Origin of the sequence: Nostoc flagelliforme FACHB-838 (assembly GCF_014698065.1) — a bacterium.
In the GTDB taxonomy this organism is placed as follows: Bacteria; Cyanobacteriota; Cyanobacteriia; order Cyanobacteriales; family Nostocaceae; genus Nostoc; species Nostoc flagelliforme_B.
On sequence record NZ_JACJSI010000058.1, the window covers coordinates 1 to 43562 of the forward strand.

34 protein-coding genes and 1 pseudogene are annotated in these 43562 nt (G+C 42.5%); 14 read left to right on the forward strand and 21 right to left on the reverse strand.

The annotated features are described in order from the left end of the window. Both H6G97_RS23420 and ilvN read right to left on the reverse strand, forming a co-directional pair. A partial coding sequence (locus H6G97_RS23420) for an IS630 transposase-related protein (protein WP_190938912.1) occupies positions 1-162 on the reverse strand: 162 nt, incomplete at its 3' end. Positions 163-373: 211 nt separating this feature from the next. Continuing rightward, positions 374-892: an acetolactate synthase small subunit gene (gene ilvN, locus H6G97_RS23425; protein ID WP_190943036.1), complete on the reverse strand. Its 519-nt coding sequence runs from the start codon at positions 890-892 to the stop codon at positions 374-376. 279 nt (positions 893-1171) lie between these two features. Between ilvN and H6G97_RS23430 the strand changes: the two genes are divergently transcribed. Beyond that, complete coding sequence (locus H6G97_RS23430) at positions 1172-1537, forward strand: BON domain-containing protein (protein WP_190943037.1); 366 nt, start codon at positions 1172-1174, stop codon at positions 1535-1537. 74 nt (positions 1538-1611) lie between these two features. Here the strand turns inward: H6G97_RS23430 and H6G97_RS23435 are convergent, their stop codons facing one another. Together H6G97_RS23435 and bioU are read right to left on the reverse strand one after the other, a co-directional pair. After that, positions 1612-2526, reverse strand: a complete 915-nt coding sequence (locus tag H6G97_RS23435) for an alpha/beta fold hydrolase (RefSeq protein ID WP_190943038.1) — start codon at positions 2524-2526, stop codon at positions 1612-1614. A gap of 84 nt (positions 2527-2610) precedes the next feature. Beyond that, positions 2611-3633, reverse strand: a complete 1023-nt coding sequence (gene bioU, locus H6G97_RS23440) for a (S)-8-amino-7-oxononanoate synthase BioU (RefSeq protein WP_190943039.1) — start codon at positions 3631-3633, stop codon at positions 2611-2613. Positions 3634-3952: 319 nt separating this feature from the next. Here bioU and H6G97_RS23445 point away from each other — a divergent pair, with 319 nt between their 5' ends. The 9 genes from H6G97_RS23445 (at position 3953) to bioF (ending at position 18022) form a co-directional block, all read left to right on the forward strand. Beyond that, positions 3953-4432 (forward strand): hypothetical protein, encoded by a 480-nt coding sequence (locus H6G97_RS23445; protein WP_190943040.1) that lies wholly within the window; start codon positions 3953-3955, stop codon positions 4430-4432. Positions 4433-4478: 46 nt separating this feature from the next. Next, entirely contained in the window at positions 4479-5084 is a 606-nt protein-coding gene (locus H6G97_RS23450) for a Uma2 family endonuclease (RefSeq protein ID WP_190943041.1), read from the forward strand. Between the two features lie 502 nt (positions 5085-5586). Further along, positions 5587-7533, forward strand: a complete 1947-nt coding sequence (locus H6G97_RS23455) for an APC family permease (RefSeq protein ID WP_190943042.1) — start codon at positions 5587-5589, stop codon at positions 7531-7533. Between the two features lie 43 nt (positions 7534-7576). Next, complete coding sequence (locus H6G97_RS23460; protein ID WP_190943043.1) at positions 7577-9874, forward strand: ATP-binding protein; 2298 nt, start codon at positions 7577-7579, stop codon at positions 9872-9874. Next, positions 9871-10344, forward strand: a complete 474-nt coding sequence (locus tag H6G97_RS23465; RefSeq protein WP_190943044.1) for a response regulator — start codon at positions 9871-9873, stop codon at positions 10342-10344. Before H6G97_RS23460 ends, H6G97_RS23465 begins: the two co-directional genes overlap by 4 nt. Positions 10345-10624: 280 nt before the next feature. Then, positions 10625-14764, forward strand: a complete 4140-nt coding sequence (locus tag H6G97_RS23470) for a PAS domain-containing protein (RefSeq protein WP_190943045.1) — start codon at positions 10625-10627, stop codon at positions 14762-14764. 613 nt (positions 14765-15377) lie between these two features. Then, complete coding sequence (locus H6G97_RS23475; RefSeq protein WP_190943046.1) at positions 15378-16136, forward strand: sucrose-phosphate phosphatase; 759 nt, start codon at positions 15378-15380, stop codon at positions 16134-16136. Further along, the gene (gene ruvA / locus H6G97_RS23480) at positions 16136-16768 is read left to right on the forward strand and encodes a Holliday junction branch migration protein RuvA (RefSeq protein ID WP_190943047.1); all 633 of its coding nucleotides are present in this window, start codon (positions 16136-16138) and stop codon (positions 16766-16768) included. The genes H6G97_RS23475 and ruvA overlap by 1 nt, the downstream gene beginning before the upstream one ends. 87 nt (positions 16769-16855) lie before the next feature. Further along, positions 16856-18022, forward strand: a complete 1167-nt coding sequence (gene bioF, locus H6G97_RS23485) for an 8-amino-7-oxononanoate synthase (protein WP_190943048.1) — start codon at positions 16856-16858, stop codon at positions 18020-18022. A gap of 770 nt (positions 18023-18792) precedes the next feature. On the opposite strand, the gene tnpB is transcribed toward bioF, so the two are convergent. Together tnpB and tnpA are read right to left on the reverse strand one after the other, a co-directional pair. Continuing rightward, entirely contained in the window at positions 18793-20010 is a 1218-nt protein-coding gene (tnpB, locus tag H6G97_RS23490) for an IS200/IS605 family element RNA-guided endonuclease TnpB (protein ID WP_190943049.1), read from the reverse strand. Beyond that, positions 19994-20398, reverse strand: coding sequence for an IS200/IS605 family transposase (tnpA, locus tag H6G97_RS23495; protein WP_190943050.1), 405 nt, complete (start codon positions 20396-20398; stop codon positions 19994-19996). Before tnpA ends, tnpB begins: the two co-directional genes overlap by 17 nt. Positions 20399-21248: 850 nt before the next feature. Here tnpA and H6G97_RS23500 point away from each other — a divergent pair. Next, a complete protein-coding gene (locus H6G97_RS23500) occupies positions 21249-25514 on the forward strand; it encodes a PAS domain S-box protein (RefSeq protein ID WP_190943051.1) in 4266 nt (1421 codons plus the stop codon). Here H6G97_RS23500 and H6G97_RS23505 read toward each other — a convergent pair. From H6G97_RS23505 to H6G97_RS23515, 3 genes are all read right to left on the reverse strand, one after another. After that, entirely contained in the window at positions 25500-26090 is a 591-nt protein-coding gene (locus H6G97_RS23505) for a GNAT family N-acetyltransferase (protein ID WP_190943052.1), read from the reverse strand. The genes H6G97_RS23500 and H6G97_RS23505 overlap by 15 nt on opposite strands. Positions 26091-26233: 143 nt before the next feature. Further along, a complete protein-coding gene (locus tag H6G97_RS23510; protein ID WP_190943053.1) occupies positions 26234-26479 on the reverse strand; it encodes a ChaB family protein in 246 nt (81 codons plus the stop codon). 115 nt (positions 26480-26594) lie between these two features. Beyond that, positions 26595-26909, reverse strand: a complete 315-nt coding sequence (locus tag H6G97_RS23515) for a DUF1345 domain-containing protein (protein WP_338421833.1) — start codon at positions 26907-26909, stop codon at positions 26595-26597. Positions 26910-26927: 18 nt separating this feature from the next. Here H6G97_RS23515 and H6G97_RS23520 point away from each other — a divergent pair, with 18 nt between their 5' ends. Then, positions 26928-27947, forward strand: a complete 1020-nt coding sequence (locus H6G97_RS23520; RefSeq protein ID WP_190943054.1) for an isopenicillin N synthase family dioxygenase — start codon at positions 26928-26930, stop codon at positions 27945-27947. Between the two features lie 181 nt (positions 27948-28128). Here H6G97_RS23520 and H6G97_RS23525 read toward each other — a convergent pair whose 3' ends face one another. Further along, a complete protein-coding gene (locus tag H6G97_RS23525; RefSeq protein ID WP_190943055.1) occupies positions 28129-28518 on the reverse strand; it encodes a DUF1499 domain-containing protein in 390 nt (129 codons plus the stop codon). A 164-nt stretch (positions 28519-28682) separates the two neighbouring features. Between H6G97_RS23525 and H6G97_RS23530 the strand changes: the two genes are divergently transcribed. Continuing rightward, positions 28683-29831: an alanine--glyoxylate aminotransferase family protein gene (locus H6G97_RS23530; protein WP_190943056.1), complete on the forward strand. Its 1149-nt coding sequence runs from the start codon at positions 28683-28685 to the stop codon at positions 29829-29831. Positions 29832-30570: 739 nt separating this feature from the next. On the opposite strand, the gene H6G97_RS23535 is transcribed toward H6G97_RS23530, so the two are convergent. Together H6G97_RS23535 and H6G97_RS23540 are read right to left on the reverse strand one after the other, a co-directional pair. Then, entirely contained in the window at positions 30571-31731 is a 1161-nt protein-coding gene (locus H6G97_RS23535) for a DNA cytosine methyltransferase (protein WP_190943057.1), read from the reverse strand. 340 nt (positions 31732-32071) lie between these two features. Further along, the gene (locus H6G97_RS23540) at positions 32072-33652 is read right to left on the reverse strand and encodes a B12-binding domain-containing radical SAM protein (RefSeq protein WP_190943058.1); all 1581 of its coding nucleotides are present in this window, start codon (positions 33650-33652) and stop codon (positions 32072-32074) included. Between the two features lie 769 nt (positions 33653-34421). Between H6G97_RS23540 and H6G97_RS23545 the strand changes: the two genes are divergently transcribed. Continuing rightward, positions 34422-35279 (forward strand): oxidoreductase, encoded by an 858-nt coding sequence (locus tag H6G97_RS23545; protein ID WP_190943059.1) that lies wholly within the window; start codon positions 34422-34424, stop codon positions 35277-35279. On the opposite strand, the gene H6G97_RS23550 is transcribed toward H6G97_RS23545, so the two are convergent. The 9 genes and pseudogenes from H6G97_RS23550 to H6G97_RS23590 form a co-directional block, all read right to left on the reverse strand. Continuing rightward, on the reverse strand, positions 35260-36372 hold the full coding sequence (locus H6G97_RS23550; RefSeq protein ID WP_190943060.1) for an ABC transporter ATP-binding protein: 1113 nt from the start codon (positions 36370-36372) through the stop codon (positions 35260-35262). The two genes, H6G97_RS23545 and H6G97_RS23550, sit on opposite strands and share 20 nt — an antisense overlap. Before the next feature lie 8 nt (positions 36373-36380). Beyond that, entirely contained in the window at positions 36381-37265 is an 885-nt protein-coding gene (locus H6G97_RS23555; RefSeq protein ID WP_190943061.1) for a carbohydrate ABC transporter permease, read from the reverse strand. Positions 37266-37268: 3 nt separating this feature from the next. Beyond that, positions 37269-38180: a carbohydrate ABC transporter permease gene (locus tag H6G97_RS23560; RefSeq protein WP_190943062.1), complete on the reverse strand. Its 912-nt coding sequence runs from the start codon at positions 38178-38180 to the stop codon at positions 37269-37271. A gap of 38 nt (positions 38181-38218) precedes the next feature. Beyond that, the gene (locus H6G97_RS23565; RefSeq protein ID WP_199349580.1) at positions 38219-38506 is read right to left on the reverse strand and encodes a hypothetical protein; all 288 of its coding nucleotides are present in this window, start codon (positions 38504-38506) and stop codon (positions 38219-38221) included. Positions 38507-38523: 17 nt separating this feature from the next. After that, the gene (locus H6G97_RS23570; protein WP_190943063.1) at positions 38524-39846 is read right to left on the reverse strand and encodes an ABC transporter substrate-binding protein; all 1323 of its coding nucleotides are present in this window, start codon (positions 39844-39846) and stop codon (positions 38524-38526) included. A 547-nt stretch (positions 39847-40393) separates the two neighbouring features. Beyond that, the gene (locus H6G97_RS23575; RefSeq protein WP_338421834.1) at positions 40394-40561 is read right to left on the reverse strand and encodes a PsaJ protein; all 168 of its coding nucleotides are present in this window, start codon (positions 40559-40561) and stop codon (positions 40394-40396) included. 521 nt (positions 40562-41082) lie between these two features. Next, on the reverse strand, positions 41083-41808 hold the full coding sequence (locus H6G97_RS23580) for an SGNH/GDSL hydrolase family protein (protein WP_190943065.1): 726 nt from the start codon (positions 41806-41808) through the stop codon (positions 41083-41085). Positions 41809-41990: 182 nt separating this feature from the next. Continuing rightward, complete coding sequence (locus H6G97_RS23585; protein WP_190943066.1) at positions 41991-42962, reverse strand: general stress protein; 972 nt, start codon at positions 42960-42962, stop codon at positions 41991-41993. 511 nt (positions 42963-43473) lie between these two features. Next, positions 43474-43562, reverse strand: a pseudogene (locus H6G97_RS23590) (IS5/IS1182 family transposase); the annotation flags it as partial.

The window sequence follows — 43562 nt, forward strand, 5'->3', positions numbered from 1 at the left end:
TAATGCTTGATAATCTCCAGTGCTGGCTTTTCGTTGCAGCCATAGGTTGATTGTGTTTCGACTGATTTGAAAAACTTGCGCTGCTTCCGTTTTGTTCATCCCGTCTAACTCTATTGCCTGAATTACCTTCTGGCGTAAGTCGTAACTGTAAGGTTTTGGCATGAGCTTTCCTTGAGCTGAACGCTTCATCTGTATCTAGTTTTACTTTACTCACTAATTATACTGTTTGTCCTAACCGCCTTGGCGCTTGCTATAACTGAAAGTCCCTAATTCCTAAGCAGAAGTCATAGTAACAATTGCCACTATGATTTCTGCTGAGTTTGATTTATGTGCTTGCGGTTGAGTATTTCTGAGTCTTGATTTAAATTCCCAACTAAACCTTTGCTTCCAAAGATTTGAGTAACTCGGTATTCACCCCCGACTCACGAGTTAGGGATACTTTGCCAGTGCGGGCGATTTCTTTCAAACCAAATTTTTGCAACACCTGGACGATCGCTACCATTTTACCTGGATCTCCCACAACTTCTAAGGTGAGAGAATCTTCCGCCACGTCCACGACTCGCGCCCGGAAAATTTGAGATAGTTCGATCACTTCTGAGCGATTGCTAGTACTAGCATTCACCTTCAAAAGCATCAATTCCCTCTCTACGCAAGGAGTTTCGGTAATGTCTTGTACTTTAAGTACATTGACTAACTTATACAGTTGCTTGGTAAGTTGCTCGATGACGCGATCGTCACCAGGGACAACCATCGTAATTCGAGAGACTCCTCCTTGTTCAGCAGGGCCAACAGCAAGGCTTTCGATATTAAAGCCACGACGCGCAAATAAACCAGAAATGCGGGAAAGAACACCCGCCTCATCTTCTACAAGAACTGAAAGGGTATGTTTCATCTTCGCCAACAGAGGCTAGAGCAGGAATTGAGTAACGCAGACACTAGCTAAGGGCTACGCTAAATGTACTACCGCACTAAAAAAGTCAGTGCGACCTTTTATTGTAAACTTAAGAGCTGCACTCTTTGTATTATTTAAAAAGAATTTGGGCAAAAATCATACTGCAAGCAGGAATTTCATTGATTTCATTGAATGGATATCTTTTTGTTGGCAGATGCGGCATTTTTGTAAAGCTTTTATACTCAAATTTAATAAGCCTCTAATAGGAGAAAAAGTTATATGGGTTGGTTAAAAAGACTATTTGGAATGGAAAAACCTGAAAATGCAGAAGTAAATCCGACTGCACAGGCTGTACAACAAGCTCCTAGTGCTAATGTCGCTACTGCTACGCAATCAATACCCCCAGAACGTCTGGGATTAAGCGGAGAATACGACCAAAGTGGTTTAGCCAAGCGGGTAGCGTTGGCATTTGATCAAGATCCCCAACTTGATGATGTTAATACCCTTTGGGTGGCTCAAACAGGTAGCACTGTGGTATTGAAAGGTAAAGTTCCCAGTCAAGAAATTCTCAATAAGATGATTTCTGTGGCGCGTTCAGTGAATGGTACTACAGATGTTGACACTAACCAAGCGACGATTGGCTAAGTGCTGCTGGCGTGATCGCTCCTATTGCATAATATTTAGGGAACAACCAATGCTTGGCGATGCCTGCGGCGGGCTTAACCTACGCCAAGGCATCTCTCAATCCAATCTAAAATCGCTTGGTTGACTTGTTCTGGACATTCATCATGGGGACAATGCCCTACATCCTCCAGATTCAGTACTTCTAATTTCTGATTGTACTGGGCAAATTGACTAGCCAGAGCTGGCGGAACAAATCGGTCTTTTTGTCCCCAAATTAAAAGCATGGGAATTGTTAAGGTTGGTAATACTGTCTTGACACTGGGACTAAAATTAATTCCGATCGCAGCTTTGAACAAAGCACTAAACGCCCTCGCCGAACCCCGGTCTTGGGGAGGCCCTGCTAAAATTTCGATGAGTTCATCGGTAATCGCCTCTGGGTTAGCGTAGGCGAGACTAGCCCAGCGACGCAGCACCCCAGGACGGCGCACGAAGTTAAACACAGGTTTAAGTATCAACGGCGAAGCAACAACATTTTTAATTGCTGTGACCATTGGTCGTAGCACAGCAGGAATTGCTTCTTGTTCTAATGACGGGTCGGGTAAACTCATCATCACCATACCCCGCACCATATCGGGGTGGGTAGCAGCGGCGGCCATAGAAATTAGTGAACCGTTGGAATTGCCTATTAATATTGCTGGTTGACGGATAAATGTTTTCCAGAAATCGTAAACCTGCTCAACCCAGAGTTCAATGCTGTAATTAGCTGCGGCTTTTTCAGAAGCGCCAAAACCCAGCATATCTATGGCGTAAACTGTGTGATGCTCACCCAACACCTCTAAATTGTGTCGCCAATGACCAATGGAAGCGCCAAAGCCATGTAACAGAATTAGGGGTGTTGTCTTGTGGTCATTTTGGCTAGGGCGAATGTAAGTGTAACGGGTTTGCCAGCCGCGCCAAATCCAATCCCTTTGATTACCAACCCGTTCCTGCCAGTGTACCGTAGTGGCCACACTTACCTCCGATTCATCAGTGTTGAAATCCTATTATAAGAATTGGGGATTGGGTATTCCCAGTCCCCAGTCCTTATGTCTTATTTACCTAACAAATTGAGGCATAATTTCGGCGGCGGTGAATATTCCATAGATGCCGCGTTGGTGCAGTTGTCTACCAGCTTTGAGATAACCAAAGGCAGGCCCGCAGACATTGGCTGCCATGCTGGTTTCATCTCCCAGGGTAAAGGTATGGGTAGAAATCTTGCCTTCAAAGGTACGTCCTGTTACCTTAACATTGGTGCTAAGAGGCTTTTTGGGATTGCGGGTATCGACTACACCACCAACTGTAACGCGATCGCGCCCCACTATCCCTGCTACTTCTAACATCACATCATCTGCGTGTTCCATATTTTTTAAGGTAAGCACGCCATTAGTTTTATCTAGCAGTGCTTCTACTTCCGCGTCAGTCATCGCCCTAGCAGTTTCCACTGTGTAACCAGGCATGTGGCCGATGTCTTCCCGAACGGTGGCGCGGTAAGCTTCCCAGTTAGCAATTCCTACCCCAAAGGTAATTTCAACTTGATGAATTTCGGCGTAGCTTTGGGCGGCCAAAGCTGCGGCGGCTGTTAACAGTCCAGGCGTAGCACCACATCCTGTCATGTAGGTAATCCCGGCTGCTTGCAGTTCCTCTTTCATTGCCAGGAGTTGTTCTACAGCAGTAGTGCGTTTAATCGCATCTACTAATACCCCACGCCAACCAGATTTGATAAACTGCTTGGCAACAGTGGGAATAAAGTCATTTGGTAAGTTAGGTAAAGCTAAAAAATATCCATCTACAGGTTGAGCTATTTCGATTAAATCCTGAATACTTTGATTTGTTAATGTCCCAACTGGCTCTAAATAACCCACCGAACCTTGAGACTGATATGTTGCAATGGATGCTTGAGTATTTAAGCCGTCAGCAGCATAAGCGTAGCCTTTTTGATCTGCGGCTGCGACCAAAATCATTTCTTGTTTGCCAGCAACTACCTTAGCGGCTGCTTGTCCGAGTCCGCCAAAACCCAGTACTCCCACGCGTATAGCTGGCGAAATATTTAGAGAATTTTTGATTTGTTCAGAATTCATAGTCAATTCGTTAATTTGAATCAAAAGCCTTGAGTATTCCGCATCTCAGCTTCCAGCTTGTAACTGGTGGCTGATGGCTGATAGCTCAAAGCTATAGAGATTAATTATGATTCATTATCCTCGATTCTTTGGCTTGATATTGCAGATATTTATCTCTATGAACTGGCAACCCAGAAGATGGCTTAAGCATACTGGCTAAACTTGATGCTCTGACAGAATAGAGTTTGTAGCGCGATGATGCAAGCACTCACCAGAAGCGATCGCTTAAAGTAGTGCAGAAGTTGTTGGTATTCTGAGCATTATGAAGCGCATTCGCACTATGGTTAATATTATTACAATCACTTCATTATCTGCTTTTGTCTTTGCAAGCACCACTAGTTTATTGCTAGTGCAGACAGTCACAGCTAAACCAGTACAGACAAAAAAGCAAGTCAATCAACCAATACCATTTAACTCAAGATTACGAACATACCCTGCAAATAATAGCCTACCAGCAAGCCGCTTGATTACGATTGAACGTGTTATCAAAAAGTCTAGTAAGATGCGAATAACAGAAGCAAAGCTGACAACATACGAGGAATTTGCCGCCAAAACAGGAGAGTACAAATCATCGATTTCTAACAATCGAATGGTGTGGATAGTGACTGGTTTTGTCCAAGGTGAGTTGAGAATGGCTAAAGGTAGAAGTGTCTGTACTGATAACGCTAAACTTGTGGAATTAACGGATGCTGAAACTGGCGATTCTTTTGGTAGAAGTATTTACTGTCCTCCAAATAACCAAATAAATTTTATGCAGTAAAGTTGACTTAGAATCAAAATAACTTGTCTTCAGGAGATTGACTTTCATGACATATATCTCCCCAAAAGCTCTCACATTTGAAGATTTTCTCTCCCAATATCAAGACAATCCCCGCTATGAACTGGCAGACGGAGAACTTCTTGACATGGAACCTACTGGCCCTCACGAAACGGTGAGTGGCAAACTTGCAACCCAGATTGGCATCTACCTTGTTGCAGAACAACTCCCCTGGTTTATTCCTCGCACTTGTTTAATTTATCCCTTTGCAGATACAGCTACAACTCGTCGCCCTGATGTTATAGTTCTCGATGAAACCGTTCTCGATCGTGAACCCCTTTGGGAGCGAGAACCCGTAATTACTCTTGGACGCTCAATTAAATTGGTGGTGGAAGTCGTTAGTACCAATTGGGAAACCGACTATGCAAGGAAAGTTGAGGAATATGCGCTTTTAGGCATCCCTGAATATTGGATTGTAGATTATCGGGGATTGGGCGGTGTAGCATTTATTGGTAAACCTAAACAACCTACATTAACTATTTGTCAATTAGTTGAAGACATTTATATTCAACAACAATACCGACTAAATCAAGCAATTAATTCGCCGCTTTTACCTGGGTTACAACTTCGCTTAGATGATATTCTCCCTCGTTAAATGTAGGTGCAGAAGAAAAGCCTTATTGAACAGCCCATCGTAGCGATCGCCTGCTTTAAACCTATCACCAGAAATATGTAGATGGTTTTTCGCCTTGTTGCTCCCCATCGCCTACTTTACAACAGCAGTTTTCATGTAATTCACTAGGCAATTTCCGCGACACTCGGTCGCGCAGCGTGCTGTAGGCAAGACTCGCTAACGCTACGCTATCGGCACAATGTTTTTATATTAATAGTCTGTCCCATTAATTTTGAGGGATAAGAGAACGAACCGCAAAGGGCGCAAAGGACGCAAAGTATAAGAAGGAAAGAAGAGAAGTTGAAATTTGATTCACCTATCAGAACTAATGGGACAGACCACTAGGAGCAGCTACTATATATTTTGCAAATCGGACATGATACTTAACATACAATATATAGTGCTATGTCTTTTTAGTTCAAAATTTTAATAAACTACGAAGACTTAAAAAATCACAAAGCCGATTGCAACACAACCGTATTTGATGGCTAAATCAATTGTTTCAACAAAACGGCTCGGCGGCCAGTTAATCAACTGGTTGCTTGAAGAAGACCCACGAGAGAAAGAAGGGCCTTACCGCAAGGAAGAACCACATCGCCAACATTCTTGGTGGCAGGTGATGTGCTTGACTGGTGTAGATTATTTCTCCACCCTTGGCTATCAACCTGGGATTGCAGCACTGGCTGCGGGCGCTCTTTCTCCGATAGCTACCCTGATTCTGGTTTTGCTGACGCTCTTTGGAGCATTGCCAATCTATCGGCGCATTGCTGCCGAAAGCCCTCATGGTGAAGGGTCGATCGCAATGTTAGAGCGCTTGCTCCCTTGGTGGCAAGGCAAATTACTTGTGCTGTGCTTACTCGGCTTTGTGGCAACTGACTTTATTATTACTATTACCTTGTCGGCTGCTGATGCCACAGCCCATATCATTGAGAATCCGCTAACACCAATTTGGCTGCACAATCAAACGATCGCAATCACCCTAATATTAGTTGCATTACTTGGCGGAGTTTTCTTGAGAGGTTTCCGAGAAGCAATTGGTATTGCAGTAGTTTTGGTGGGAGCTTATTTACTGTTAAACTTTATTGTCGTTGGCGTTGGTGCGTATCACATTTTAACTCACCCACAAGCGATCGCTAACTGGCAGACTGCACTTTTTGCCCGCAATTCTAATCCTTTAATCCTCATCGGCATATCTCTTTTCATATTCCCCAAGCTAGCGCTGGGATTGTCTGGTTTTGAGACTGGTGTTACCGTTATGCCTCTAGTGAAAGGTAGCGATAACAACACTTCCCATTATCCCAAGGGACGGATTCGGAATACACGCAAGCTGCTGACCACTGCTGCTCTGATTATGAGCCTCTTTTTGCTTACCACCAGCTTTATAACCACTCTACTGATTCCAACCGCAGAATTTGCATCTGGGGGCAAAGCTAACGGACGGGCCCTTGCTTACCTGGCACATCTGCATTTGGGTGATGGCTTTGGCACAATTTACGATTTAAGTACTATTTCTATTTTGTGGTTTGCAGGCGCATCGGCAATGGCAGGGTTGCTTAATATTGTACCTCGCTACCTACCACGCTATGGCATGGCACCCAATTGGGCACGAGCAACACGTCCTTTAGTGTTGGTCTACACAGCGATCGCTTTTGTTGTGACAATTATTTTTAGAGCAAATGTGGAAGCCCAAGGTGGGGCTTACGCAACTGGTGTGCTGGTGTTAATCACCTCAGCCGCCATTGCTGTAACCTTATCAGCTCACCGTCACAGACAAAAGCGGGCAAAACTCGTCTTTGCCATCATCACACTGTTATTTTTATACACCACCATCGTCAATATCATCGAAAGACCAGAAGGGATTAGAATCGCTGGGTTCTTTATCGGCACGATCATTTTTACCTCGCTGATTTCTCGTGTTTGGCGTTCAACAGAACTACGAGCAGAGCGGATTGAAGTTGACGAACTTGCTGGTCAATTCCTTGCCGAAGAGAGCCAAGGAGTAATACGACTGATTGCAAATCGGTTGAATACGGGCGATATTTTAGAGTATTTTTTAAAAGAGAAAGAGGTACGCGAGGATAACCATATTCCCCCCAACGATCCTATTTTGTTTCTAGAAATTATGGTATCAGATGCTTCGGAATTTGCTGATATCATCAAAGTAAGAGGGGTGCAAGTTGGTGATTATCGCATCCTCCGGGCTGAGAGTGCCGCAGTACCCAATGCGATCGCAGCTTTACTACTCTATATTCGTGATCAAACAGGTAAGATTCCTCATGCTTACTTCGGTTGGGCTGAGGGAAACCCCATACAATACTTACTGCGTTTTATCTTGTTTGGTGAAGGTGACATTGCTGTAGTTACCCGTGAAGTACTCCGTAGGGCTGAAAAGAATCCGCATAAGCGTCCTGGGATTCATGTTGGAGGTTGAGATAGAGGCAACGGGGGCAGGGGAGGCAGAAGGAGAATGACAAATGACTAATGAAACGATTGATTTAACAAACTGCGATCGCGAACTGATCCACATTCCCAGTCTGATCCAACCTCACGGGATTTTACTAGTTTTGCAAGATCCCACTCTGGAAATCCTTCAGGTGAGCAGCAATACCCAGGAACTTATTGGTCGTCAACCGGAAGAATTACTGGGCAAGCCGCTATCAGATTTACTGGATGCGAAGCAGATTAAGCTGATTCAACAATGTATAGCAGAGGATTTTGAGAGCGTCAATCCTCTCAACCTGTCTATCAAACATCAAAATAAATCAATTTATTTCGATGGTATTGTCCATCGTTTAGATAATATCATTATTCTGGAATTGGAGCCGAAAAAAGCGAAGGATAAAACAGGCTTTTTTGACTTTTATAAACAAGTAAAAGGAACCATTACCCGCATTCAGAAAGCACCAACGCTGGTGGAGATGTGCCAGATTGTGGTTACAGAAATCCGGCGAATCACTGGCTTTGATCGCGTCATGGTCTATCGATTTGATCCCGAAGGAGCAGGGAGTGTCATCGCTGAAGACACCAATCAGGAAACGCCCTTTTTGGGCTTACGCTACCCAGCTTCGGATATTCCTAAGCAGGCCCGACAGCTATATACCCTCAACTGGCTGCGGCTGATTCCAGATGCCAGCTACCAGCCTGTCGCTTTAATTCCAGCGAACAATCCCTTAACAAATCAACCGCTCGATCTCAGTCTATCGGTGTTGCGGAGTGTTTCTCAAATTCATCTAGAATACTTGCAAAATATGGGCGTGACAGCCTCTATGTCTATTTCCCTGATGCACGATCAAAAGTTTTGGGGATTAATTGCCTGTCACCATTCTTCGCCTAAATATGTTCTTTACAATACCCGCACTATGTGCGAGTTCATTGGCCAAGTGATGTCTGTGGAACTGGCAAATAAAGAAGCTAGTGAAGACATTGATTATAAAAGGCAACTGAAGTCATTACAAACTGTATTTGTTGAAAGCTTGTCTCAAGCTGAGTATTTCCTGGATGGCATGGTGCAACTGAAATCTCAATTACTCAATCTGGTCAGCGCCACAGGAGTAGTAATATGCAGTGGCGATCAGTGTATTCAAGTGGGTAAAACGCCTTCGGAAGCAGAGGTTCACGCCTTACTCAATTGGATTAAACCTCACCTGCATCATAACTTGTTTGAGACGCGATCGCTCACCAAAAACTACCCTGCCGCCGAGTCATTTAAAGCGATCGCGAGTGGCCTGTTAGCCCTAGAAATTTCCAAAGTTCATCACAATTACCTTCTCTGGTTTCGTCCAGAGGTAATACAAACGGTGAATTGGGGCGGCAACCCCAATAAACCTGTAGAAGTTTTGTCAGATGGCAGTTTACGAATGTCTCCTCGCAAATCCTTCGACTTATGGCAAGAAACTGTGCAAGGGTCTGCTTTACCTTGGAAACCTTGCGAAGTTGAAGCGGTTATTGAACTGCGAAGCCTAGTTGTGGGTGTTGTGTTGCGGCAGGCAGACAAACTGGCATCGATGAATTTTGAATTACAACGGAGTAACGCAGAACTTGATTCTTTTGCTTACGTTGCCTCCCATGATCTAAAAGAACCGTTGCGGGGCATTCACAACTATGCAAACTTCTTAATGGAAGACTATGCAGATATACTAGATGACGATGGAATTGCGAAACTGCAAACCCTGGTGCGGCTGACACAGCGAATGGAAGACCTGATCAACTCACTTCTCCATTTCTCTCGGTTGGGACGCGCCGAACTGATCCGGCAACCAGTGAATCTAAATGAGTTAGTGCCGCAGGTAATCGCCACCTTGAACATTGCTAGGCCACAGAGTGAAGTTGAGTTCCGCATTCCTCAACCCCTGAAGATTGTTCAAGGCGATCGCGCTCAGATTAATGAACTCTTCAGCAACCTGATCAGCAATGCCATTAAGTACAATGATAAACCGGAAAAATGGGTAGAAATTGGTTGCATTGAATCAGGGTCTAGGAATTGGGAAGTCAACCAAATGCCAAAAGAATTTCTTCCTCAATCCTCAGTACCCAGTACCCAGTCCTTCTATGTTCGTGATAACGGCATTGGCATCCCCCAAGAACATCTTGACAAAATCTTTCAAATATTCCGCCGCTTACATGGACGAGACGACTTTGGCGGTGGAACTGGGGTAGGGTTAACCATTGCCCGTAAAATTGTCGAACGTCACGGTGGTAGAATTTGGGTGGAATCTACTCCAACTCAAGGCAGTACCTTTTATTTCACCCTGTCGGCGGAGGCAAACAGATGACTCTAACTTCAGCCTTCCCCATGCAGCAAACGCCACTGCTTTTAGTTGTCGAGGATAGTAATGAAGACTTTGAGGCATTACAAAGATTTCTAGGGCGCTCTGCCATTGCGATCGCTATTCATCGGTGTGTGAATGGCGAACAAGCGTTAGCGTTTCTTTATCGCACTGACAGCTATGTGAAGCGCGAAAGTTTGCCCCGTCCCGGTTTGATTGTGCTTGACTTGAACCTACCAGGAACCGATGGACGAGAAGTGTTACGCCGGATTAAACAAGACGACAAGTTAAAGATGATTCCGGTGGTAGTGTTTACTACCTCTAATAATCCCAAAGATATTGAAGTCTGCTATCGATACGGTGTCAACAGCTACATTGTTAAGCCAATCAATTTTGCTCAATTGAAACGAAATATTCAGATGCTGGTGGAATATTGGTTTGAAGTGACGAGACTGCCTGATTGCCCAGAGGATTAGACTTCTTGTAGAAGTCGGGTAAAGGGGAAGGGGGAACTAAAGGTACAAACCTCACCTGCAAGTGGCGTGAAAGCTCCCTTGCTCCTTTTCCCCGTTGGTTGAAACCTCACCCACAAGTGGCGTGATTTGTCCCTTCTGCTCCCTGCTCCCTGCTCCCTGCTCTCTGCCCTGTGGTAAAATCCTGACGTAGAAAATGATTCTAGGACTGTTTATAAAATAGATTTATGTGTGATAACCTGCCAAATGTGGGGTTTAACTCTATCCCCTCCATTAATTCACGATGTCTCAGCAACAGCGCACCCTTTTAATTGTCGATGATTCCCCAGAAGATCGAGAACTCTATCGGCGGTATTTGCTGCGCGATCGCGAATATTCTTATACTTTCTTGGAAGCAACTCTAGGACGGCAAGGACTAGAACTTTGGCAGCAACATCAGCCTGATGTTATCTTACTTGATTATCGACTCCCCGATCTAGACGGGCTGGAATTTCTCGCACAATTGCAACCCCTAAGCCAACGGATATCTCTACCTGTAATTGTTGTAACGGGGCAAGGCAATGAGGCGATCGCAGTTCAGGCAATGAAAGCGGGCGCACAAGATTATCTTGTCAAAGAGCAAATTAGCCCAGAAGGGCTGCAAATAGCAGTCAATGGGGCAATTGAAACAGTACGGCTACGTACCCAACTACAACAGCGTATTGAAAGAGATTCTGTAATCTCATATATTACTCAGCAAATTCATAAATCGCTGAATTTGGATGAAATTCTCCAGACAACCGTAGCTGAAGTACGGCGGTTTCTCCACACCGATCGCGTCTTGGTTTTTCAGTTAAATCTTGACGGGGATGGCACAGTAGTAGCAGAATCGGTTGGGGCAGAATGGCGATCGCTTCTTCCCTCCACTATCCACGATCCCTGCCAAGCTGGAAACTCCATCGCCTCAAATCTACCGCAACTTGTCAGAAACGATCCCACTTTTATCAAGAATTATATCGAACGCTATTATCAGGGGCAAGTAGTGGCAGTAGCAGATATTCATGACAGCAGTCTTGACCCATGCCACGGTGAATTATTGGCATTTCAAGTCAAAGCTCATCTGGTTGTACCAATTCTGCAAGATAACCAGTTTTGGGGATTGCTAATTGCTCATAATTGCACCTCTCCTCGATTTTGGCAGCCCTTAGAAATTGACTTGCTCAAAGAGTTAGCAACTCAGATGAGTATCGCCTTGCGACAGGCACAACTGTATCAACAGGCACAGCGTGAACTAAAGGAACGTCAACAGGTAGAAGCAGAACTACGCCAGAGCGAAGAACAACTGCGATTGGCACTGTTAGCCTCTCGGATGGCAACGTGGAACTGGAACATCCAGACAGGAAAAATTACCTGGTCAAATAACCTAGAAGCCTTATTTGGGCTGCAAGCAGGAGAGTTTGACGGCTCATTCGAGATGTTTGCCGCTCGATTGCACCTTGACGATCGCGATCGCGTGCTGGCAGCTGTAGATCGCGCTGTCGCCACTGGAGAAGACTATAACATTGAATTTCGGGTGGCATATCCCAACGGCACAATTAGGTGGGCACACAGCCAAGGCAAGGTGTTCTATGACCACCAGGGGCAACCGATGCAGATGGCTGGTAATGATATAGATATCACCGAACGCAAAAGGTCAGCCGAAGCTTTGCGCGAGAGTGAAGAGCGTTTCCGGCAGATCGCAGAAAATATTGATGCAGTATTCTGGATCAGAGAGGTGCGAGAAAATCGAGTCAGCTATGTCAGTCCTGCATACAAACACTTGTGGGGATTCAACCCAGAGGAATTGTATCAAGGAGAACAATCATGGATTGATCGTATTCACCCAGAAGATCGAGAATTGACCCAGAAAGCGTTTCATGAAAAAGCTGTCGGCGGTGAATTTGATCAAGAATATCGAATTATTTTAGCCGATGGTAGTATTCGCTGGGTTCACGATCGCTGTTTTCCGCTTCGAGATGAAACAGGAGAGATTTATCGGTTTGCTGGGATTGCCGAAGACATTAGCGAGCGCAAACGCTATCTTGCAGCCTTGGAAAAAAGCGAAGAACGCTTCCGCACTTCGGTTGAAAATATGCTGGACTGCTTTGGCATCTACCAGGCTGTGCGGAATGAGCAGGGACAGATTGTCGATTTTCGGACTGAATATGTAAATGATGCTGCCTGCCTCAATAATCAAGTGACTCGTGGGCAGCAGATAGGGCGCGGGTTATGTGAATTACTACCGGTACATCGTGACAGTGGTTTGTTTGATGAGTACTGTCAAGTAGTAGAAACAGGTCAGGCGCTGATTAAAGATAGTCTAGTTTATGAAGATGAATACGGACAACAACGCTTAGTTAGAGCGTTTGATATCCGCGTAGCTAAATTTGGAGATGGATTTGTTGCTACCTGGCGAGATATTACCGCTCGCCAACAAACAGAAGTCGCCCTGCGCCAGAGTGAAGAATTTAAAAATCGCATTTTAGATAGCAGTTCTGACTGCATCCAAGTATTAAACCTTGATGGGCGGCTCCTGTATATGAATACAGGTGGAATGTGTTTGATGGAAATTGACGACTTGGATTCCTATCTCAATACTGAATGGCTCTGTTTTTGGGAAAGCAACTATCGGCAACAGGCAGAGCAAGCACTCGCTGCCGCTAAAATAGGCGAAATCAGCATTTTTCGCGGATACTGCCCAACCGTAAAAGGTACTCCCAAATGGTGGGAAGTGGTCGTTAGCCCGATTTTGGATGCTTCCGGGGAGATGGAACGAATCTTGTTGATTTCACGAGACATCACCGATCGCAAACAGGTAGAGGAGGCATTACGCCAAAGCGAGGAACGCTATCGCTGCTTGGCAGAATTAATCCCCCAATTAGTCTGGACAGTTAACCCAGAAGGAGCGTTACTTGATGCCAATCAACGTTGGTTGGAATACACCGGGTTAACGCCAGAACAAGCTCAGACAATGGGTTGGAAAGAGGTTGTCCATCCAGAAGACATACTGATTATGGCTCAACAGTGGAGCGAGGCAGTACAACACAGTACTTCTTATCAAGCCGAAGGTCGGATACGGCGGGCAGATGGTGTATATCGCTGGCATCTACACCAAGCAATTCCCCAAAAGGATGAGCAAGGTGAAATTGTCAAATGGTTTGGCAGTGCAACTGATATCGAAGCGCAAAAACAACTGGAGGCTGAACGCGATCGCCTATTTCAGTTAGAGCAAGCCGCGCGGACTGAAGCAGAACGCGCCAATCGCATCAAAGATGAGTTTCTTGCCATTCTCTCTCACGAATTGCGATCGCCTCTCAACCCGATTCTCGGCTGGACAAAACTGCTGCAAACCCGCAAATTTAATGAAACCAAAACAGCCGAAGCCTTAGCCATCATCGAACGCAACGCTAAACTGCAAACTCAACTGATTGATGACTTGCTCGATGTCGCCAAGATTCTGCGGGGTAAACTCAGCATCAATGCCGCTCCTGTGAATCTGGCATTTGTGATTGAATCTGCAATTGACACAGTAAGTACAACAGCTGTTGCTAAATCAATTCTGTTGCATCCGGTACTGCCAAATATTGGGCAAGTCTCTGGAGATTCTAACCGCCTGCAACAGATCGTTTGGAATTTACTTTCTAATGCTATCAAGTTTACTCCTAAAGGCGGACGGGTAGAAATTCGATTAGAACGAGTTGGGGATCAGGCACAAATTATCGTCAGTGACACTGGCAAAGGTATTAACCCTGACTTTCTCCCCTATATTTTTGAATCATTTCGTCAGGAAGATGTTTCAGTTACTCGCAAGTTTGGCGGATTAGGATTAGGGTTGGCGATCGTCCGCCAGCTGGTTGAGGCTCACGGGGGCGCTATCACAGCTGATAGTCCTGGCGAAGGGTTGGGAGCCACTTTTACAGTCCAGTTGCCACTGCTGAATGTTCAACCGGAAATTAAGGAGACAAATGAGTTGTCAGAACAAGCACTCGAACTCACGGGGATTCGAGTACTCACAGTCGATGATGACCCTGATGCCCGTGAGCTATTAACAGTATTACTTACTGAATACGGAGCGCAAGTTTTGACTGTTACTTCTGCGGCAGAAGTGTTGGCAAACCTAGAGTCCTTCCAACCCGATGTGTTAGTCAGTGATATTGGGATGCCCGAAGTTGATGGTTATTCCTTGATCCAACAAATCCGCACTTTAACCCCCGAAAAAGGCGGACACATTCCTGCGATCGCTTTGACTGCTTATGCCAGAGTTGATGATTACGAGCGAGCCATAAGCAGTGGCTATCAACTGCGCGTTACCAAGCCCCTTGAGCCAGAAGAGTTAGTTCAAGCTGTGGTGGCACTGGCACACAATAAACTAAATGATACCATTCCTCAAAATGATTCGGTTTAACCCTTTTTAACGCGTCTTGCCTTAGCCAAACAGTATTACCACCTCTCTACATTGTTTTTCGATGTTAAGTCTCTGTAGACATCGCTCAAATTTAAACATTAGTTGTCAAAATTTGAGCGTTTGTAGCTAATGTTCTTCCATGTATAAGAAACGCTTAAGCATTTGTTGCAAAGGTATAATTAGTTGCTGCAAATGCTTAATACTTTGCAACAAATGCTCTTCCATGTATAAGAAACGCTTAAGCATTTGTTGCAAAGGTATAATTAGTTGCTGCAAATGCTTAATGCTTTGCAGCTAATGCTCTTCCATGTATAAGAAACGTTTAAGCATTTGCAACAATCATTGTAATGAACTTATAAATCTATTTATCGCCTCTTTGCGATTAGCGGCGCGTCATCAAAAAACCTTATCCGAACCGTATTGAGTAGGGGCGCAAGACCTTGCGCCCCTATAGCAGTCCTAAATCAGTCGTGAACAATAAGATCCCCGACTTCTTAAAGAAGTCGGGGATCTGAATCTCTCTTCACTAAACCAAACTACATTATGTTTTCTTTAGATAAGTGCAAAAAGGACATAAACTTTTTGATGTAAAACGAAGCATTAAAAAGTGGTTATGGCTAAATTTCTTTTTGTAACCGACCTAGATGACACCCTCGTACATCGCACCGTGGGCGATGACAGCGCTTTGCCAGAACTCAATCAACTGCTGAGTCAACATCGCCAAAAATTCGGTACGAAAATCGTTTATTCTACCGGGCGATCGCCTGTACTTTATAAAGAACTCCAAACTCAAAAAAATCTTTTGCAACCAGATGCCGTCGTCTTGTCTGTGGGTACAGAAATTTACCTTGATGATACCGATACTGCTGACTCAGGTTGGTCAGAAATCCTCTCTCCGGGATGGGATCGGGAAGCTGTATTATCTATTACTAAAAAATACCGTGGGTTAGTTCGACAACCAGATTCAGAACAGCGTCCCTTCAAAGTGAGTTTTTTCTTAGAACAAGAAGCCTCTGTAAACCTTCTCTCACAACTTGAAGCAGAGTTGCAGAAATATAAATTAAATGTAAAGTTAATCTACAGTAGCGGGATTGACCTTGACATTGTACCCCATAGCAGCGATAAAGGTCAGGCAATGCAGTTTTTACGCCAGAAGTGGAAATTTGCAGCAGAACAAACAGTTGTCTGTGGTGATTCAGGTAATGATATTGCTTTATTTGCTGTAGGCAACGAACGGGGAATCATTGTGGGAAATGCCCGAAAAGAGTTACTCCAATGGCACAATGAGCATCCCGCCGAACACCGCTACCTGGCAAAAGGTTTTTGTGCAGGTGGAATTATCGAAGGCTTAAATTATTTTGGTCTCTTGTAATGATTAGTTATTTAAAAGGTATAGTCGCTGGTATCCAAACAATTGGCGCTAATCGCGTGATTCTGACTCTGGAAGTGAATGGCTTGGGGTATGATTTGCAAGTTCCCCAACGCCTAGCAAACCAGTTACCAGAGTCGGGAGGAGTAACGCAAATTTTTACCCATCTCCAAATTCGTGAAGAAGTACCCTTTCTTTATGGCTTTGCTTCACCAGCCGAACGCGATTTATTTCGCCACTTGCTGACTGTCACAGGTATTGGTGCAGCCTTAGCGATCGCACTCCTAGACACTCTGGAACTACCAGAGTTAGTCCAAGCAATTATCGCTGGCAACACACAAATATTAATTCAGGCTCCCGGTGTCGGTAAAAAAATCGCTGAACGCATCTGTTTGGAACTGAAAAGCAAATTGGTCGAGTGGCGCAAATCAGCCGGGTTCTTTGTCGCCACAGGCGGCCCAGCACCAGGAATTCTCGAAGAAGTGCAAATGACCCTCTTCGCCTTGGGATACACTGCCCATGAGGTCAGTCACGCCCTACATGTGGTCAGCGAAGACATCGGACTACCCAAAGATGCTTATGTGGAAGATTGGATTAAACAAGCGATCGCTCATCTCAGTAGCGAACAAGTTTAATTGTCATTAGTCATTAGTCATTGGTCATTTGTTATTGGTCATTTGTCATTAGTTATTTCTTATTTTCCCCCTGCCCCCTGCCTCCCCATGCCCACAGACCCTTATGCCTGGCTAGAACATTCCTTAGCAACAATTCATCGGGCAGACTGGTATCGTTCGGTACAACCTATCAATGGTCGTCCGGGTGCAACAGTGGTTTTAGCTGGGCAAGAGGTAATTAATTTTGCCAGCAATGACTATTTAGGACTTGCGGGAGATCAGCGATTAATTGCGGCGGCGATCACTGCGATCGCTGAATTTGGCACTGGTAGCACTGGTTCTAGATTACTCAGTGGGCATCGAAGATTACACAGGGAATTAGAGGAGGCGATCGCATCTACCAAACAAACAGAAGATGCCTTGATATTTAGTTCTGGGTATCTAGCCAATTTAGGGGCAATTACCGCTCTTGTTGGTAAGCGTGATTTAATTTTGTCTGACCAATACAATCATTCCAGCCTAAAAAATGGGGCAATTCTTAGCGGTGCAGCATTTGTAGAATACCCGCACTGCGATATTGCAGTCTTAAAAACTCAGTTGAGTCAACAGCGGCAAAACTACCGACGCTGTTTGATTCTTACTGATACTGTCTTCAGCATGGATGGCGATTTATGTCCGTTGCCAACGCTGTTGGATCTCGCTGATGAATTTAACTGTATGCTGCTAGTCGATGAAGCTCATGCCACTGGGGTATTAGGAAAAACTGGCGCTGGATGTGTTGAACATTTTGGATGTACAGGAAAGCAATTAATCCAAGTTGGCACCTTGAGTAAAGCTTTGGGTAGTTTAGGTGGGTATGTGGCAGCAAGTAGCGTTCTAATTGACTTCTTGCGGAACCGCGCACCCACTTGGATTTACACCACTGGGCTTTCACCAGCGGACACAGCAGCAGCCTTAGCAGCAATCAAAATAGTGCAACAAGAACCACAACGCCGTGCTAGTTTGTGGCAAAATGTACGTTACTTGAAAAATTTGCTCCAACAACAGTTACCTAATTTAAAATTACTGCCTTCGGAATCACCTATATTATGTTTTCAATTGCCAAGTGCTACAGATGCCCTGAAAGCTGGAAAACAGCTAAGAAATGCTGGCATTTTTGCCCCAGCAATTCGTCCTCCCACAGTACCTACAAGTCGGATTAGAATATCTTTAATGGCAACTCATGAAGCAGTGCAGATTGAGAAATTGGTAGCAGTGCTAAAGGATATCTGTTAACTCGTGAAACAATTTTAGTTAGATTCACTCCAGCGTTAAAAGTCTGTCCTCTGAGGATGGAAAAGCTGAAGATGGCGGGGATATTGAGTGAAAATCTAGGCTTTCAGTATTTGCAAGAATGTTAACGTCTCGACCAATATTTCTTTCCCGTTGGTGAATTTAATGAATTCTTGCCCATTGTTGTAAATGACATCAGCAACTAGCCGATTACGCACATCATACCCCCACTTGGAGGCTGTGCCATTCCACTACCTTTGCCCCAGTGATTATAATATGGGTAGTTCCATAGATTAGAGTTTATTATTTATTAATAGTAGTGTACAAACTATTGCACCAAGCATATAAACCATAGACGTGCTGGCATCTTTTAAAAATAGAATATAAAACATCGACAACACTACAAAAATAAACACCGTTATTTTCAACATAAAACCTAACAATTTCAACCATAACTTACGAAAAAATACATCAAAAAGCTATCTCACGTTTTTTGAAATTGTTGCTTGCAGAAAAATATTTCAATTTCTAATAGCATTTAATACTTGAGCATGGCGAAATTATTAAGTCACTATTTCTAATATATTTCTCAAGTGATTGTTTGTTTGATTGTAATTATGACAGTTTTTTTTGTGGTAGTAACTAACCTAGACAAAAGTACCTATACCAAGTATTTTTGGAAAAAAAACTGTTTCACAAATATGAGCCAATTTTATTGACTTTGCTAAAAAGCTATGGTTTTTGCTCTATAAGGAGATTGAACCTCACACGACTCAAAGTCGCGTGATTCCTGCTTCAACGAGCTCTGCCTGAATTGCTCCAGGTCTTACAAGTTCTCCACAGGCGTTTAGAGCCTCCGGGACACCCACGGCGGCTGTTAAAATTTTCAACCCCTCACTCAAAATATTTAGACTCGCGTTTACGTCTCTCAAGTTGTAGTTATCACAACTAGGGCAAGACCATTCACGCAACTTTAAATCCTTGACTAGTGGATTAATAAAACCACAATGATTACAAGTCTGAGATGAGGGATAAAACGTACCAACTTTCTGCACAATTCTGTCATGCCACAAAGCTTTATATTCCAACATAGCGACAAATTTTGACCAACTAGCATCTGTTATACTCGACGCTAGCTTGTGGTTCTTCACCATATTGGCAACTTGCAAATTTTCGATACAGATAATACTGTTTTCTTTGATTAAGCGAGTTGACAGTTTATGCAGAAAGTCATCTCTGAGATTGGTGATGCGTTGGTAAGTACGAGCTAGCTTGATTTTCGCTTTAGCTCTATTGTTACTACCTTTGACACTACGAGATAGTTTTTTATGGTATGAGCGTAACTTCCTTTTTTGAATTCGATAATATTTGGGATTATCTACAACTTCACCATCAATTGTAACGAGATAAGATTTTATGCCTAAGTCTATCCCAATATTTTGACTAACTTGAGGGTGTTTCTCTATCTCTGTTTCACACAAAATACTAGCAATATATTTGCCTGATAAAGTGCGAGTTACGGTAACGTTTACAATCGTTCCAATAACATCTTGAGATTTATGAAATCTTACCCATCCACACTTTGGAAGCTTTAAACGATTTTTTATTACCTGAATGTTGCCGTTAGTCAGATTAGTTTTGTAAGACTGCTTACACCCATGTTTCTTTTTGAATTTAGGAAAACCTACACCCTTTTTACCTTTAGCTTTTTTTAAATCAGCAAAAAAGTTTTTATACGCTGTCTCTAAATTCCTGAGTGAGTTTTGCAAAGTAAACTTATCTACCTCTTGCAGCCATTCGATTTCTTTCTTGAGTAAAGTTAGTCGCTGACTACAGGCGTTATAGGTTAACGTTTTTTTCTCAGTCTGGTATAGCTCTTGCTTTAATGCTAGAAAGTGGTTATATACAAACTTTGCACAACCAATACTCTTATTAATCAAGATTTCTTGTTTGTGGTTAGGAATGAGTGTAACTTTAAACGCTTTCTGCATTTTGGTTTTCTATGTACTTTTTTACTTGCGCTTCTGTGTTTTCACTAACTGTTGAAACAAAATAATTAGGGTTCCAAAAATGACCTTCCCATAGCTTTTTCTTGAGTTGGGGAAACTTTAAAAATAGTTTCCTAGCCGATATTCCTTTTAGCATTTTGACTATGTTTGGGATGGTGTGCTGAGGTGTTGCAGACACTAAAACATGAACATGGTCTTCTACTACCTCAAGGCTCTCGATTTTAAATTTGTAGAGAATCGCCGTCTCAGTTAGAACCTCTTTCAGGAACTCGGCTATTTCATCTTTTAACACTTTATGTCTATACTTAACACACCATACGATACGATATTCAATTGCATAAACGTACCCTGTGCCGTGTTTTACTTCCATACCTCATCTTACCATGTGCATGACCATAGTAAGAAAAAACATGGAAATATGGAGCGTCTAACTCATGACTTCTAGTCATGAGTGTGCGGCTTGAAGAAATCAAATTCTTAATTTTGAATAAAGTCGAGTTAAGGGTCTGGCAGAAAAGGTTTATCTTCTTCTCTAAGTACACCCGTAGGGGCACAGCATGTTCCCTACACCTTGCGATATAATTTTGTACCGCATCTGAATGGGAACCGCTATATTCGAGCAAGCAATTGTGTCACTTGCTCATAAATATGCCGTCTTTAGCATTATTTCTTGATGAATGGCGAGTTATATCATGTTCGGCAAATCACTTATAATATGTCATTGCGAATGCAACGAAGTGGAATGAAGCAATCGCAAAGGTTTGGGATTGCCGCGCTACGCTCGCAATGACATAAGTATTAAGTCGAACATGATATTACACGCATATTTTTGCACCTGACAAGAGTTCTAAATAGTGCCGAAAGTAACATCCTGTTTTTGAGCCGTCACTAGTATCCTACGGTTATCCCTGTAACCGTTTCCATAAAAAATCCCCACTTCTGGCATAACGTGATTCTGTATTTAATTCCGCACTGCTTTTTCAATCCTTGCAAGATTTGTGAGCTTTTCTTTTGACGATTAGAGAGTATCTTTAATATTTTCTATACAATCAACAATAATTTTTTTTGACCATACTATATTGTCGAGTAATTCGCTTCTAGCAATAGAGGTTTTTAGAACTGAATAAAAATCTATCCGTGGATAAGTTACCAAAATTTACAAACTAGCTTAGGGTATGTAGAGCCTCTGCAATAAGTATTGCTTATTCCAAAACATTTTCATGCCCCATACTCTTTATTCCCAATTAGCGCGTTACAGCATTGTTGTATTAATTGTCGCCCTTGCGTTAGTGCTAATGCTGATGCTAGACCCTTGGTTAAGGATGGGTGGAACTCCTTTCCTGCTATTTTTTAGCGCTGTAATGGTGAGTGGTTGGTATGGTGGCTTGAAGTCAGGGCTGTTAGCAACTTCGTTGTCTGCATTACTGAGCAATTACTTCTTTCTCCCTCCAGCTTATGAGCTAAGTTTTGATCTATCAAATTCTGCGCGAATTGGGTTATTTGCATTACAGGGATTGCTCTTCAGTATCTTATGTGAGGCATTAAAGACTGCTAAAAAGCGGGCTGATGAAAATCTACAGAAGCTAAGAGTTGGTGAGGAGCGATTTCGATTAGCGTTAAGTAGTTCAGATATCGTGATTTTTCAGCAGGATCGCGATTTGCGATATCAGTGGATTCATAATCTTCAAGGTCTAAATATTGCTGAGGAATTGTTAGGTAAGTCCGATTATGAATTCTTTCCAGCCTTAGTAGCAGAGCAATTGAGCGCAATTAAGCTAAAGGTAATAGAGACTGGTATTGCAACCCGTGAAGAGGTTTATCTAACAATTTGTGGAGAAGACCGTTACTATGATTTGCTAGTTGAACCACTAAGGGATGTAAATAATAGGATTCATGGTATCACCTGTGTAGGTGTAAATATTACACAGCGCAAGCAAGCTGAAGAAAGATTCCGTTATATTGCTCAAGTTAGTAGTTTACTCTCTACTTCCCTAGATTATGAACAAACCTTAGAACAGATCGCCAAAATCTCAGTTCCCCAGTTGGCTGATTGGTGTTGCGTTGATATTTTAAATGAAGATGGTTCCATTCGTCGCTTACCTATTGCCCATGCAGACCCATCAAAAGCGGAGTTGGCGCGTAAACTTCAGCACTATGGAACAGATTGCAAGGGTGCAAATGCAATTAATAAAGTATTGCAAACGGGGCAAAGCGAATTAATCTCAGAGGTATCTGACTCGCTATTAGTAACAAGTACTCAAAATCAGGAACACTTAGAGCTTTTTCGGCAATTGGGGATGAAGTCTTTGATGATTGTGCCCCTAATCGCCCAAGGACAAGTTCTCGGCTGCATTAGCTTTGTTACCGCCGAATCAGACCGTCGCTACGATCGCTCTGACTTAACTTTAGCAACAGATATTACCCATCGTGCTGCCTTAGCAGTGGAAAATGCCCGACTGTATCGAGATATCCAACAAGCTTTAATCCATTATGCCGAATCTCTATCTCTTCTAGATTCCCTGCTTGAAGCTGCTCCTGTTGCCGTGTGCTTTTTAGATGGGGAACTGCGATATATCCGAATTAATCAAGTTTTCGCTGATATTAACGGTTTGACCATCGAAGAACATCTAGGACGCAAATTTAGCGAAGTTTTGCCAGCGATGGCGGCTGAGTTTGAGATACAGTTACAGCGCGTGTTAGATACTGGAGAACCCCAGCTAAATGTAGAAATTAGCGGTGAGACAAGAGGACAAATCAAAAGTTACGGTTACTGGCTGGGCAACTATTACCCAGTCAAAAACGCAATGGGTGAAACGGTAGGAATTGGGATTATTTTGGCAGATGTGACCGCAGCCAAGCAAACAGAAGTAGCCTTGCGGGAAAGTGAAGAAAGGTTCCGAGCAATGTTCAATCAGGCAGCTGTGGGCATTGCTTTAGTAGCCTTGGATGGACAATTTCTGCAAATTAATCCGGCTCTATGCGAAATTACTGGCTATAGCCATGAAGAGTTAATTCAAATGAACTTCCCGGAAATTACCCACCGTGACGACTTAGAAGTTGATTGGGAAAATACTCGGCGAGTTTTGGCGCGAGAAATTAGTGGTTATTCCCTAGAAAAACGCTACATCCGCAAAGATGGTTCTATAGTTTGGGTAAACTTAACTTCATCACCAGTTTGGGATGTTAACGGACAACCAAAGTACGCATTGGGCATTATTGAGGATATTAGCGATCGCAAACGAGTTGAAGCGACCCAAAACTTTTTAGTCGAAGCCAGCACCTTACTAGCTGCGTCCTTAGATTATGAAATTGCCTTAGAAAATGTGGCAAATTTGGCAGTTCCTACCTTAGCTGACTGGTGTATTGTAGATGTTTTCCAGCAAGATTGGTCAAGTAAACAAATTGCGATCGCAATTGCCGACCCCACAAAACTAATTATATTAGACGAAATTCGACTGTGTTATCGACCTAATACCAGAGCCAAAAAGCTTGTGCAACAGCTACAGCTAGGAATATCTATCTTTTATCCCGAATTATTTGACTTTCATCTTGCACAGATGGCTGAAGACGACGAACATCTGCAATTGCTGCAAAGTCTGGGTATTCGTTCTCTAATGGTGATTCCAGTTCGTTCTCGTGGGCAATTATTTGGAGCAATCTCCTTTTTTACAGCCGAGTCGGGACGGTATTACCAACAAACAGATTTGGCTTTAGCAGAAGATATTGCTCGTCGGGCGGCGATAGCCATCGACAACGCTAGACTGTATCAAGAAACTCAACAGGCAAAACAGGCAGCAGAAAGGTCTATCAATCGCATCATCCTTTTACAAAAAATAACTGCTGCTCTCTCGGAAGCGCTAACTCCCCAACAAGTGGCTGATGTGGTTGTAAATCAAGGGATTTCCGCCTTGGGAGCTACTGGTGGTTCCGTTGTCTTAATTGACCAACTCGGTATTGACCTAAAAATTGTGCAAGCAGTTGGCTATCCCCAATCGCTCATAGATACCTGGACAAATTTTCCCATCACAGCACCTAACCAAATAGCGGAAACAGTCAGAACTAGGCAGCCGATTTATATAGAAAATTTAGCAGCCATGATTGCCAGATATCCGAACTTAGCAGATGTTGTGACTATTACAGGCAATAATGCCTGGGCTTCCATTCCCTTAATCGCAGAAAGCAAAGTAATTGGGGCATTGGGATTAAGTTTTACCACTGCCCAAATATTTGATGAAGAAGATCAGGGATTTATGTTGACATTGGGACAACAGTGTGGTCAAGCGATCGCTCGCGCTCAACTTTACGAAGCTGAAAAAACTGCCAGGGCACAAGCCGAGACAGCCAACCGAATTAAGGATGAATTTCTCGCTGTACTTTCCCATGAACTCAGAACACCTTTGAATCCGATTTTAGGGTGGGCAAAGTTACTCAGAACCCGCAAGTTCGACGAAGCCACTAAAATCCGGGCATTGGAAACAATCGAGCGTAATGCCAAGTTACAAACCCAATTGATTGGAGATTTACTTGATGTTTCGCGGATTTTACAAGCAAAGGTCAGGTTAAATCTCTATGCAGTGGATTTGAAAGTAGCGATCGCCGCTGCATTAGAAACGGTGCGTTTAGCAGCAGAAGCTAAATCAATTCAAATTCAAACAGTGTTAAGTAATGATATCGGCAAAGTTCTCGGCGATAGCGATCGCTTGCAACAAGTGATGTGGAATCTCCTTTCCAATGCCGTTAAATTCACACCCACAGATGGACAAGTAGAAGTACGTCTAGAGCAAGTTGGCTTAAATGCCCAAATTCAGGTGATTGATACAGGTAAAGGAATCAACCCGGAATTTTTGCCTTACGTCTTTGATTACTTCCGGCAAGCAGATGCTAAGACAACCAGAGTATTTGGCGGACTGGGATTAGGACTGGCAATTGTCCGCCATCTAGTAGAACTTCATGGTGGTACAGTTCAGGCAGATAGTCCAGGAGAAGGACAAGGGGCTACCTTTACAGTCAGCATACCTTTGCTGAAAAATTCTGAACGAATAAGTAGTGGTGAAGCTTCTCAACCAGAAATCAGTACTGACAACACATTACTTGCAGGAGTGCAAATACTGCTTGTAGACGATCAAGCTGATGTGCGAGAGTTTTTTAGCTTTGCGCTAGAACAATATGGCGCAACTGTGACAGCAGTTGAATCAGCAAATGAAGCGCTGAAAACATTAGTGCAATTAAAGCCAGATATTCTCTTAAGCGATATTGGAATGCCAATCATGGATGGCTATATGTTGCTGCGCGAGATCAGAAAATTACCGCCAGAGAAAGGCGGGCAAATTCCGGCAATCGCTTTGACAGCTTATGCCGGAGAAATTAATTATAACCAAGCAATGGCAGCCGGATTTCAAAAACACCTACCCAAACCCGTCGATCCGGTAGATTTAGCTACAGCGATCGTTAATCTCATTGGTAACGTTAACTCAGGAACTATGTAAATTAGAGGAGTTATAATTTTTTTGCTCTATTGCCATGAGCCAAGAATCTAAATATTCTCCTTCATGGAGTTCATGTGCAGGCAATAGCTTTACCTTAACAAAACCGCATTTCTCATAGCAACGGATAGCGCGAGGATTGCCAACGTGCGGATCTATGACAATTTTATGAGCTTGTCGCTGTTCAAATAGATAATTGATAACTGCTGAAAGAATTTTTGTACCAATTCCCTTGTTCCAATAGTCGGTTTCGCCAATGAACAAGTCAATGCCATAGACACGATCGGTTTGGTCAAGATGATACAATTGTCTATCAGTTTCCGATAAGTCATTGAGCTTACAATACTGCAAATAACCAATGGGAATATTTTCATAGGAGAACAAACACGCAACAACAGGCTCATCTCCCTTGATCATAGGTTTGTAGGTTTCTATGATTCTTTCTAAAGGGAAAGGATTATCTCTTCCTTCATAAAATTCTAAAACTTGGGCATCAGTTAACCATTTTGCCATCAACTCATAATCATAGTTATCATCTTGCATTAGACGAATAGATATTTCGCCTTTTTGAATATGCATAACAAGTTGTTAAAAATGTTTATTCTCTGGCATGAGTTGTGAAAAAAGAAGGGAAATTCCATCTCTGCGTCATGAGAATGAAATTCCCCTTAAACCTTTATAATACCCCTAACATCAGATAGTTATCCACAGATGAAATTTACTTAATTTCCACCAGATACAACAGATTTATTATGTATAGCAGTGTCTTCAGGCTTTCTCTGCCATTTGCCATCACTGCCTGGTTCGTATTCATTTTTTACACTATTCCAAGCTATTTCACGCGCACCTTCTTCACTCAAAGCATCCTTTTGAGCAGCATTGAATGCTGCAAGGAAAATCTGTTGTGCATGTTCAGGCAGTTGTTGTTTGATATCTTCAGATAATTCTTCTATTGTGTTATCAGGCATAAACTTTACTCCGATTATCTCAACTTAAGCTTATGCTAAAAAACTGCCAATCTAATTTCCTCTTTCTCTAAGTAGAGAAATAAATAATCATACTTTTGGCTGAGTCAAGCAATTTTTAGATTAGTGATGCAATAATATTAATACTCATAGCTAAAATTGTGGTATCGAAAAAGAAACATAATATGCTATGTAACAGAGTCAAGCGCCTCATCTCCCGCAATCCCGTCTCTACATCTGAAACTTGGCTAGTCATGCCAATGACAAAAGAATAATATAAGAATTCCCTGTAGTCTGGATAGTCATTATTAGGAAAATCTAAACCTCCGCTGATTTTTTCACCGTGATTACGACTAATATATTTGTAATAGCTGTGTGCATATTGCACTGCAAACAATAATTTATTGTGTAGTCTAGTTATTAGTCTACACACGATTAGGAGAACGGGAGTATGGCAATCTTAGAAGTTGTGGATAAAGAGTTTTCACAAGTTCCCGTCATTGATATTAGTACATTGGTTTCTCAAACTAGCAATTATTCTGATGTAGTTGCAGACCAAATCAGACAAGCGTGCCAAGATTACGGTTTCTTTTATATCGTCGGACATGGAGTTGATGAACAACTACAAGAGCAACTAGAATGTCTCAGTCAACAATTCTTCGCGCAGGATGTAGAAACCAAACTGAAGATTCGTATGGCTCTTGGCGGTAAAGCATGGCGAGGATATTTCCCCGTGGGTAAGGAGTTGACATCAGGTAGACCTGATTTAAAAGAAGGTATTTACTTGGGTGCAGAACTAGAAGAAAACCACCCACTTGTGAAAGCTGGTGTACCAATGCACGGTCAAAATCTTTTTCCATCTAATATTCCCCAATTTAGGGAAACAGTACTGGATTATATAGACTCAATGACCAAACTTGGACACACCCTAATGGCTGGTATTGCTCTAAGTTTAGGGTTAGAAAAGTCCTATTTTGCAGACCGTTATACAAAAGACCCATTAATATTATTTCGGATTTTCAATTACCCTCCCAACCCATCATTATCTAAATCTGAATGGGGGGTAGGTGAACATACAGATTATGGAGTATTAACTATTCTCAAACAAGATAATGTTGGTGGGTTACAAGTCAAATCAAAGTCTGGTTGGATAGATGCACCTCCTATTCCTGGTTCATTTGTATGTAACATTGGGGATATGCTCGATCGCCTGACAGGAGGACTGTATCGCTCAACGCCCCACCGCGTTCAGAACCTATCAACAAATAATCGCCTGTCATTTCCTTTCTTCTTTGATCCCAACTTCAGCGTTGAAGTCAAACCCATTGAACTGAACGACATAGTAGTAAATGATGATAAAAGTGATCGCTGGGATAAAGCCAGTGTCCACCAATTTCGCGGGACTTATGGCGATTATCTTTTGAATAAAGTCTCTAAAGTATTTCCAGAACTACGACAAACAGTGTTTTAGAGTGCTGAGTAAAAGTTACTAACCTCGTGTCTTCTGCCTTCAATAAACAGATGTCAACAATTTATCTATCGCTGCTCGAAACGCCGTTGCTGCACCAGCACTCATATCATCAGTGGCTCTACCATAAAAGTAAGTGGTAGAACCAGAATCTTTACTTACTAACTCAATTACAAATTACAAATTACTTTAATTTGGTTCTAATCGTCTCTATTCGTTGACGATTAACACCTAAATCACTCTGACCTAAGCGTGAAGCTGAACGCACTTGAATTACATTAGCATTCCGGTCTAGATAGAATTCTACATCATCTACAAATCCCATTAAAGCACTTTTAAATTCTGCATATAAATAATCTTGGCTTTCAGTAATGATTTTGGTTCTTGGTAATGACTGAATGATATTTTTAAGATTAGCGATCGCTACTTCAGGAGAAGACGTAAAAGTTAGTGGTGCAATTTTGTGGGTTGCATCTGTACTCTGACTAGAAACGCAGTTAGGGGAATTAGGGCAGGGTGCTAATTTACCGTTGCTAATACCTAAATTATTCGGTCGTTTGCCAGCAAAAACCATAATTATGTCTCCCGGTAAGTCAATAAGTATACTCTCACACATTTGTCTTAATCACAGTAATACTTTGCAGCAATCCCATCTTCTGGCAAATGAGAGATTCGTTAAAACATCGGTGATGCGATCGCTCTATGATTCGGTAAGTACCGTCTAGGCGAAAATAAACTATGACGCAAACAATTTCAATCAACGACTCTGGGCGCTTGCAACTCACACCGCTAGAAATCCCATCTCGTCTGCTGTTGGGGCCAGGGCCATCCAACGCCCATCCTACAGTTCTCCAGGCGATAAATACCTCACCCGTTGGGCATCTTGACCCAGCTTTTCTCGCACTCATGGATGAAATTCAGTCGTTGTTACGCTACGTATGGCAAACAGAAAACTCACTCACGATTGCAGTCAGTGGTACAGGAACAGCCGCAATGGAAGCAACCATCGCCAATGCTGTTGAACCCGGTGATGTGGTTTTGATTGGTGTAGCGGGTTACTTTGGTAATCGTCTTGTGGATATGGCTGGACGTTATGGCGCTGATGTGCGAACTATCACCAAACCTTGGGGACAAGTCTTTAACCTCGATGAACTCCAAACTGCTTTAAAAACTTATCGTCCAGCTATTTTAGCTCTAGTTCATGCTGAAACCTCCACTGGCGCACGTCAGCCATTGGAAGGAGTCACTGATTTGTGTCGTGAATTTGGTACTTTGCTGCTAGTGGATACAGTGACAAGTTTGGGTGGTGTCCCCTTGTTTTTGGATGCTTGGGGAGTTGACTTAGCTTATAGTTGTAGCCAAAAAGGGTTGGGTTGCCCACCTGGTGCTTCTCCTTTTACCATGAGTGCGCGTGCAGTTGAGAAATTGCAACAGCGGCAAACAAAGGTTGCAAACTGGTATTTAGATATGTTGTTACTGGGCAAGTATTGGGGCGCTGAACGCACCTATCACCACACAGCACCTATCAATTTATACTATGCATTGCGGGAAGCACTACGTTTGCTTGCAGAAGAGGGGTTAGCAAATTCCTGGCAGCGGCATCAAAAAAACGTAGAATATCTCTGGGAAGGGTTGGAAAATTTAGGATTGAGTATGCACGTTGAGCAAGAGTATAGATTGCCAACCCTTACCACTGTCTGCATTCCAGCAGGGGTAGATGGGAAAGCGATCGCCCGGCAGTTACTCAATGAATATAATATTGAAATTGGCGGTGGACTTGGCGAACTTGCTGGTAAAGTCTGGCGCGTTGGATTGATGGGCTTTAATAGTCGTAAAGATAGTGTTGACCAACTTTTAGCAGCACTGCGGCAGGTTTTACCGAAGTAACTTTTGCGTAGTTAGGTGCGTTAACAGTCGCGCGATACACCGGAAAAAATTAAATATCTGGTGGAAAAGAATGTAGAGACGCAAAATTTCGCGTCTCTACAAAGATTTTAGTTATTGTCAGTCGATGCAATAGCATGGCCAGGCGATGCAATGGCATTACCAGGCGATGCATTAATAATTCAGGAACTTGGGTTAAGGTGGCACAACAATACAAAGTGCGGCTCGTTTGCATCTTGTGAAAAACGTCAGGAGAATATATTTGTTGAGTATTCCCTCCTGGTTTCACTGCGATAAAAAACCAACAAACAGCAGAGGCAAGAGTATTAGGAGAGACACAATCAAAACGAGGGTTGCCGGCTCGATTTTAATGTGGTTTTTTTGTGGATCGCGCATTTAACACTCTCTTCAACAATAAGTATATTAACTCAGCCTAAAGGATGTTTATTCCTTTTTCCAAGCCCAATTAGGTTGAAAAATGTAAATTTTTAGCAAGTTTATCGCTCTATCAGCTTATTTCTTCCAAGGTAATTTAGTCCCCATTTCAGTCAATGCAGAAAAAATGAGATAAAGGACGAGTAACCCAGCACCCACAAAAAAAGTCAGTAAATCGTTATCCATAAATCCTATTTTCTAAAACTTTGCCAATCATAACGGAATCACCTAATCTTTAGCGTTTTTCTCAGCAATTCTCATTAATACAGAAAAGAGAAAAACATACTTAACCCAAGCGTATTGCTTATTAATACGTTGTTTGCAAATTTATAGTATTTAGATCAATATCAGTTAGATAAGGAATAAGCGCGTAGCCAATGCACTCTGCTAAACGCGGCGGCACAGCATTTCCAATTTGCCACATAGCTTTTTTCATAGAACCTTCAAAAATAAATGAATCTGGAAACGTCTGTAATCTTGCCATCTCACGCGCGGAAATAACACGGTTGAGATACGGATGAATATGAGTACCACCGTGATTTTCTTTAACGGTCATACTTGGTTTGCCTGGATATTGCCGTTTGAAAGCATCAACGTATTTTGTGTATAAAGAACCACCCGGAGGAACTTTAGCAATTCGCTCTATATACTCAGGTGAATGCTTAGTCCATTGATGGTTTATCTCTGGTATTGGGGTATATGCTGGTAAATCGGAAATAGCCGATTCAATAGATTTATACTCTTCAGGTAACAACTTAGCTTTGGGATAGGGATTTGGCATTCTAAATCTGTTAGCTATAAAGATAGCTCTTGGTCGGATTTGTGGCACTCCATAGGCAGCAGATTCAAGGATTGCAACAGATATATTAGGATAACCAATAGATTGAAACGCTTCAATAATTGCTTTTTTTACATCTCCGTTTTGTATAGTCAGAATGCCTGGAACATTTTCCATAACAACGTACCAAGGACGTATTTCTGAGACAACACGCACAAATTCATAAAATAAACGATTACGGGGATCTTTATGGTCGCGTTTTCCTGCTACCGAGAAACCCTGACATGGTGGGCCACCTATAATAAGATTTACTTCAGGTAAACCGATTTCTTGTAGCCAATTACGGGAATTAAATTGTTCGATATCTCCACAAAAGTGATGACATTGTGGAAAGTTATTTTTATGGGTAGCAGAAGCAATTGGGTTGATTTCAACGCTAGCTAAGGGTTTAAATCCAGCTTGAACTAGTCCTTGTGTTATTCCCCCTGCTCCACAAAAGAGATCAATGAAGGTGTAATTAGATGGTGGATTTTGTACAGAATCAACATCAATAAATATTTTGTGTGGATCGGAGTCAATTTGATCTAATTCTCGTTTGAGACGTTCATAACGTCCTAATTTTGGTTTTTTTTGCTTTATAGTAAAGTGATTTTCCTCGTTAGAAAAAAAAGAAAGTTGGGTTTCTTGCATTTTTTGTTTGATATTGATGTCTGCTTCAGTGTCAATACGGTTCAGTTAAGGCTAAAACTCTTTCTTTGTCAAAGTCAACTTTTTCTAACGTAGACGCTTCTCTACGAGACGCTACGCGAACGGCTTGCCGCAGGCTACCGCAGAGGCACAGAGAAAACAGAGAGAAGAGAAAAAATGCTTAACTGAACCGTATTGGCTTCAGTGTGACATATTGCCTATAATGTATCAAACATGGCATACTGTTTTAGAAACCCACAAAAGCCTAACCTAAAACAGATTTTAAGATTTAGGTTGTATACTTCACGAAGTTGAAATTTGTTATATTGCCGCGAGACTTTTCTTAAATTGTGACTAATGGTTTTTCAACAGGGTTAGGCGTGGTTAACGGATCAAATCCTAACTGCTCAGTAATGCGCTCTCTGGCTAAAAGGCGGTATTCCCAAAAATGCTCACCAGCAGCACATAAACCCAAATACATATTCACAAATTGCGGCTTGGTGCGGAGAATAGCCCAAAGTTGTTGCCAAAATTGACCGCGAATTTCCTGCCGTTGCCAACCTTGACGCCAGAGCAAGTGTGCAAGTAATCGCAGTCCTTTGCCAGGAGGAAAATACATTGTCTGCTGTAGTTGGGGATTAGGTGTAATCTTCAGGCATTGTTCAAAACAACGTCGGAGATAATTTTTGGGTTCGTATATTCTCCAAATTGCCTCTAAATATTCTTTAGCAACTTCAGCCATCGGACGGGTAGGAACAAAATTCATTAAGGAATTCTGATCTCCGACTTCTAAACCTCCAAATCCTTCTAATAATCGCTCTTCTTTTTTTAATCTTTGCCAGAGAGCAGTATTGGGAAGGGCTTGCAATATACCTAGCATCGGTTGGGGAATGCCAGTTTCTTCAACAAAAGCTTGAATTCGCTCCCCAGCGCCAGTTTTTTCTCCATCAAAACCGATGATGAACCCTGCATAGATGAGTAATCCAGCTTCATTGATGGTACGACAGGCTTCTAATAGGGGATTGCGAGTATTTTGAAACTTGCGAGTGACTTGCAGGCTGTCTTGATCTGGTGTTTCAATACCCAAAAAGACTGCGTAAAAACCAGCTTTAACCATTAATTCTAATAGCTCAGTGTCTTCTGCTAGGTTGACAGAAGCTTCGGTTAGGAAGGTGAAGGGATAATTGCGTTCCTGCATCCACGGAATTAATTCTTGTAAAAAACGTTTCACATTGCGTTTATTACCAATGAAATTATCATCCACTACGAATAGAGAGCCGCGCCAGCCTAAATCATAGAGGGTTTGGAGTTCTGCTAAAGTTTGGCTAGGTTCTTTAGTACGTGGTTTGCGACCATATAGATTGATGATGTCACAGAATTCGCATTCAAAAGGACAACCGCGAGAAAACTGGATTGCCATCATTAAGTAATCATCTCGCTTGAGTAAATCAAAGCGAGGTATGGGGCTTTGGGTGACATCTGGTTTTTCTAAGGCGCGAAAAGTTCCTTGTTCTTCACCTTTAGCGATCGCATCTAAAAATTGTGGGACTGTTATCTCCCCTTCATCTAAAATCAAATAGTTAGCTCCTGCTTTCAAGGCAGGTTCTGGCACTGAGGTTGGATAAGGGCCACCCACAGCTACTTTTTTCCCCAGTTGCGCTGCTTTGTGAATTTGGGCGAGAAAGTCTTCTTTCTGTGCAAGCATGGCAGAAAGAATTACGATGTCGCACCATTGCCAATCAGCATCCGTTTCTTGGTTAACATTGCGGTCATAAAACCGAACTTCCCACTCTGTTGGTAGCATAGCAGCAACAGTTAAAATCCCTAGCGGTGGAATAAATGCCTTAAGTCCCGCTATTTTCATGAATTCGTCGTAAGACCAAAAGGTTTTGGGAAAATGAGGGTAAAGTAAGAGTGCTTTCATTGCTGTAGTCCTCTAACTAAAGTTGGATATTTTTTACTTCTGAAAAATCTTTTTTTGAATGGCGATCGCAGATATGATGCTAAGATTGCACCACGTTTATTATTTATTTACCTGTCTGAAGATAGACAGTGGAAAATCTGCAAATCTGGTTTTTGATTTGTCACTGCAATAAAAACCAATGACGGATTTAAGAGACGAAAAACTGTTATATCAAACGTCTTCTGTGAAGACTAGAAAAAATTAGGAATTATAAACTAGTAGTCTGTCCCATTAATTTTGCGGGGCTGCTAGATCCCCGACTTCTTCAAGAAGTCGGGGATCTGAACACCACTAACCTGTCAAAACTTTTGGGACAGACTATTAGTAGTCTGTCAAGTTCAAATTGATGGTTAAGCAAGTTCGTAGTAAGCACTAAAGTTCTTACTACAAACTCTCAAAACTAACTCAGACATATAATAGAGTAGTAAAGCTTTCATCAGCAAACTCCCCTCAGTGGAAAATTTAACTCGTAATTTTTATAGCTTACTGCGATTTTCTCTGACAAAAATTTAATTTTTGTCTATTTATGTAAATTAAAAGCCACAAATATTGATAGCGATCGCGCCGCACTCATTTCCTCATGATCAAATCTACAATCTGGGATTGACCAACACTGAATAGGGAAAGCTTGTTTTTCCAGGTAGATACTGGATGCTTAACCTTCAGTTAATTGAATTCGACAATATCAGTATTTATACTAATTTAGAATATATCAACTTTTTGAAGTTTTATGAGCAAAGTTTATTTGATAACCGGAACGTCAACCGGATTCGGTCGCTCGCTAGCGTCAGCAGTTTTAGAGCGCGGTGACAAAGTTGTGCTGACAGCGCGGAAACCTGAACAAGTAGCAGAATTGGTACAAGCAAATCAAGAAAACGCAATTGCCATTCGGCTGGACGTAACAAATGCCGAAGAGCGGCGTGCTGCTGTCAAAGCTGCTGTCGAACGCTTCGGGCGTATTGATGTTCTCGTTAACAATGCAGGAATTGGTTCTCTTGGTGCCTTAGAAGGATTTTCATCTGAGCAAATAAGAAAACAGTTTGAAGTCAACTGCTTTGGCGTAATAGAAATGACGCGCGAAGTGTTGCCCGTGATGCGTGAACATAAATCGGGACACATTTTGAATATTACCTCAATTGGTGGTTTGGTTTCAATTGGCGGATTCGCACTTTACTGCGCGACGAAATTTGCGGTCGAAGGTTTTGCTGAAGGCTTGCGCGATGAAGTAAAACCTCTGGGCATTAATGTAACGATTGTCGAGCCGGGCGCGTTTCGCACGAACTTCGCAGGAGATGCCAATATGCAACCCGAAACGGAAATTGATGATTACAAAGGGGTGATTGAGCCATTGAGAGAATATCTTTACGGCGGCAACGGCAAACAGCCAGGCGACCCAAACAAGGCTGCACTTGCAATGATTCAAGCTGTCGAATCGGAGAATCCACCACTACGGTTGATGCTTGGCTTGGATGCTTACAGTGTATGGGAGCAAAAACGGACGGTTGAACGCGAAGAATTTCAGCATTGGCGAGAAATCGGAATTAATACTGCCTTTGAAGGTGCAGAGGTTACACCAATCGGCGGCTAAAATCCGAATTCGTTTGTCTCTTAACAAGAGCGTGTCCAGATTGAACATCAAACCAGTGAATATCCTCAGGGGGCAATGCTAATGTAATATCCTCGCCACTCCAATTTTGGTCTGTTGGCAACAAAGCACGTACCGTAATCGCTCCGGTTTGTGAACCCTCAACCCTGACACTGACTAAATAGTGCATACCCAAGTTTTCCACTAAAAACACTCGCCCTTGGATAGTTTGGGTATCACCTGGTTGAGCAATGCGGACATTTTCTGGGCGGATTCCCAGAACAATCTCCGGTGGTACTGTTGGTATATCGGGGAGAAGCACTTGGAAGTTACCTGCGATCGCATATTGTCCCTTACAAGGTAAAGTTAGCAAATTCATTTGCGGACTACCAACAAATCCAGCCACAAATAGATTAGCTGGATGATTATAGATGCGGTCAGGTGGATCAAGTTGCTGGACATAGCCATCGTTGAGCAATGCAACTTTTGTAGAGAGCGTCATCGCTTCGGTTTGGTCGTGGGTGACGTAGACAACTGGCACTTTTTGGGCTGCAAAAATTTGCTTGATATCGGCTCGGACTCGTTCGCGCAATAGTGCATCCAGGTTACTTAAAGGTTCATCTAGCAGGTACACATCAGCATTACGCACCAAAGCACGACCAACAGCAACCCGTTGCCGTTGACCTCCAGACATTTGTCCAGGCTTGCGGTTCATTAACTCTGCTAATCCTAAAACTTCTGCCACTTCTGCCACTCGCTGTTTAATTTCTGTAGGTGGTACTTTTTTCAGCTTGAGTCCAGAAGCGAGGTTTTCGTACACCGTCATGTGAGGATAGAGTGCATAGCTTTGAAATACCATTGCAATGTTGCGATCGGCTGCTCGTTTATAGGTGACATCCACCTCTCCAATCTTAATTTGACCACGAGTAGGTTCTTCTAAACCCGCAATCATGCGTAGGACGGTGGATTTGCCACAGCCAGAAGGGCCAAGTAAAGTGAGAAACTCATGGTTATCTACAGTTAGACTAACGTCCTTGACAGGGACGACTTTAGGATTATAGGTTTTGTTTAAGTTTGTGAGTTCGAGTTTAGCCATTTTGATTTTTATCCTTTGACAGCACCAGCGGTAAGACCTTGGACAATCCGGCGCTGGAAAAACAAAACTAGTAAAATTAGGGGTAATGTGCCCACAACAGTTGCAGCAGCGATCGGGCCGTAGGGAATTTCATATATTGTTGCACCACCCAACTGAGCAGCAGCAACGGGAATTGTCTTCAACTCTTCACGGGTCATAAACGTGAGAGCGAAAATAAACTCGTTCCAAGCAAAAATAAATGTGAGGATTCCAGTAGTCACTAAGGCGGGAAGGGTCATCGGCAACACGATTTGCCATAGTAGTTGAAAAGTGTTGTAGCCATCGACCCTAGCGGAATCTTCCAAATCTTTTGGCAATTGTTGGAAAAAGCTTCTCAGTACTAAAATTGTTAGCGGCAAATTGATGGCAGTGTAGGGTATAATCAGCGCCAGATAATTGTTGCCGAGTTTAAGCGCTTGGATAATTTCTAACAGTCCTAAGAACAAGAGAATTCCGGGAAATAAGGTAACAATTAGAACGCTAGCGAGGATAGCTCGTTCACCCCAAGGGCGTAACCGTGCGAGGGCATAAGCCGCAGGTGCGCCGATCGCTAAAGCTATAGCTGTAGAAGTAATCGATACAAAGGCACTATTGAAGATGTAACGCCAAAATGGGCGACGGGTGAATAACTCAATGTAGTGATTGAAAGTGAATCGTGTGGGAAAATAGACAGTAGGAACGGCGGCAATATCCTCATTCACTTTAAACGAGGTTAGTAATTGCCATAGAGCTGGCGCTAGACTAAATAGCACTATTAATACAACTATGATGGGCAGCAAGATTTTTTTTAGAGAAAACTTGGTTTCCCCTTTTGGTTTTGGAGTCGTTGGAACTGCTTGTGGAGTTACACTCATGAGTTAAATGGCTCCTGATGTTTTAGCACGGTATTTGTTAAGCAAGAAACTAGCGATCGCTACCGCAGCAATCAATATTAAAAATGTCACTACTACCAGGGCTGCTCCATAACCAAAATCTAAGTAGCGCATCACCGTAGAATAAATATACAATGACACCACTTCCGTAGCGCCACCAGGGCCACCCCCAGTCATCACAGCAATCAAGTCGAAAATCCCAAAAGCTTGAGCAAACCGAAATAGCACTGCAATTAAGATTTGCGGCAGCAACAGCGGTAGGGTAATATTGCGGAAGCTTTGCCAAGCAGTTGCCCCATCGACCGAGTAAGCTTCATAGAGGTCTTGTGATATCGACTGCAAACCAGCTAGCAACAAGATGCTGATAAACGGCGTAGTTTTCCAAACATCAGCAAAAACCACTGCTATCATCGCCAGCGTTGGATCTCCTAACCAGTTAATTCCAGTCTCAATCAGCCCCAACCGCCGCAGAATATCGTTCACAACCCCAAACTGGTCGTTAAAAATCCAAGCCCACGCTAGACCAATCAGAGAAGTAGGCAAAGCCCAAGGTATAATCGCGCTTGTACGGACTATGCCCCGCCCAAAAAACGCCTGGTTGAGAACTAGGGCAACCCCCAGTCCTAGCAGTAGTTCTGAGATTACTGATGCTGTTGTGAACACGGTTGTCGCCCACAAACTCTGCCAAAAACGACCATCTCCCGCCATCCGCACATAATTGTCCAAACCAGAGAATACGGGTTGTAGCTCTGTTCCCAGATTTCTAGTAAATACGCTTAACCAAAATGCTCGTAAAATTGGGTAGGCAAATACGAACAACAGTAGCAATAATGCGGGTGTTAATAATATCCAGGCTGTCTGTTGTTCTCGATTTCTAAGTGAATGTAAATTTGTCATTGGTCATTTGTCATTGGTCATTTGTCATTGGTCATTTGTCATTGGTCATAAAGCATTGAGAATTGGGCATTGGGGATTTTGAACTCCATTAATGAGTCTTTGAGGTGGATGAATGAGCCTTTGAACTCCATTAATGAGTCTTTGAGGTGGATGAATGAGCCTTTGAACTCCGTTAATGAGTCTTTGAGGTGGATGAATGAGTCTTTGAACTCCGTTAATGAGTCTTTGAGGTGGATGAATGAGTCTTTGAACTCCGTTAATGAGTCTTTGAGGTGGATGAATGAGTCTTTGAACTCCGTTAATAAGTCTTTGAGGTGGATGAACAAGTCTTTAAGCTAATGCTTTAACTTCTAACTCCCCCTGCCCCCAGCAGTCGCCGCGTTTCAGCAGCAGCAGCTTGCATTGCTCGTTCAGGATTCATCCTACCCGATAGCGCTGCGCTGAGATAACGCTGCAAAATATCTGATGTCTGAGCATATTGGGCGATCGGCGGACGTAAAACTGCATTGTTCACGACCTCCAATAATTGCGGATAGTGGGGGTATTTAGCAACAATCTCTGGATCTGTAAATAAATCCCGGCGACTTGGCACATAGCCTGCTATCAAAATGAATCGGCGCTGTGCTTCTCGACTGGTAAAATATTGAATTGCTTTCCAAGCTTCTTTGGGATGTTGAGAAGATTTAGCAATCCCTAAACCCCAGCCCCCTAAACAAGCCGCTCCCGTCTGCCCAGGAGCGTGAACCATAGGTTTAATCGCTATTTTGCCCCGGATTGGCGAATTTTCTGCCTGGGCTAAAGGCCACGCATAAGGCCAACTGCGTAAAAACGCGACTTGACCACTTTGAAACAAGCGCCGGGTATCTTCTTCTTGGTAAGTTGTGACTCCAGGAGGAGAAACGCCTTCCCTAACCGTACTACGCAGAAACTCAATGGCTCGTAATGTTTCTGGTCGATCTAGTCCAACTTCAAGGGTGTCGGGATTAACCCAGAAGCCACCAAAGCCATCGAGAACTTCTGCAAACATCGCCACAAGTCCTTCATATTGGCGACCTTGCCAAACATAGCCCCAATTCACCTGCTTTTTCTTTTGCAAGACTTGGGAAATTCGGATTAAATCATCAAAGGTTTCTGGCGGTTTCAATCCTGCTTGTTTGATTAAATCTTCCCGGTAGTAGAGCATTCCCACATCGGAACGCACTGGAATGCGGTACAGTTTGTCTTGGTAACGTCCCCCTTCTATATCCTGGGATGAAAATGCTGCCAACTCCTCTTTAGAAATGCGATCGCCTAAAGGTAGCAACCATCCAGCAGCAGCAAACTTGGATGTCCAGATCACATCCATATTAATCAAGTCATAAGGGGATTCACCCAAGATAAAAGATGAGGTGTAGAGGTCTTCGAGCAAATTTGTGGCATTCGGCCCTTCAACTAGGTTAATGCGAATACCTGGGTTCTCAGCCTCGAAGTCTCTAATTAAACCCTGCCTCCAAGGTTCGGCATCAGGGGCAGTCATCAACAGATTTAGGGTAACTGGTTGCTGCGAGAGTGCTACCCAACTGAAAAATATGATGCTCAACAGATTTACCAGAAAAACCCCTATATGTAAATAACTCTGTTTTTGGATGAATTTTTGCAACTTGTTTATTGGCTTTCGGTACAACATTATAAATGTAGCGATCGCTAGTGGTAATTATTAGGAAATAAAAACATTATTTTGTATCAGAATGCTTGAATAATGAACCAAAAAGTCAAGAAACTTAAAATCAAGCTAACTTAAAAATAAACAATGTAATTGTAAATCAACGTAACATTTTGCTGACTAAACCCTGAATATACAGTAGCCCATTTCAGGAAAAAACTGTTTAATTAGACAGTTAATAGACTACCGCTATAGACGTAAACTAATTTCTTTTTAATCGATTAAGCAACTATCTAAAGGTAGAGTTCTTTTACGCTGAACACTATTTCAGTAAAATAGATAATTTGATACTAATTATCTAGTATAAATACATAAATATAGCAAAAAGTCCAAAAATTAATGTAGAGACGTAGCATTGCTACGTCTCTACAAGGGTTATGGATAATGTATATTTAATTTCTGGAGATGTCTAATTAGGCAAATACGCTTGCAAAAATATTATATGACGATATGCTATTTGGTAACTCTAAAAATGCCATAGGTTTGAACCTATGGCAGGCTGACTTATAGCTTATGGCATAGGATGGAAGAGAAGGTCTGGGATAAAGTAATTAAAAACCGCCCAGGTAGAAAAGGCAATTGATACTGAAAGAACAGCAAGAACGGGTGCTAGGGAAAGATACTTAAGAAAATTTTCTTTTTGGTTGTTTGATTTTTGCATACAATACTCCTGAAACATTTTAATACTGCAACTTTTTGTTGTTGCATTTTCCGAGACATTGAAGATTTTGTGATATGTTAACACCTATCACTTTGCAGGGAATGACAATGCCATCATAAGCAGCGAAGAGACATTCTTATCTGAAGTATCGCTTTTCATCCCTTTTTCAAGTATTGGCAAGATACTTAAACAATAACTCCAATATCTCTAATCTACTTGCTTTTAATTTTAATAAAGCTCTCAAAAAAATATTTTCAAGAGCTTTGAAAGTTTAAGCATGAGATAGTGCCTAATTAAAATTTAACTTTGCTAATTAGTTTTATCCTCTATCTAAAGAAATAACAGGATATTAAGCTAATTTGTTATTTAAAATACGTAAATTGTGTGTGAAAAACATGAATTGGCTGCAAATTGCAAATTGTGGCGATCGCATTAAAATATATGCTCAAATAAGTTTGCCATTATCATGGTCTTTGATCTATGTATAACGATTAAATTGGTAATGTTCAACTATTAATATCGACGCAAAAAAAATATCTTTATTTACCGAGAACATAGGGGAGAAAAGCCCGTCTTACTTCGGATGCACCTTGTAGGCTTGGCTCAATTGTCGCTGTGAACCATGAAGGATCACCCTTTAGGAAATGGGCATGGAGATCAACTAATTGCCCATAGCGATTAGCGATTTGTTGAATTTCAGTGTTCATACGCTGGAGGTTCTTGCGAGCGATCGCTGGCTCAACCCCTACGAAGTTGCGCCTGTCATCTCCGAAGGTAGGATCGTACACATTACCTAGCACAACTGGGCGAATTGGCAACTGCTGCACAAATGTGTCAAGAGCATTGGCAAAGATTGTAATCCCTGCACCAGTATCTTTAATTAATCCCCGCAGTAGATCGTTACCACCAATAGTGATTAGTGCCGCCGCAGGCATCGTCCTTCCCTCCACTCGCAATTGGTGAGCTTGAGAAGGTAAGTTATCAACCGTTGCACCATCACGGGCACGATGTTCTAGTTGAGCAGGTCCACGCGAAATAAGATCCTGACCTTGAAATTCAGGAAACAGCCGATCGTCATTCTGGACGAGGAGTTGCCCTGGATGAACGCCAAACTCGTTATATCGTCCGCAATTTAAAATTGAGTCGCCAAAGGTATATAGCCTCACCATTGCTTGTTCCCGTCGATTGCAACCAAAGAGAGTCAGGACACTTGCCCCCCCGAATCCTTGAATAAAGTGTCGTCGCGTAGCTTGAAACGCAGCCATCGCACTCTCCTGTTTGTTCGACACTAGCATGAGGAGATGGGAGACGATATGAATCAGAAGATGGATTTGCCGTTACAAAAGCAACAAGCAGTGGGTGTAACTTGCAATTGACGCATACACCCGTGAGATTGTAGAAATTTATATCGGCGATCGCAGTGCAGCATCAACACAAGCACCAGCTTTTAAGAACGAATTAACATCGGGTCATAAATTTGGCACTCTTGAACACCATACTTACCCAGAATCAAGCTAACCGGCTCAAGATCATTGTCTGTACCACTAACGATAAGTATGTAATTGCCTTGCTCAATTTGCTCGTTATAAAAGCGTACCCACTCATCTGCTATTCCTAGCCTCATAGCGTCAAAGCGGTCACTTAAAACAACATCTGTTGAGCCAACCAGTTGAGGAAAGCTTTTACTAATTAAGGAAATCTGGCTTACTGGAAAACCTGCGGCACGCATATCGTTAATTGCCGCTTCAGCATTATCTATGTGATTAAAATAATTAATAGCATACTTGGTCATCATCCCGCTTTTATTAGGAATGGTAGTAGTAGCAGAAGTCGTCGTGGTCAAATAATTTGTAGTTTCATGTTCACTGCTGAAATGTTCGTAAATACCAAACTCTTCAATACCCCAACGCTGTAGAATTGCTTCTACTTTATCAATTTCTAGAGATGTACAATCCACGATTATTAAATAGTGTCCACTCTCTACTCGCTCGTTATATGTTCTAGCTTGGTCTGATGACATTCCCCAACCAACTAATGCACCAGCAAAAGTCCCAGTAGCAGCACCAATACTTGCTCCGACAAGGGTTGTAACCAAAGCAGTTGCCGCTGCCCCAGCCAGCATTATTGGCCCAACTCCAGGGATTGCTAAAGTTCCAAGACCTACCAATAAACCAGTCAAACCGCCAACAGCACCTCCTGAAAGTCCTCCTACTGTTGCACCTTCGTCAGCTTTATCATCAGTACGCTCTTTAACTTCATTATCAGCAATCTCATGATTGCGGTCTACATTGTGTACAACTACAGATACTTTCTCCATCGCCAAACCAGAATCTCTCAATTCATGTAGTGCCTGTTCTGCATCTCGACGATGAGTAAATACGCCTACAGCGCGTTGACGTTGACTTTGACTTAAAACCATGATTACTCCTTGGTAGCAGAAAAAATAATCACCGACAAATTTAGTATTTAAGCAGTGTAATCTTAAATACAAGTTTGTTTAACTGAAAATATCTTAAGTAATAAAATACATTTACAAACGCTGTAATCGCTACCTCCTTAAGGCTCAACCGCTCCCCATCCACAGATGCGATCGCCACAAAAGCAATGATTCGCTAGGTTATATCATGTTCGGCAAATCACTTATAATATGTCATTGCGAATGCAACGAAGTAGAATGAAGCAATCGCAAAGGTTTGGGATTGCCGCGCTACGCTCGCAATGACATAAGTATTAAGTTGAACATGATATTATGCGGTGGCTGTTGCATCACCTACTCCGATTTTGGCTCTCTCCAAGAGTTCTTCACAAAATCCGGGCGATCGCTAGCCTTGAAATGTCGTAGCGATCGCGCCAGAGCTACAAGTATTCTTTTTCTGCTCAAAATTATTATTTATAACAGAATTTTTAGAAACCATTTATAAAGAAAATCTTTAGGCAGCAAGACGACGTAACATAATACGTGTCATCACAGCATAGATGGCAGCTTCGCTCATCTCAGGAAGCCGTTCATAGTCTTTGC

What these genes read in the sequence shown, in the direction of transcription:
- tnpA (WP_190943050.1), bottom strand. Translation starts at nt 20,398, where the DNA reads ATGGAAGTAAAACACGGCACAGGGTACGTTTATGCAATTGAATATCGT.
- H6G97_RS23520 (WP_190943054.1), top strand. Translation starts at nt 26,928, where the DNA reads ATGGCAATCTTAGAAGTTGTGGATAAAGAGTTTTCACAAGTTCCCGTC.
- H6G97_RS23575 (WP_338421834.1), bottom strand. Translation starts at nt 40,561, where the DNA reads ATGTTTCAGGAGTATTGTATGCAAAAATCAAACAACCAAAAAGAAAAT.
- H6G97_RS23530 (WP_190943056.1), top strand. Translation starts at nt 28,683, where the DNA reads ATGACGCAAACAATTTCAATCAACGACTCTGGGCGCTTGCAACTCACA.
- H6G97_RS23570 (WP_190943063.1), bottom strand. Translation starts at nt 39,846, where the DNA reads ATGTTGTACCGAAAGCCAATAAACAAGTTGCAAAAATTCATCCAAAAA.
- H6G97_RS23580 (WP_190943065.1), bottom strand. Translation starts at nt 41,808, where the DNA reads ATGGCTGCGTTTCAAGCTACGCGACGACACTTTATTCAAGGATTCGGG.
- bioU (WP_190943039.1), bottom strand. Translation starts at nt 3,633, where the DNA reads ATGAATTCTGAACAAATCAAAAATTCTCTAAATATTTCGCCAGCTATA.
- H6G97_RS23555 (WP_190943061.1), bottom strand. Translation starts at nt 37,265, where the DNA reads ATGAGTGTAACTCCACAAGCAGTTCCAACGACTCCAAAACCAAAAGGG.
- H6G97_RS23505 (WP_190943052.1), bottom strand. Translation starts at nt 26,090, where the DNA reads ATGCATATTCAAAAAGGCGAAATATCTATTCGTCTAATGCAAGATGAT.
- H6G97_RS23500 (WP_190943051.1), top strand. Translation starts at nt 21,249, where the DNA reads ATGCCCCATACTCTTTATTCCCAATTAGCGCGTTACAGCATTGTTGTA.
- H6G97_RS23455 (WP_190943042.1), top strand. Translation starts at nt 5,587, where the DNA reads ATGGCTAAATCAATTGTTTCAACAAAACGGCTCGGCGGCCAGTTAATC.
- H6G97_RS23545 (WP_190943059.1), top strand. Translation starts at nt 34,422, where the DNA reads ATGAGCAAAGTTTATTTGATAACCGGAACGTCAACCGGATTCGGTCGC.
- H6G97_RS23585 (WP_190943066.1), bottom strand. Translation starts at nt 42,962, where the DNA reads ATGGTTTTAAGTCAAAGTCAACGTCAACGCGCTGTAGGCGTATTTACT.
- H6G97_RS23550 (WP_190943060.1), bottom strand. Translation starts at nt 36,372, where the DNA reads ATGGCTAAACTCGAACTCACAAACTTAAACAAAACCTATAATCCTAAA.
- H6G97_RS23540 (WP_190943058.1), bottom strand. Translation starts at nt 33,652, where the DNA reads ATGAAAGCACTCTTACTTTACCCTCATTTTCCCAAAACCTTTTGGTCT.
- H6G97_RS23560 (WP_190943062.1), bottom strand. Translation starts at nt 38,180, where the DNA reads ATGACAAATTTACATTCACTTAGAAATCGAGAACAACAGACAGCCTGG.
- bioF (WP_190943048.1), top strand. Translation starts at nt 16,856, where the DNA reads ATGCCCACAGACCCTTATGCCTGGCTAGAACATTCCTTAGCAACAATT.
- H6G97_RS23460 (WP_190943043.1), top strand. Translation starts at nt 7,577, where the DNA reads ATGACTAATGAAACGATTGATTTAACAAACTGCGATCGCGAACTGATC.
- H6G97_RS23465 (WP_190943044.1), top strand. Translation starts at nt 9,871, where the DNA reads ATGACTCTAACTTCAGCCTTCCCCATGCAGCAAACGCCACTGCTTTTA.
- ilvN (WP_190943036.1), bottom strand. Translation starts at nt 892, where the DNA reads ATGAAACATACCCTTTCAGTTCTTGTAGAAGATGAGGCGGGTGTTCTT.
- ruvA (WP_190943047.1), top strand. Translation starts at nt 16,136, where the DNA reads ATGATTAGTTATTTAAAAGGTATAGTCGCTGGTATCCAAACAATTGGC.
- H6G97_RS23510 (WP_190943053.1), bottom strand. Translation starts at nt 26,479, where the DNA reads ATGCCTGATAACACAATAGAAGAATTATCTGAAGATATCAAACAACAA.
- H6G97_RS23535 (WP_190943057.1), bottom strand. Translation starts at nt 31,731, where the DNA reads ATGCAAGAAACCCAACTTTCTTTTTTTTCTAACGAGGAAAATCACTTT.
- H6G97_RS23525 (WP_190943055.1), bottom strand. Translation starts at nt 28,518, where the DNA reads ATGGTTTTTGCTGGCAAACGACCGAATAATTTAGGTATTAGCAACGGT.
- H6G97_RS23445 (WP_190943040.1), top strand. Translation starts at nt 3,953, where the DNA reads ATGGTTAATATTATTACAATCACTTCATTATCTGCTTTTGTCTTTGCA.
- H6G97_RS23470 (WP_190943045.1), top strand. Translation starts at nt 10,625, where the DNA reads ATGTCTCAGCAACAGCGCACCCTTTTAATTGTCGATGATTCCCCAGAA.
- H6G97_RS23475 (WP_190943046.1), top strand. Translation starts at nt 15,378, where the DNA reads ATGGCTAAATTTCTTTTTGTAACCGACCTAGATGACACCCTCGTACAT.
- H6G97_RS23450 (WP_190943041.1), top strand. Translation starts at nt 4,479, where the DNA reads ATGACATATATCTCCCCAAAAGCTCTCACATTTGAAGATTTTCTCTCC.
- tnpB (WP_190943049.1), bottom strand. Translation starts at nt 20,010, where the DNA reads ATGCAGAAAGCGTTTAAAGTTACACTCATTCCTAACCACAAACAAGAA.
- H6G97_RS23430 (WP_190943037.1), top strand. Translation starts at nt 1,172, where the DNA reads ATGGGTTGGTTAAAAAGACTATTTGGAATGGAAAAACCTGAAAATGCA.